The sequence below is a fragment of the Hymenobacter sp. ISL-91 genome, assembly GCF_018613725.1.
Classification (GTDB): Bacteria; Bacteroidota; Bacteroidia; order Cytophagales; family Hymenobacteraceae; genus Hymenobacter.
Genome location: NZ_JAGGPS010000009.1, coordinates 56,694 through 114,364 on the forward strand (window position 1 = coordinate 56,694; position 57,671 = coordinate 114,364).

49 protein-coding genes (2 of these 49 cut by a window edge) are annotated in these 57,671 nt (G+C 60.3%); 28 read left to right on the forward strand and 21 right to left on the reverse strand.

The features are described 5' to 3' along the window. The 10 genes from J7E24_RS04845 to J7E24_RS04890 all read left to right on the forward strand — a co-directional run. Positions 1-476 carry the 3' portion of an enoyl-CoA hydratase/isomerase family protein gene (locus J7E24_RS04845; protein WP_215135708.1) on the forward strand. Its footprint begins 337 nt before the window's first position, so 476 of the gene's 813 nt are visible here — the last part of the coding sequence; its start codon lies off the left edge, out of view; the stop codon is at positions 474-476. A 118-nt stretch (positions 477-594) separates the two neighbouring features. After that, on the forward strand, positions 595-1,086 hold the full coding sequence (locus tag J7E24_RS04850) for a sterol desaturase family protein (protein ID WP_215135710.1): 492 nt from the start codon (positions 595-597) through the stop codon (positions 1,084-1,086). A gap of 116 nt (positions 1,087-1,202) precedes the next feature. Continuing rightward, positions 1,203-2,099, forward strand: a complete 897-nt coding sequence (locus tag J7E24_RS04855) for a MerR family transcriptional regulator (protein WP_215135712.1) — start codon at positions 1,203-1,205, stop codon at positions 2,097-2,099. A 265-nt stretch (positions 2,100-2,364) separates the two neighbouring features. After that, positions 2,365-2,880 (forward strand): sigma-70 family RNA polymerase sigma factor, encoded by a 516-nt coding sequence (locus J7E24_RS04860; protein WP_019947844.1) that lies wholly within the window; start codon positions 2,365-2,367, stop codon positions 2,878-2,880. 180 nt (positions 2,881-3,060) lie between these two features. Continuing rightward, positions 3,061-4,530 carry a phytoene desaturase family protein gene (locus J7E24_RS04865; RefSeq protein WP_215135714.1) on the forward strand — a complete coding sequence of 490 codons (1,470 nt, stop codon included), beginning with the start codon at positions 3,061-3,063 and terminating at the stop codon, positions 4,528-4,530. A gap of 131 nt (positions 4,531-4,661) precedes the next feature. Next, complete coding sequence (locus tag J7E24_RS04870) at positions 4,662-5,504, forward strand: phytoene/squalene synthase family protein (RefSeq protein ID WP_215135716.1); 843 nt, start codon at positions 4,662-4,664, stop codon at positions 5,502-5,504. 115 nt (positions 5,505-5,619) lie between these two features. Then, a complete protein-coding gene (locus J7E24_RS04875) occupies positions 5,620-6,141 on the forward strand; it encodes a hypothetical protein (RefSeq protein WP_215135718.1) in 522 nt (173 codons plus the stop codon). A 126-nt stretch (positions 6,142-6,267) separates the two neighbouring features. Beyond that, positions 6,268-7,476, forward strand: a complete 1,209-nt coding sequence (locus tag J7E24_RS04880; protein WP_215135720.1) for a carboxypeptidase-like regulatory domain-containing protein — start codon at positions 6,268-6,270, stop codon at positions 7,474-7,476. A gap of 100 nt (positions 7,477-7,576) precedes the next feature. After that, the gene (locus tag J7E24_RS04885) at positions 7,577-8,425 is read left to right on the forward strand and encodes a 4-hydroxy-3-methylbut-2-enyl diphosphate reductase (protein WP_215135722.1); all 849 of its coding nucleotides are present in this window, start codon (positions 7,577-7,579) and stop codon (positions 8,423-8,425) included. A 24-nt stretch (positions 8,426-8,449) separates the two neighbouring features. After that, positions 8,450-9,214 carry a fatty acid desaturase gene (locus J7E24_RS04890; RefSeq protein ID WP_251047025.1) on the forward strand — a complete coding sequence of 255 codons (765 nt, stop codon included), beginning with the start codon at positions 8,450-8,452 and terminating at the stop codon, positions 9,212-9,214. Positions 9,215-9,223: 9 nt separating this feature from the next. On the opposite strand, the gene J7E24_RS04895 is transcribed toward J7E24_RS04890, so the two are convergent. The 4 genes from J7E24_RS04895 to J7E24_RS04910 all read right to left on the reverse strand — a co-directional run bounded on the left by J7E24_RS04895 (position 9,224) and on the right by J7E24_RS04910 (position 13,515). Next, positions 9,224-9,958: a LytR/AlgR family response regulator transcription factor gene (locus J7E24_RS04895; RefSeq protein WP_215135724.1), complete on the reverse strand. Its 735-nt coding sequence runs from the start codon at positions 9,956-9,958 to the stop codon at positions 9,224-9,226. A gap of 344 nt (positions 9,959-10,302) precedes the next feature. Beyond that, entirely contained in the window at positions 10,303-10,671 is a 369-nt protein-coding gene (locus tag J7E24_RS04900) for a heavy-metal-associated domain-containing protein (RefSeq protein ID WP_215135726.1), read from the reverse strand. A gap of 57 nt (positions 10,672-10,728) precedes the next feature. After that, a complete protein-coding gene (locus J7E24_RS04905; RefSeq protein ID WP_215135728.1) occupies positions 10,729-12,978 on the reverse strand; it encodes a TonB-dependent receptor domain-containing protein in 2,250 nt (749 codons plus the stop codon). A gap of 93 nt (positions 12,979-13,071) precedes the next feature. Further along, positions 13,072-13,515 carry an HYC_CC_PP family protein gene (locus J7E24_RS04910; RefSeq protein ID WP_215135730.1) on the reverse strand — a complete coding sequence of 148 codons (444 nt, stop codon included), beginning with the start codon at positions 13,513-13,515 and terminating at the stop codon, positions 13,072-13,074. A gap of 195 nt (positions 13,516-13,710) precedes the next feature. Here J7E24_RS04910 and rsmH point away from each other — a divergent pair, with 195 nt between their 5' ends. The 12 genes from rsmH to ftsZ all read left to right on the forward strand — a co-directional run bounded on the left by rsmH (position 13,711) and on the right by ftsZ (position 30,050). Further along, positions 13,711-14,640, forward strand: coding sequence for a 16S rRNA (cytosine(1402)-N(4))-methyltransferase RsmH (gene rsmH / locus J7E24_RS04915; protein ID WP_215135731.1), 930 nt, complete (start codon positions 13,711-13,713; stop codon positions 14,638-14,640). A gap of 4 nt (positions 14,641-14,644) precedes the next feature. Then, a complete protein-coding gene (locus J7E24_RS04920) occupies positions 14,645-15,373 on the forward strand; it encodes an FtsL-like putative cell division protein (protein WP_215135733.1) in 729 nt (242 codons plus the stop codon). Then, positions 15,370-17,544 (forward strand): penicillin-binding protein, encoded by a 2,175-nt coding sequence (locus tag J7E24_RS04925; protein ID WP_215135735.1) that lies wholly within the window; start codon positions 15,370-15,372, stop codon positions 17,542-17,544. Before J7E24_RS04920 ends, J7E24_RS04925 begins: the two co-directional genes overlap by 4 nt. A 148-nt stretch (positions 17,545-17,692) precedes the next feature. Beyond that, a complete protein-coding gene (locus J7E24_RS04930; RefSeq protein WP_215135737.1) occupies positions 17,693-19,159 on the forward strand; it encodes a UDP-N-acetylmuramoyl-L-alanyl-D-glutamate--2,6-diaminopimelate ligase in 1,467 nt (488 codons plus the stop codon). A gap of 273 nt (positions 19,160-19,432) precedes the next feature. Next, positions 19,433-20,653, forward strand: coding sequence for a phospho-N-acetylmuramoyl-pentapeptide-transferase (gene mraY / locus J7E24_RS04935; RefSeq protein ID WP_215135739.1), 1,221 nt, complete (start codon positions 19,433-19,435; stop codon positions 20,651-20,653). A 97-nt stretch (positions 20,654-20,750) separates the two neighbouring features. Then, complete coding sequence (gene murD, locus J7E24_RS04940; protein ID WP_215135741.1) at positions 20,751-22,106, forward strand: UDP-N-acetylmuramoyl-L-alanine--D-glutamate ligase; 1,356 nt, start codon at positions 20,751-20,753, stop codon at positions 22,104-22,106. Between the two features lie 39 nt (positions 22,107-22,145). After that, positions 22,146-23,309 (forward strand): FtsW/RodA/SpoVE family cell cycle protein, encoded by a 1,164-nt coding sequence (locus J7E24_RS04945; RefSeq protein ID WP_215135743.1) that lies wholly within the window; start codon positions 22,146-22,148, stop codon positions 23,307-23,309. Positions 23,310-23,418: 109 nt separating this feature from the next. Then, the gene (gene murG, locus J7E24_RS04950; protein ID WP_215135745.1) at positions 23,419-24,510 is read left to right on the forward strand and encodes an undecaprenyldiphospho-muramoylpentapeptide beta-N-acetylglucosaminyltransferase; all 1,092 of its coding nucleotides are present in this window, start codon (positions 23,419-23,421) and stop codon (positions 24,508-24,510) included. Positions 24,511-24,639: 129 nt separating this feature from the next. Further along, positions 24,640-26,124, forward strand: a complete 1,485-nt coding sequence (murC, locus tag J7E24_RS04955) for a UDP-N-acetylmuramate--L-alanine ligase (protein WP_215135747.1) — start codon at positions 24,640-24,642, stop codon at positions 26,122-26,124. A 98-nt stretch (positions 26,125-26,222) separates the two neighbouring features. Next, positions 26,223-26,981, forward strand: coding sequence for a cell division protein FtsQ/DivIB (locus tag J7E24_RS04960; RefSeq protein WP_215135749.1), 759 nt, complete (start codon positions 26,223-26,225; stop codon positions 26,979-26,981). 84 nt (positions 26,982-27,065) lie between these two features. Further along, positions 27,066-28,445, forward strand: coding sequence for a cell division protein FtsA (gene ftsA / locus J7E24_RS04965; RefSeq protein WP_215135751.1), 1,380 nt, complete (start codon positions 27,066-27,068; stop codon positions 28,443-28,445). A gap of 105 nt (positions 28,446-28,550) precedes the next feature. Next, positions 28,551-30,050 (forward strand): cell division protein FtsZ, encoded by a 1,500-nt coding sequence (gene ftsZ, locus J7E24_RS04970; RefSeq protein WP_215135753.1) that lies wholly within the window; start codon positions 28,551-28,553, stop codon positions 30,048-30,050. 380 nt (positions 30,051-30,430) lie between these two features. Here ftsZ and J7E24_RS04975 read toward each other — a convergent pair whose 3' ends face one another. The 4 genes from J7E24_RS04975 to J7E24_RS04990 form a co-directional block, all read right to left on the reverse strand. Beyond that, positions 30,431-30,958, reverse strand: a complete 528-nt coding sequence (locus J7E24_RS04975) for an NADPH-dependent FMN reductase (RefSeq protein WP_215135755.1) — start codon at positions 30,956-30,958, stop codon at positions 30,431-30,433. A gap of 119 nt (positions 30,959-31,077) precedes the next feature. Beyond that, on the reverse strand, positions 31,078-31,833 hold the full coding sequence (locus tag J7E24_RS04980) for a succinate dehydrogenase/fumarate reductase iron-sulfur subunit (RefSeq protein ID WP_215135757.1): 756 nt from the start codon (positions 31,831-31,833) through the stop codon (positions 31,078-31,080). Between the two features lie 138 nt (positions 31,834-31,971). Further along, positions 31,972-33,906 carry a fumarate reductase/succinate dehydrogenase flavoprotein subunit gene (locus J7E24_RS04985; RefSeq protein WP_215135759.1) on the reverse strand — a complete coding sequence of 645 codons (1,935 nt, stop codon included), beginning with the start codon at positions 33,904-33,906 and terminating at the stop codon, positions 31,972-31,974. A gap of 26 nt (positions 33,907-33,932) precedes the next feature. Next, positions 33,933-34,703, reverse strand: coding sequence for a succinate dehydrogenase cytochrome b subunit (locus J7E24_RS04990; protein WP_215135761.1), 771 nt, complete (start codon positions 34,701-34,703; stop codon positions 33,933-33,935). Positions 34,704-34,939: 236 nt separating this feature from the next. Here J7E24_RS04990 and J7E24_RS04995 point away from each other — a divergent pair, with 236 nt between their 5' ends. Together J7E24_RS04995 and fabD are read left to right on the forward strand one after the other, a co-directional pair. Further along, the gene (locus tag J7E24_RS04995; RefSeq protein WP_215135763.1) at positions 34,940-37,783 is read left to right on the forward strand and encodes a gliding motility-associated C-terminal domain-containing protein; all 2,844 of its coding nucleotides are present in this window, start codon (positions 34,940-34,942) and stop codon (positions 37,781-37,783) included. Positions 37,784-38,031: 248 nt separating this feature from the next. Further along, a complete protein-coding gene (gene fabD, locus J7E24_RS05000) occupies positions 38,032-38,922 on the forward strand; it encodes an ACP S-malonyltransferase (protein ID WP_215135765.1) in 891 nt (296 codons plus the stop codon). Between the two features lie 107 nt (positions 38,923-39,029). Here fabD and folK read toward each other — a convergent pair whose 3' ends face one another. From folK to J7E24_RS05015, 3 genes are read right to left on the reverse strand one after another with little or no spacing between them, the layout of a single operon-like run. Further along, positions 39,030-39,509 (reverse strand): 2-amino-4-hydroxy-6-hydroxymethyldihydropteridine diphosphokinase, encoded by a 480-nt coding sequence (gene folK, locus J7E24_RS05005; RefSeq protein ID WP_215135767.1) that lies wholly within the window; start codon positions 39,507-39,509, stop codon positions 39,030-39,032. 4 nt (positions 39,510-39,513) lie between these two features. Continuing rightward, positions 39,514-40,107: a hypothetical protein gene (locus J7E24_RS05010; protein WP_215135769.1), complete on the reverse strand. Its 594-nt coding sequence runs from the start codon at positions 40,105-40,107 to the stop codon at positions 39,514-39,516. A gap of 5 nt (positions 40,108-40,112) precedes the next feature. Continuing rightward, positions 40,113-40,991, reverse strand: a complete 879-nt coding sequence (locus J7E24_RS05015) for an alpha/beta hydrolase family protein (RefSeq protein WP_215135771.1) — start codon at positions 40,989-40,991, stop codon at positions 40,113-40,115. A gap of 167 nt (positions 40,992-41,158) precedes the next feature. Between J7E24_RS05015 and J7E24_RS05020 the strand changes: the two genes are divergently transcribed. Then, entirely contained in the window at positions 41,159-42,139 is a 981-nt protein-coding gene (locus J7E24_RS05020; protein WP_215135773.1) for a polyprenyl synthetase family protein, read from the forward strand. A 96-nt stretch (positions 42,140-42,235) separates the two neighbouring features. Here J7E24_RS05020 and J7E24_RS05025 read toward each other — a convergent pair whose 3' ends face one another. The 3 genes from J7E24_RS05025 to J7E24_RS05035 form a co-directional block, all read right to left on the reverse strand. After that, entirely contained in the window at positions 42,236-42,532 is a 297-nt protein-coding gene (locus J7E24_RS05025) for a hypothetical protein (RefSeq protein WP_215135775.1), read from the reverse strand. A 163-nt stretch (positions 42,533-42,695) separates the two neighbouring features. After that, entirely contained in the window at positions 42,696-43,562 is an 867-nt protein-coding gene (locus tag J7E24_RS05030) for a universal stress protein (protein WP_215135777.1), read from the reverse strand. Positions 43,563-43,678: 116 nt separating this feature from the next. After that, entirely contained in the window at positions 43,679-44,977 is a 1,299-nt protein-coding gene (locus J7E24_RS05035; protein WP_215135779.1) for a peroxiredoxin family protein, read from the reverse strand. Positions 44,978-45,210: 233 nt separating this feature from the next. Between J7E24_RS05035 and J7E24_RS05040 the strand changes: the two genes are divergently transcribed. Together J7E24_RS05040 and J7E24_RS05045 are read left to right on the forward strand one after the other, a co-directional pair. After that, on the forward strand, positions 45,211-47,508 hold the full coding sequence (locus J7E24_RS05040) for an aconitate hydratase (protein WP_215135781.1): 2,298 nt from the start codon (positions 45,211-45,213) through the stop codon (positions 47,506-47,508). Between the two features lie 289 nt (positions 47,509-47,797). Then, positions 47,798-48,493, forward strand: coding sequence for a TIGR02117 family protein (locus tag J7E24_RS05045; protein ID WP_215135783.1), 696 nt, complete (start codon positions 47,798-47,800; stop codon positions 48,491-48,493). A 107-nt stretch (positions 48,494-48,600) separates the two neighbouring features. Here the strand turns inward: J7E24_RS05045 and J7E24_RS05050 are convergent, their stop codons facing one another. Next, the gene (locus J7E24_RS05050; protein WP_215135785.1) at positions 48,601-48,816 is read right to left on the reverse strand and encodes a hypothetical protein; all 216 of its coding nucleotides are present in this window, start codon (positions 48,814-48,816) and stop codon (positions 48,601-48,603) included. Positions 48,817-49,074: 258 nt separating this feature from the next. Continuing rightward, a complete protein-coding gene (locus tag J7E24_RS05055; protein WP_215135787.1) occupies positions 49,075-51,930 on the reverse strand; it encodes a S8 family peptidase in 2,856 nt (951 codons plus the stop codon). A gap of 293 nt (positions 51,931-52,223) precedes the next feature. Here J7E24_RS05055 and paaN point away from each other — a divergent pair, with 293 nt between their 5' ends. Next, a complete protein-coding gene (paaN, locus tag J7E24_RS05060) occupies positions 52,224-53,897 on the forward strand; it encodes a phenylacetic acid degradation protein PaaN (protein WP_215135789.1) in 1,674 nt (557 codons plus the stop codon). Positions 53,898-53,990: 93 nt separating this feature from the next. On the opposite strand, the gene J7E24_RS05065 is transcribed toward paaN, so the two are convergent. The 5 genes from J7E24_RS05065 to J7E24_RS05085 all read right to left on the reverse strand — a co-directional run. Then, entirely contained in the window at positions 53,991-54,245 is a 255-nt protein-coding gene (locus J7E24_RS05065; RefSeq protein ID WP_215135791.1) for a hypothetical protein, read from the reverse strand. A gap of 148 nt (positions 54,246-54,393) precedes the next feature. Further along, positions 54,394-55,137 carry a LytR/AlgR family response regulator transcription factor gene (locus J7E24_RS05070; RefSeq protein WP_215135793.1) on the reverse strand — a complete coding sequence of 248 codons (744 nt, stop codon included), beginning with the start codon at positions 55,135-55,137 and terminating at the stop codon, positions 54,394-54,396. Positions 55,138-55,160: 23 nt separating this feature from the next. After that, complete coding sequence (locus J7E24_RS05075; RefSeq protein ID WP_215135795.1) at positions 55,161-56,234, reverse strand: sensor histidine kinase; 1,074 nt, start codon at positions 56,232-56,234, stop codon at positions 55,161-55,163. Positions 56,235-56,296: 62 nt separating this feature from the next. Then, positions 56,297-56,878 (reverse strand): DUF7010 family protein, encoded by a 582-nt coding sequence (locus J7E24_RS05080; RefSeq protein WP_215135797.1) that lies wholly within the window; start codon positions 56,876-56,878, stop codon positions 56,297-56,299. 7 nt (positions 56,879-56,885) lie between these two features. After that, positions 56,886-57,671, reverse strand: partial view of an alpha/beta fold hydrolase gene (locus tag J7E24_RS05085; RefSeq protein WP_215135799.1) — the 3' portion only. 153 nt of this gene lie beyond the right edge of the window; only the last 786 of its 939 coding nucleotides appear in the window; the start codon falls outside the window, past its right edge; its stop codon occupies positions 56,886-56,888.

Sequence of the window (57,671 nt, forward strand, 5' to 3'; positions counted from 1 at the left end):
GGCAGGTGCATGGCCACGCGCTAGCCGGCGGCTGCGGGCTGGCTACCATCTGCGACTTCGCCTTCACCGTGCCGGAAGCGAAATTCGGCTACACCGAAGTGAAAATCGGGTTTCTGCCGGCCATCGTCAGCATTTTTCTGCTGCGCAAAATCGGCGAAACCCGCACCAAGCAGCTGCTGCTCACCGGCGACGTAATTCCGGCCGCTAAGGCGCTGGAGTATGGGCTGGTGAACTTTGTGGTGCCCCGCGAAGAGCTGGCCGACAACGTGTACCGCTTCGCCCGCCGCCTGTGCGTCGAAAACTCGGCCCAAAGCATGGAAACCACCAAAGAGATGATGGCCCGCCTGCCCGAAATGCCCCTCGAAGACAGCCTGCGCTACGCCGCCCGCATGAACGCCGACGCCCGCAGCTCCGACGACTGCCGCCGTGGTATTGCTGCCTTCCTCAACAAGGAAAAGCTGACCTGGGATAACTAGGCTGCGCGGGGATACTAAAGGAATCCGTTTTGCTAAACGAAGTCGAAGCAGAACGGATTTTTTTATTCCCCCACAGTCTCCGCTAAACCTTCTCACTTTTTCGCTGGTTAGGGCTACTATGACAACGCTGGGTGCCGTAGCCGTTACGACGGCTACTTTTTTGGGGATGGAGTTCGTGGCCTGGTTCATGCACCGGTTTGTGCTGCATGGGCCACTGTGGTTTCTGCACCGCTCTCACCATGTGCGCCACCCGCACCGCTTCGAGCGCAACGACTTCTTTTTCCTGTTCTACGGCTCGCTTTCGATGCTGCTCATTGTGTCCGGCTCCGAAAGCCACGACTTTCGGTTCTGGATGGGCGTGGGCATTGCCAGCTACGGCACGCTGTATTTTTTCGTGCACGATGTGCTGATTCATGGCCGGCTGCGCTTCTGGCGTAAGTCGCGCAACACGTACCTGCGGGCTCTGAACATGGCCCACAAGATGCACCACAAAACCACTGGCCGCGACGGCAGCGAAGAGTTCGGCCTGCTGTGGATATCACCCAAGTACTTTCGGCTGGCCCTGCGCCGCCCGGCCCCCACGCGCGTGCTGAAATCATCCAAGGTTTAAGGTGCCGGCAGTTTAGTCCTGAAAAAGCTGCTGACAACACGCCGTTGCCAGGTTGTCCATTTCCTCCCCCTAAATAAAAGCTAATAGCTAGCCGCTAACAGCTATCAGCTAAGAAAATGGGTTACTTCTCCATCTCCGATTTAGAGCAGCTGTCGGGCGTTAAGGCGCACACCATTCGGATATGGGAGCAGCGCTATGGCATTCTGCAGCCTGCCCGCACGGCCACCAACATCCGGACGTATTGCGAAGATGACTTGCGCCGGCTGTTGAACGTGGCCACGCTCTGCGACCGGGGCTACCGTATTTCCAAGGTAGCCAGCTTAAGTGAGGAGGAGCTTTCGGCGGCAGTACTGGCTGGCAACGATGCAGCGCATAACTACTGCCAGCGCGTAAACGGGCTGTTGGCCGCCATGCTGGCCATGGACGAATGTCAGCTGGTAGACCTGCTCAATCAGACCATCCAACAACTGGGGCTCGAAGAAGCTATTCTGCGCGTTGCCTATCCGTTCCTGCAGCGCATCGGCATTATGTGGCAGGCCGGAACCGTGAATCCGGCGCAGGAGCATTTGATAACCAATTTGCTACGCCAGAAAATGCTGGCCGGCACCGACGCCCTGCCGCCGGTGTCGCCGGCATCGGCCCGGCGCTGGGTGCTGTTTCTGCCCGAGCGCGAAATGCACGAGCTGGCCCTGTTGTTTATGAACTACGTGCTGCGGGCCCGCCGCCACCATGTGCTGTATCTGGGCCAGAACCTGCCCGCCGCCGAACTGGTAGCCGTGTGCGCGAGCTACCAGCCCCACGCCCTGTTAACAGTAATGACTGCCGTACCCGAGCGCGACGAAGTAGGCCACTTTGTGCAGCAGTTGCGCTCCTACTGCCCCGGCACCGAGCTTTACCTGTATGGTCCGCTGGCTCAGCTGGATTTTCCGCTGCCGCCCGAAACCACCCGCCTTGCCCTGATTACCGACTTTATAGCCTTGGCGGATGCTAATGCGGGCGCAGCTGAAGCGTAGTGCAGCAAACCGGCATAGCGAGTTTCGCCGTACTTCAGCTTAGGAGTAATGGGTCGGTGGTACAGGATTGGGAAATCACAAGCTGAAACCGGACGAAAACGGGCCTTAGCACTCACGCCAATATTTTGTAGACGGCAAAAATGGCCCTGCTGACGCCTGACGCCAGATGCCAATTGGTTGTGCGAAATAAATTGACTTGTTCGCGTACTTTTTGGTGGCACGTGCGTATATTTGTTTAACATTCGGCCACCAAAAGCTAAACAGCATGACCTCTCTTGAATTCACTGACCAAGTACAGAAGATTTCTTATTCGCTGAAGCCGGTGGCAATGAACCTGACCCGCGACGCCGACGACGCCAAAGACCTTGTGCAGGAAACCCTGCTTAAGGCCATGCTCAACAAGGATAAGTTTAAGACGGGTACCAACTTGAAGGCGTGGTTGTACACCATTATGCGCAACACCTTCATCAACAACTACAACAAAATAACCAAGCGCAACAGCAACATCGATAGCACGGAGTACTTCCAGTACTTTAATACCGATGAAAACTACATTACCCACAACGGAGCAAGCTCCGATTTCGTAGTAACGGACATCAACGCGGCTATTGCCGGCCTCTCAGCCGACTACCGGACGCCGTTCATGATGTACTACATTGGTTACAAGTATCTGGAGATTGCCGAAAAGCTGCAGATTCCAATTGGAACCGTGAAAAACCGAATCCACATCGCCCGCAAAGAGCTTAAGCAGGCGCTGAAGACATACGCCCCCGGCGTGTAGGGAATAGGGAGAGAGTACAGACCCGCCCCGGGCGTATCACGGGCCGCGGACTACGCAACCAGGTTTGGCCAGCGTAGTTTGCGGCCCGTTGTCTTGTCAGTAAACCAAACTTCCGGGCTGGCTGGCGGTATCTTAGCACAACTAGGCTGGCCAAACCAGCAAAATCCCATATTTGCGTCTGTGAGCAAACACATCATAGTTATCGGGGCCGGCTTTGCGGGCCTGTCGGCGGCTACCTCGCTGGCCCAGCAGGGCTGCCGCGTTACGCTGCTAGAGAAAAACGAAGGCCCTGGTGGCCGGGCCCGGCAATTCCAAGCCGAAGGGTTCACCTTCGATATGGGCCCGAGCTGGTATTGGATGCCCGATATTTTCGAGCAGTACTTCGCCAAATTTGGCCGTAAGGTGAGCGACTACTACAACTTAGTGCGCCTCGACCCTTCGTACCAGGTGATTTTCAAGGGGCCCGAGGCGGTGGACATTCCGGCGGCTATGAGCGAGCTGCGGGCCTTGTTCGAGCGGTTCGAGCCCGGCAGCGGCGCCCGCCTCGATGAGTTTCTGCGGCAGGCAGCCTACAAGTATCAGGTGGGCATCGGCAAGTTTGTGCATATGCCCGGCCGCTCGTTGCTGGAGTTTGCCGACCCGCGCCTGCTGGTGGATGCCGTGCGCCTCGACCTGTTGCAGAGCATGCACAAGCATGTGCGTAAGTTTTTTAAAGACCCGCGCCTGCTGGAGCTGGTCGAGTTTCCGATTCTGTTTTTGGGCGCTACCTCCGAAAATACGCCGGCCCTGTACTCGCTCATGAACTACGCCGACCTGGCACTGGGCACCTGGTACCCGATGGGCGGCATGCACAAAATTGTGGAGGGCATGGTGGCCCTGGCCCGCGAGCAGGGCGTAGAAATAGAGTACAACGCGCCCGTGGAGCAGATTGTGGTAGAAAACGGCCGTGCCACCGGCGTGCAGACGGCCGCCGGCTTCCGGCCCGCCGATGCCGTGGTGGCCGGCGCCGACTACCACCACGCCGAGCAGCACCTGCTGGCCCCCGAGTGGCGCACCTATTCGGAGGCCTACTGGGACAAGCGCACAATGGCCCCGTCGTCGTTGCTGTTTTATGTGGGCCTGAACAAACGCCTGCCCAACCTGCGCCACCACAACTTGTTTTTCGATCAGGACTTCGGCCTGCACGCCGAAGAAATCTACGAGAACCCGAAGTGGCCCACCCGCCCGCTGTTCTACGTGTCGGCCCCCTCGCAAACCGACCCCTCGGTGGCCCCCGAAGGCTGCGAAAATATCTTTCTGCTGGTGCCGGTGGCCCCCAACCTGCCCGACCCCGAAGCTACGCGCGAGCATTACTACAACTTCATCATGGAGCGGCTGGAGCGGCACTGCGGCACCAGCATCCGCGACGCGGTAGTATATAAGCGCAGCTACGCCCACCAGAACTTCATCGACGACTACCACAGCTACAAGGGCAACGCCTACGGCCTGGCCAACACCCTGCGCCAGACGGCCATCCTCAAGCCCGGCCTCAAAAGCAAAAAGGTGAACAACCTTTACTTCACCGGCCAACTCACCGTACCCGGCCCCGGGGTGCCGCCCTCGCTCATTTCGGGCCAGGTGGTAGCAGGGGAGGTCTTGAAAGAATTATGAATTATGAATTATGAATTGATTCTGTAAAAGTCTGCCTCAACATCGAATTTGAGTTAAGGAGCTTGGATAAGTCGCTCTGTCAGCTGAGCGGAATTCAAAATTCAAAATTCAAAATTCAAAATTCCCAAACCTTGGACCACGTTGCCCTTTTCACTGAAACCAGCCGGGCGTGCAGCAAGCTGATTACCCAGCGCTACAGCACGTCTTTCACGCTGGGCATCCGCACGCTCGACCAGCGGTTTCACTTGCCGGTGTATTCGGTGTATGGCTTTGTGCGCTGGGCCGATGAAATTGTGGACACCTTTCATGAGCACGACAAGGCCGCGCTATTCGCCGACTTCGAGCGCCAGACCTACGAGGCCCTGGACAAACGCATCAGCCTGAACCCGGTATTGCACGCGTTCCAAGATGTGGTGCACCGGTACGGCATCGACCGGGAGTTTATTGCGGCCTTCCTCTATAGTATGGAGATGGACCTCGACGACCGAAGCTACGACCAGTCGTTGTACAGCAAATACATCTATGGCTCGGCCGAGGTAGTAGGGCTGATGTGCCTGCGCATCTTCTGCGAAGGCAACCAGGCGGAGTTCGAGCGGCTGCGCGAGCCGGCCCGGCGGCTGGGCTCGGCCTTCCAGAAAATCAATTTCCTGCGCGACATCCGCTCCGACTACGAAGAGCGAGGGCGGGTATATTTTCCAGGGGTGCAGTACGAGCAGTTTACCGACGCCGTGAAGCGCGACATTGAGGCCGATATCCGGGCCGATTTTGAGGCGGGATATGCGGGCATCGTGCAGTTGCCACGGGCCGCCCGGCTGGGCGTTTACCTGGCGTATGTGTACTACCTGAAGCTGTTCGATAAAATCCGGCAGCTACCGGCGGCCCACATTCAGCAGCAGCGGGTGCGGGTACCGACCAACACCAAGCTACTGCTGCTGATGGGCTCGTGGCTACGCTACCGGATGGCTAAACTATAGGCCTGCGGATGCCGGATTGCGCTGAATTTCGCTATTTGGCGTCATAATTGAAGCAAGGCGGCTGTAAACGCGGCACACCAGGCCGCCGCCCTGCCGCCGTTTCCTGCCCTCTGCCGTGCCTAAGTTTCTGATTTTAACCGTTCTCCTGATTTTTTCCACGCTCGTGTCAACCGAAGCCAACCCCTACGCCCTGCCCAGGCTCCGCCAGCAGTACCAGCAGGCAGCCGCCAGCAAAGAAGCCGGCGAGAAGTTTCATAAGCTGATGAGCGCCTATACCCGGCAGGATGCCGTGGTGCTGGCGTACAAGGCGGCCGCCGAGGCCATCCGGGCCCGCGACGCCTCCATGCTCAGCAAGCTGACTTACGTGCAACAGGCCAGCAAGCAGTTCGAACAGGCCGTACAACTCGATGCGTCCAACCCGGAAGTGCGGTTTCTGCGCCTGAGCGTGGAAAGCAACCTGCCTTCTTTCCTGGGCCTGAGCCAGCACGTCGACGAAGACCGGCAGTTTTTGCTTAAAACGCTGCTCAACCACCCCAACTCGGGTCTCGATGCGGAATCGTTTGGGCTGGTGCGCAATTTTCTGGTAGAGCGGGGCCACGTGTCGGACGCCGATGCCCAGAAGCTGGCCCGGTTATAGAATCAACTATCTAGTACAATACCCCTGGGTGGCAGATGGATGCTCCGCTCCACTGTGCCGCTCGGTCTGTTCGCGGACTATAGCTTGGTTATTCGCCTTTCGGGGCCCTTTCTCCTTATGTTGCCTATGAAATCTTTGCTGTTACTCCTGCTGGTCTTTCTGCTTGGTAGTCGTCTGGTTCAGGCGCAGTCCATTCTGCTGAAAGGCCGCGTTCTTGATGAGAAAAACCAGCCCGTACCGTATGCCGGGGTGGGGGTAGCAGGGGCCGAAGTAGGCACGGCCACCAACGAAGCCGGCGAATTTCTGCTGCGGGTTCCGCGGCTGCCCCAGCAGCTTACAGTGAACAGCCTGGGTTTCGAGCCCGCTACGCTCAACGTTAGCGCGGCAACCGTGGCCACGTCGCTCGAAATTCGTCTTAAAAGCAGCTCGGTTTCCTTGCCCGAAGTGCGGGTGCGTAACCCCGGGCAGGTAGCGGCCGAGCTGGTACAGCGTGCCAGCGCCAAGCTGGCCCGGCACCAGCGCAATGCTATGTATGGGCAGGCCTTCTACCGCCAGAAACAGCGCCACAACGGCCGCTACACCGAGTTTATGGATGCCTTCTACGATGTGCGCTTTACGGCGGAAGGCATTAGCGGCTGGCAGCTGACACAGGCCCGTTACGGGCAGGTGCAGGAGGAAACGGGTGTGGATATGATGAATTTTTCGGCGGCCCTGCGCCTGATTCCCGTGTTCGACCCCAAGCCTAGCCCGCGTAAGGTAGCCGTGCCGCTGGGCCCACGCGCCACCGAGCAGTTTGTATTTCAGCTGCGCGAGATATTGCGTAATGAGGCGGGCGAAGTGGCCGTTATCGACTTTCGGCCCCGGCCTGAGTTGGGCCAGTCGGCCCTGAGTGGTACGCTCCACCTCGATATGGAAACAGCCACGCTGCGCCGCATGGAAAGCCGGGTGCCCATTGCCGACCTTATGTCGTTGCAGTTTGGCGAAGGCACCAGCCTCGACTCGCAGAACATGCGCCTGACGGCCGATTTTGCCCCGTATCAGGATTCGCTCAGCCAACTGCGGGCCGTGCGCGCCGAGCAGCGCATTGTGCTGAGCTATAACGGAAAGCCCGATACGACCACGCTCAGCGGTAACCTGTTCTTTTACCGCTATAGCAAAGGCGCCAATACGAAAGGCTACAAGAGTACCGGCGTGAACTACAACGACCTGCGGCAGGCCCGGAAAGGCCCCTACGAACCTGAGTTCTGGCGCAACCGCGAAGTGCTGCGGGCTTCTCCGGCCGAAGAGCGGGTTATCCGCGACATGGAGGAGCAGAAGGCGTTCGGTACGTTTTAGCCGAACTGCCCGCATAGAGCAGGGGTGGGCCTTTTGCGAAATCCGGCTTATCTTCCGCAAGCCGTAACCTTCCGGGCCGCTTCCAGGTTACTGCTTCGCTATGCCGCACCACCTAAGCGTTCGAATCGACCCTAACTCCGGCTTTTGCTTTGGCGTTATCTATGCTATCCAAATGGCCGAAGACCTGCTCGATGAGCAGGGCTACCTGTATTGCCTGGGCGACATTGTGCACAACGATGAAGAAGTGGAGCGCCTGGAACGCCGGGGCCTGCGCATCATCGATTACGAGCAGCTGGCTGGTCTGCGCCGTGAGGCTGTGCTGATAAGAGCACACGGCGAGCCGCCCAGCACCTACCAGATGGCGATGGAAAACGAGCTGACGCTCGTGGATGCTTCGTGCCCGGTGGTGCTTAAGCTGCAAAACCGCATCAAGACCAGCTACGACAAGCAGGACCGCATCTTCATCTATGGCAAGCACGGGCACGCCGAGGTGCGCGGCCTGCTGGGCCAGACCAGCGGAAATGCGGTGGTGTTCGAAAGCTTGGAGGAGCTGCTGGGCCACGAGCTGCCGTCCAGCCTCACACTCTACAGCCAGACGACCAAGAGCACCGACTCGTTTTACCGCATCAAAAACGAGCTGACTGAGCGTGGCTACGAGGTAAATGCCAACGACACCATCTGCCGGCAGGTAAGCAACCGCGACAAGGATTTGCGCCGCTTTGCTGCTCAGTACGACCAAGTGGTGTTTGTGTCGGGTACCAAAAGCTCCAATGGCAAGGTGCTGTACCAGGTTTGCAAAGACACCAACCCCGCCACCCACTTCATATCCAAGCTCGACGACCTTGATTACGGCTGGTTTACGCCGGGCCAGAGTGTGGGCATCTGCGGGGCTACCAGCACCCCTATGTGGCAGATGGAGCAAATCCGCGATGCGCTGCTGGCGCTATGAGGCGGTGAACGAGTACGTAAGCCAATGAGTGAATTGACCCATCCTGTTGCTGAAAACACGCCTGCCGCCGTGCCGCCGGTCCGGCCAGGCCGGGTACGGCCGGCCCCACTAGAAGGGCGGGGCGTATTGGCGGCAGGTTTGGTGCTGGCTTGTTGGGGCGGGCTGATCACGTTTTTGCTGGCTTTCTATCAGCCCGACTGGCGCACGCCCTGGCCTTATTTGCTGGCGCTGCTACAAACCCATCTGTACACCGGTCTTTTTATTACGGCCCACGATGCCATGCACGGGGTAGTAAGCTCCAACAGGCGCCTCAACAATACCGTTGGTACGTTGGCCGCCGGACTGTTTGCGTTCAATTGGTTTCCGGGGATGCTGGCCAAGCACCACGCCCACCACCGCCACGTAGCCACCGAGCACGACCCCGACTTCCACAACGGCCGCCACCCGGGCTTTTTGCCCTGGTTTGTGCGCTTCGCCTGGAACTACGTAACCGTGTGGCAGGTGCTGCTGATGGCGGCCACCTACAATGTGCTCAAGCTGTTCTTCCCGCAGGCCAATGTTATTGCCTTCTGGATGCTACCGGCCGTATTGGGTACTTTTCAGCTGTTTTATTTCGGTACTTACCTGCCGCACCGGGGCGAGCATGAGGCCGACAATGCGCACAAATCGCGCAGCCAGTTTCGTCACCATGCCTGGGCCTTTATAAGCTGCTACTTTTTCGGCTACCACTACGAGCACCACGACCAACCGTACCTGCCTTGGTGGCGGCTTTGGAAGGCAAAAGGCTAGCCTGGCTTCTTAGCTCCGCCGGATGAGTGTGGTATTCACAATCTGCTCGGTTACCCGCTCGCGGTACGTCTGGCCCAGCGGGAGGGCGTGGCCGGCCACTTTCACCTCCATAGAACTCATCGAATCGATGCGGGCGGCGTTGACGAGGTAAGAGCGGTGGGTGCGCACGAACAGGCCAGCCGGCAGTTGGTGCTCCAGGTTTTTGAGGTTTACCAGCGTCAGATGCGAGCGTCCGTCGTCGGTATTTATTTTCGTGAAGTCTTTTAGCGCTTCAATGAAAAGCACCTCCCGGTAATGTAGACGTACAAACCGGGCGTCGGTGCGGATAAAGAAGGACCCCCAGTCAGGGGCCGCATCGGGTGGTAGCTCCGCCGCGTGGGTTTGCACCCGCAGCAGGCTCGCTACTTTGTTTACGGCCTTCAAAAACCGTTCGAGCGAAATAGGCTTGAGCAGAAAGTCGATAACATCCAGGTTGAAGCCTTCCATCGCATACTGCGGATGCGCTGTCATCAGTACCACCAACGGAGGGTGGTGCAACGACTTAACAAGGTCGATGCCGCTGAGGTGGGGCATAGTTACATCGGAGAACAGCACCTGCACCGGGTTTTCCAGCAAATATTGGTGAGCTTCCAACGGGTCGGTGAAGGCTGCTTTCACCTCCAACAAATTGGTCATGGTGGCGTAGGCCTGAAGCAATTCCAGCACCAGCCGGTCATCGTCGAGAAGCAGGCAGGATATCTTCATACAGAATAAGCAGGACAGTAGCTTGGCATCAATGCAAACCGCCTTCTGTGCGGAGTGGTAGTCGGTAATATAGTCGGATTAAATCAGATTATTTTTATAAACATGCTGAAATTCATTGATTCGTCTGCTATATAGGCTCGTTGGCATACTATTTAATCTGGTTGCTATACTATTTGAGACGCAGCTACAGAGGTAATTGCGCTCATGCAGAAGGGCCGGCGACAGGCAGCAACCCAGTTTGGGTATACTACTTGCCGCCGGCCCTTTAACACTGGTAGCCCTTAGCCATAAGCTGCCACATGGCAGCAATGGTAAGCGAACTACTGCTGGCTTAACCAGGTTGATTAGTGAACGTCGTTGGTTTTCTTGCAGCACTCCGGCAGACGCTCATAGGCTTTATCGTCGGCCAGCTGGCCGTTGGCATCATAGCCGGTTTTCTGCACCGCCGAAGTAAGCGCGGCTGCGCTGGTTTTATCCGGGCGGAAGGTAACGGTCAGCATCTGGGTGGGCACGTCGAGCGTGGCCTGCTGCACGCCTTTTTCGTAGGCCATAGCTTTTTCGAGGCGGGTCTTGCACATGTCGCACACGGCCGACGTTTTCAGCTGCACCGTTTCAGTGGCTGGGCCTTTCGCCTTGGTTTTAGTGGTCTGAGCAAAAGCGCCGCTCGAAATCATCAGCAGGCAGGAGAGCAGGAAGGATGGGAAGAATTTCATAAGACTACAACAGGTTGGAGAGTGAGAAAGTGCGTTTTTGATCGGAAAAAGGCTGATTTAGGGTAGCGTGAAGCGCATGCCCAGGTAGCTCATGCGGCCGTATACCGGGCCCCACACCATGGCCGCATCGAAAGTCGGGCCAAAAGGCGCGGCGGCCCCCTGAATAGGGTTGCGCTGGCGGTAGTTCGTCAGGTTCTCAACCCCAGCATACACCTCCCAACGCTTAAATGCGCGCGTAATCTGGGTGTTGAGCAGGGCGTAGCGGGGGCTGAAAACCGGACCCTGCTCGGCGGTACCGGGCTCGGGGGCCAGTGGGCGCTGGCCGTAGCCCTGCACCGTCAGGTCGGCGCGCCACTTGTCGAAGGCCGTAGCATAGGCCAGGTTGAGGAACAGGCGGTGGCGGGGTACCAGCACCCGCGGCAGCAGCTCGCCGCCGTACGTCGTCTGCACATCGAGGTACTTGTAGGCCGCTTTGGCCTCCAGGCCCTTCACGGGCTCCACCTGCACTTCGGCCAGAAAGCTGCGCGAGTAGCTGCGTCCGTCCGGGGCCAGGTTGCCGATCAGCAGCCGGTCGGGAGCCGTGTAGGAGTCGACCACCACCTGATTCTGGAACTCGGTATGGTAGTAATCGGCCACCAGCGTGCCCTGCCGGCCGAACGCATTGAAGTACTGGGTAGCCGAGCCGCCCACGCTCCAGGCCTTTTCGGGCTGCAGATCGGGGCTGATGACAAAGTCGCGGGAGCTGACGAACATGCCCGAGTTTTCGGCCAGCGGGTTGGCCACCCGCAGGCCCTTGCCGGCCGCAAAGCGGAGCACCGTATTCTTGGCCGGGTCGTACTTCACGTTCAGGCGGGGCGTCAGCAGCCAGCCGTACAGGTTGTGCCGGTCGAGGCGCAGGCCGCCAACCACCGTCAGGTTGCTGGCATTCTGGTAGGTGTACTCGCCAAACGCGCCCGGCACCTGCTCGCGGCGGTTGCGCGCCAGCAGAGCCGTGCTGGTGGTGCTGGGGTTGTAGGCTTCGCGGTAGTCGTCGTACTGGAAGCTCAGGCCGGTGCGGTAGGTGTGGGCCGTGGTACCGATGATGCTCTGAAACAGCAGCGTAGCCAGGCCCGTGCGCTGGTTGCCGTCGTAGTCGCGGCGGCCGTAGCGGGAGGTGAAGTCGTGGTCGGTGCCGCTCAGCAGCAGACCCAGGCTCTGGTAGGGGCGGCCGGCCCAGGCGTAGCTGGCTTTGGCATAGCCAGTAAAGCGGTTGGTTTCCTGCGTGATGCCGTAGTAGGGGCCGGGCTTGTTTTCGCGGAAGCCCAGCTGCCCGCCCTGACGGGTTTCGCGCAGCGCCCCCAGACCGGCCTCCAGCACTATGCCGTCGCCCGAGTTGTATTTCCACTTATTGAACGCGTTGAACTGGGTGGCCCGGGGCAAATCCAGAAATCCGTCGTCGTTGCGGTCGAGGCGGCCGCCCAAGTGGTCGGTGTGCAGCAGCAGGGCCGTGCTCAGCTTGGGCGTGAGCCGGTGGGCCAGGTTCAGGTTGAGGTCGAACTTGCCCATGTCGTTGACGTAGGCGTTGAAGTGCAGGCGGTCGGTTTTCTCGGGGTCTTTGAGGTGGATGTTCACCTGGCCGGCTATGCTTTCGTAGCCATTCACTACCGAGCCCATGCCTTTGATAATGTCGATGCCCTCAATCCAAGGGCCGGCCAGGTAGCCCAGGCGGTAAGGCGTGGCCAAGCCGCGCAGGGCCGGCAGGTTTTCCAGCGTCAGCAGCGTATATGCCCCATCAAGGCCCAGTAGCTGAATCTGCTTGGCCCCCGAGGCCGCGTCGGTGGTTGATACCTCAACCGAGGCGTTGGTCTCGAAACTCTCGGCTAGGTTGCAGCAGGCCGATTTGGTGAGGTCGCGGCTGGTGATAACCTGGGTGTTGGTGGGGGTGAGGCCCGAGTAGGCGAGGGCGCGGGCTTCCACCTTCACCTCGCCCAATTCGGCGGAGCGGCGCAGCGGCACGCGCAGGTAGCGTGTTCCCTCGGCCCGCACGGTGTCGGCCAAGTAGCCCAGAAAGTTGATGATGAGCCGGTTGTCGGTGCCGGCGGGGCGCACCAGCGAGAAAGCGCCCTGGGTGTCGGTGGTGGCGGCCCCGGCGGGGTTGCTCAGCCAGCGCACCACGGCGCCGGGTACGGGCGAGTTGCTGGTAGCGTCGAGCACTTGCCCGCGCACAGGGGCTACCGATGGGTCGGGCGTTTGGGCCTGGGCGGCTGTGGCAGCCAGCACGAGGCTGGCTACCGCCAGCGCCCGGCTGTGCCGGATAGAAGAATGCATAAGAAGCAGATGTTTAGATTTTTCCGAGGTAAGTGCCGGCCCAACTGGGCCCGGCGAAGCGGGCTGCCTAAACGGCAGCCTCCGGAAAAAACGCTAAACGACCAGCAGGCCCACCCACGTGAGCAGCGCCCGCCCGCCCAGCGGCGGGGGCGACGAATCGGCCGCGTACCAGCGCGAAGCGGGCTGGTAGAAGGTGGCGGCTTTAAAGGCCGGGAACGGGGCCGCGGGCCAAACCGCCAGCAACGCCGGCACCGATACTTTCGCCCAGCTTAGCTGAGCCGAAGCGGCATCGAGCTTATGAAAATCAGCACCAAACTCGCAGCACGACTTTAGCAGGTGGCCTGCTTCGGCCTCGTGGGCCTCAGCGGCTACCTGGGCCGGCGGGCAGCCGTGGCTGGCAGGCTGGAAAATAACGTTGGTGCTGCTTTGGCCGCTTTGCAGGCACAGATGCTGCTGCACTGCCAAGCCCACCGAGGAGGTGAGCACCAGCAGGGCCAGCCAGACACTAAAGAGCCGATGGAGCAGTGGACGTTTCATAAGCAGCTGCTGCAAAGGTACGCAATGCCGCGCGGGGGGCGCGTACGTGATTGTGAAGGGGGAGGTGCAGTATTAGGGGTTTTGAAAGCTACAGCGCCAGAAAAACCGGTTTCCCGCTCCAAGCCGTTGGCGTTGCCCGTTGGATGCGTACTTTTGACTTTCTCCGATTTTAACGCGGAACCCGAATTACCTGCCGTGAACGACTACGCCAACGATACCGCCTACCACCGCCCGGTAATGCTGCGCGAGTGCCTCGAAGCCCTCGATTTGCAGCCTGGGGGCCGCTATGTGGACGTTACCTTCGGCGGTGGCGGCCACTCGGCCCGCATCTTGGAGCGCCTGCAAAGCCCCGGCCACCTCTACAGCTTCGACCAAGACGCCGATGCCGAGGCCGAAGCCGCCCAATTGGCCCGCCCCGAGTTCACGTTCATCCGCGCCAACTTCCGCCACCTATTCCAGGAGCTTGACCAGCACGGCGTACTGCCCGTCGATGGCCTGCTAGCCGATCTGGGCGTCTCGTCGCATCAGTTTGATACGCCTGAGCGTGGCTTCAGCACCCGCTTCGACGGGCCGCTGGATATGCGCATGGACCCCGACGGCCCCGACGCCTCGGCCGCCGACCTCATCAACGAATATTCGGAAGCCGAGCTGCACCGCATTTTTGGCATGTACGGCGAGGTAACCAATGCCCGCACGCTGGCCGCCACTGTGGTTTCGGCGCGGCGCGGGCACTCTATTACCACTATTGCAGCCCTCAAGAAAGCCATTGCGCCCTGCACGCCGCGGGGCAAGGAGAACAAGTACTTGGCCCAGGTATTTCAGGCCCTGCGCATCGAGGCCAACGATGAAATGGCCGCTTTGCGCGAAATGCTCGAGCAAACTACTCAGGTGCTGCGCCCCGGCGGCCGGCTGGTGGTTATGAGCTACCACTCGCTCGAAGACCGGCTGGTGAAGAATTTCCTAGCCAAGGGCAAGTTCTTCGGCGAGGCCGATAAAGACCTGTTCGGCCGCACCGATTTACCCTTCGAAGTCGTTACCCGCAAGCCCATGGAGGCCACGGCCGAAGAAGTTGCCCTCAACAGCCGCGCAAGGAGTGCGAAGCTGCGCATCGCCATTAAGAAGTAAAAAAATGTCCTCCAACACTGTTCGGCCTGCTAGCAACCCGCCCCGCGCCAACGTGCCCCGCGCTGTGGAGCCGGCCCCGGTGCGCCCACCGGTAGCGGCCGAGCCAGCGCCGGAAGCGGCCCCCGAGCCGGCACCCCGGCCGGTGCGGGCGGCCCGGCCGGCGGCCCCAAAGCGAAGCACTTGGAGCGTGTTTACGCTGCTGGAGCGGGCCACGCCCATGGATGGTCTGTTTAGGGAGGGCCTGCCGGTGCGCCTGCTGCCACATCTGCTGTTCATCATGTTTCTGGTGCTGCTCTACATCGGCAACACGCACTACGCCACCCGCATGAACCGCAGCATTCAGAAGCTGAAAACGGAAACCGAAGACCTGCGGGCCGACTACACCACGCTTAAGTCTGACTATATGGAGGCCAGCAAGCAGAGCGAAGTGGCCCGGCGCGTGGCCGCTTATGGGCTGGCCGAAAGCTCCTCGCCGCCCTTCCGCATTGCCGTGCCCGCTGGTGGCCTCGATGAGGCCAAGCTGGACATGATGCCCGGGCTTACGGCCGACTCGGTAGCCGCCATGACCGCCCGCGCCCGCGTCGACTCGCTGCGCCGGGTGGTAGGCCCAGCCCTGGGCATCGACTCGGTCGTGGAAGTAGGCGCGCCGCCCGCACCCATCGGCACCGACCTCAACGGCGAGCCGGCTCCGGCCGCCGCTTCATCCAACCGAGCTGCAACCCGCCCGCGATGAAAGGAAACGTTAAAAAAAGCATTGTTACCCGCGTACGGCTGGCCTTTTTGGGGGTATGTCTGTTTTCGGCGGCTATTGTGTGGCGCATCACCCACATTCAGTTTACCGAAGGTGCCAAGTGGAGCGCGCTGGAGCAGGAACGGCGGGTGGTGTACCAGCCGGTGTTTGCTACCCGCGGCAATATTTACTCTGATAATGAGAGTATTATGGCTACCTCGTTGCCCTTCTACCGGGTGGCCTGGGACCCTAGTGTGGTAAACGATGCGCTGTTCAACCAGAAGGTAGACTCGCTGGCCGGGCTGCTGGCAGGCTTTTTCGGCGACCGAAGCAAGCAGGAATATTACCGCAAGCTCAAGAACGCCCACGACCCCAAAAAGGGCGTGCGCTATATCCGCCTCAACTCGCGGCAAATCAATTATCAGGAGAAAAAGGAGCTGGCTTCGTGGCCTATTTTCCGGGAGGGCAAAAACCGGGGCGGGGTGATATTCGAGAAGATTGACAAGCGTTTCCGGCCCTTTGGCGGGCTAGCCCAGCGCACCATTGGCTTCCTGAACGAAGACAAGAATGGGGCGGGCCTGGAGTTTACCTTCAATCGCCACCTGGCCGGCCGCGACGGTGAGGCCCTATTTGAGCGCCTGCCCGGTGGCAACAAGCCTATTTACGATGGTACCGAGGTGAAGCCCCAACCGGGCTACGACGTGAAGACGACGCTTGATATCAACCTCCAGGACATGGCTGAAAGTGCCCTCTACAAGTCGCTGGTGCAGAACAACGCGCAGTACGGCACCGTCATTCTGATGGAGGTAGCTACCGGCCACATCAAAGCCGTAGCCAACCTGGGCCGGGTAGCCGACGGCGTGTACCGCGAAAACTACAACTACGCTATTGCCGACCAGGGCCGCACCGAGCCGGGCTCTACTTTCAAGCTGGCCTCGATGATGGCCGCTTTCGAGGAAAACCCCGATTTGCAACTCACTGATACCATCAACACCGGACGCTCGGGGGCCATGCGCATCGGTGGGGCCGTGAAAACCGACTCGCACCCCTACGGCCGGATTTCCATCCAGCAGGTGTTCGAGAAGTCGTCGAACATCGGCGTGGCGCTACTGACTGAGCGCACGTTCAGCAAGAATCCCGACGAGTACACCAACCACCTGAAAAGCTTCGGCCTCGACAAGCCGCTGGGCTTCCAGATGGCCGGCGAGGCGCGGCCCTACATCAAGGACCCGCAGGACCGAAGCTGGAGCCGTACGTCGCTGAGCACGATGAGCATTGGCTACGAGTTGAAGTTGGCCCCACTCCAGACGCTGGCCTTTTACAACGCCGTGGCCAATGGCGGGGTGAAAGTGCAGCCCATGATTGTAAGCGAAATCAAGCAGGCTGATAAAGTGATTGAGCGATTTGAGACAGTGGTGCTCAACCCCAAAATCTGCTCCGAGGAAACCCTGCAGAAGGTGCGCACCATGATGGAAGGCGTGGTCGAGCACGGCACGGCCCGTGGCATCCGCACCAGCGACTACCTGATTGCGGGCAAAACCGGCACAGCTTGGAAGTTCAAAAACGGCGCGTACACCCGCACCTATTCCACCAGCTTCTGCGGCTACTTCCCGGCCGATAAGCCCAAGTACAGCTGTATTGTGGTAGTCGATTCGCCCAAGAACGGTCGTATTTACGGTGGCGACGTGGCCGCGCCGGTGTTCCGTGAGCTGGCCGACAAAGCCATGGCCCGCGACGCGGCTTCGGAACGGCCGCTGCTGGCCCGCGCCCCGGTGCGCCGCTCGCCGGTGCCGCTGGTGAAAGCCGGCCTGCAGGACGAGCTGACCATGATGTTCAGCCAGCTGGGAGTGCGCCACCAGGCCACGGCCCCCACCGAGGACTGGGTGCGCACTGCCCGCCCCGACTCGCAGACAGCCGATGTGCAGCTACTGCCGCTGCCGCTACGTCCCGGCCGCGTGCCCAACGTGGAGGGCCTGACGTTGCGCGATGCGCTGTTTCTGCTCGAAAACCGCGGCCTGCGGGTGCGTACCAGCGGCTCGGGCCGGGTAACCAGCCAGTCGGTAGCGGCCGGCACGCCCGCCAAGCGCGGCACCACCGTGCAACTGACGCTGGAGCCGATTGGTATGCAGCCCCGGCCACTGGCGGTGCAGGTAGGCGTGGCTGCCACGCCCTAGCAATTATCCGTATTGAACCGTTGACCGGTGTGGAGCCACGACCCTTCACGTCACGTCGTTGCTGCTGCCGCGTCAGGCGTTGCCATGCAACGGTGAGACGCAATGGGACGCGTTTCTACACTGGCCGAAATCCTGCTTAAAACCGCTCTTGAAAAATCTACAGCAACTCCTCGCCGCTACCACCGTGCTGGCCCAGCACGGCCCCACAGACCTTAATATAACCGCCCTTACCCTCGATTCGCGGCAGGCGGGGCCCGGGACCGTGTTTTTGGCGTTGCGCGGCACAGCTACCGATGGCCACCAGTTCATTGCCCGGGCCGTAGAGCAGGGTGCATCCGTAGTGGTGTGCGAGGAGCTGCCAACTGAACTGAACCCGGCCACGGGTTATGTACAGGTGGCCGATTCGGCGGAAGCAATGGCCCTGATGGCGGCCGAATTCTACGGGCATCCATCCCAGCAGCTGCAGCTGGTGGGCATTACGGGCACGAATGGCAAAACCACCTGCGCCACCATGCTGCACAAGCTATTTCGGGAGTTAGGCTACCACTGCGGGCTGCTGAGCACGGTGCAGAACCAGATTGACGAGCAGGTAATCCCCAGCACCCACACCACGCCCGACGCCATCCGCCTCAACGAGCTGCTGGCCCAAATGCGGCAAGCCGGCTGCACCCACGTATTCATCGAGGTCAGCTCGCACGCTGTGGTGCAGCACCGCGTAACTGGCCTGCACTTCGCGGGCGGCGTGTTCACCAACCTCAGCCACGACCACCTCGACTACCACGGCACCTTCGATGCCTATCTGAAGGCCAAGAAGGGCTTTTTTGACATGCTGCCGAAGTCGGGCTTTGCGCTCAGCAACGCCGACGACAAACGTGGGGCCGTGATGCTGCAGAACGTAGCCGGCCGCCGCGAAACCTACTCGCTACGCGGCCACGGCGAATTCCGGGCCCGGCTGCTCGAAAATGCCGTGCATGGCCTGCACCTCGAAATCGAGGGCCGTGAGGTGCAGTTTCGCTTGATTGGCGTGTTCAATGCCTACAACCTGCTGGCTATCTACGGAACGGCCGTGCTGCTGGGCGAAGACGCTACGGAGGTGCTCACGGTACTGTCGGGCCTGACCTCGGCGCCCGGCCGCTTCGAGCCGGTAGTGTCGGAAAAGGCGCGCATTACGGGTATCGTGGACTACGCCCACACGCCCGACGCGCTGGAAAACGTGCTCCAGACGTTGGCCGACATCCGCCAGCCCAGCCAGCAGATTATTACGGTAGTGGGCTGCGGTGGTAACCGCGACGGGGCCAAGCGCCCCGAAATGGCCCGCTTGGCCGCTGTCCTGTCCGAGCGCGCCGTGCTGACTTCGGACAATCCCCGCTTCGAGGACCCCAACGATATTTTAGCCCAGATGCAGACCGGCGTGCCCGCTGCCGCCCTGGGCAAAGTCCTGACCATTGCCGACCGGCGCGAGGCCATAAAAACCGCCGTAGCCCTGGCCCAGCCCGGCGACATTGTATTGGTAGCCGGCAAAGGCCACGAAACCTACCAGGAAATAAAGGGCATCAAAAACGACTTCGACGACAAGCAGGTGCTGACGGAGATGTTCGCGCTGCTGGGGAAGTAGCGTTTAGCAGTTGTGGACTGATAATAAAAGAACGGTGTCATGCTGAGCGAAGGCGCAGCCGCAGCCGAAGCATCTCTACCGCAGTGCTAATTCCTGTCAGTAGGATTACTACTGCAACGAAGCGGTAGAGATGCTTCGACTGCGGCTGCGCCTTCGCTCAGCATGACGGGCCTTTTTTCACTATTCACAACTCAAAAACTCACTACTAACCGCTAATCCCTCCCCGCTAAAATCTACCTTTGCGCTTCAACCCGCCCGCCGAACACCGCGCTCATGCTGTACTACCTGTTTAATTACCTCTATAAAGTACACCACATTCCGGGCACCGGCGTGATGCAGTATAGCTCGTTTCGGGCGGCGCTGGCCATCGTATCGTCGCTGATTATTGCGCAGTATTTCGGCGCGCCGCTGATTCGGCTCTTGCAGCGCCAGCAGATTGGCGAAACCATCCGCGACCTGGGCTTGCAGGGGCAGGCCGAGAAGAAGGGCACTCCCACCATGGGCGGCCTGATTATTCTGCTGGCCATTTTGGTGCCCGTGCTGCTGTTTGCCAAGCTCGACAATATCTACATCATCCTGATGCTGCTCAGCACCGTTTGGCTGGGCCTGATTGGTTTCGTCGACGACTATATCAAGGTAGTAAAGAAGAACAAAGACGGGCTGGCCGGCCGCTTCAAGATTCTGGGCCAGGTAGGTTTGGGCCTCACGGTGGGCTGGGTGCTGTTCTTCAGCAACGACGTAACAGTACGTCAGTATGTGCTGGCCGACGGTTCGTTTTCGGCCGTGAATGCCAGCAGCGTGTATCAGGACGTGAAGCTGATGATTACCACCGTGCCCTTCATCAAAAACAACGAGCTCAACTACGGCGACCTGTTTGCCACGGCCGGCGACTTTTTCAACGAGTACTACGCCTTCTTCTACATCCCCATCGTCATCATCATCATCACGGCCGTCAGCAACGGGGCCAACATCACCGACGGCCTCGATGGGCTGGCGGCGGGCACTTCGGCCATTATCGGTACCACGCTGGCCATTTTCGCCTTCGTGAGCGGCAACGCCCTGCTGGCCGACTACCTTGATGTGATGTTCATTCCGAACTCGGGCGAGCTGGTCATTTTCTGCGCCGCGTTTGTGGGGGCCTGCGTGGGCTTTCTGTGGTACAATAGCTATCCGGCCCAGGTGTTTATGGGCGACACCGGCTCGCTGGCCATTGGCGGTATTATTGCCGTACTGGCCCTCATCGTGCGCAAGGAGCTGCTGATTCCGGTGCTGTGCGGCGTGTTCCTGATTGAAAACCTGTCGGTGATTGTGCAGGTGAGCTACTTCAAATACACCCGGCGCAAGTACGGCGAAGGCCGGCGGCTGCTGCGCATGTCGCCGCTGCACCACCACTACCAGAAGCTGGGCTACCACGAGTCCAAAATCGTGTCGCGCTTCTGGATTGTAGGCATCATGCTGGCCGTGCTGACGCTGGTAACGCTAAAACTGCGCTAGAAAGAGTACTGGGTAGTTGGTATTGAGTAGTGAGACTTTGCCAATTCCAACTAACCGGTTTTCTCACTACTCAATACCAACTACTCAGTACGAAAGAATGCACTACGTAATCTTGGGAGCCGGCGAGAGTGGGGTAGGGGCGGCGCTGCTGGCCCAGGCCAAGGGCTACACCGTGTTTGTGTCCGATAAAAGCCCGATTCAGTCCCGTTACCATCAGAAGCTGCAAGCGGCCGGCATCCGGTTCGAGGAAAACCAGCACACGGAATCCGAAATTCTGAGGGCTGATGAAGTGGTGAAAAGTCCCGGCATTCCGGAGAAAGCGCCTATAATCCAAGAGCTACGGAAAAAAGGCACACCAATTATCTCCGAAATCGAGCTGGCTGGGCGCTATACCCGTGCCAAATGCATCGGCATCACGGGCACCAACGGCAAAACCACTACCACGCTGCTCACCTATCACCTGCTGAAAGAGTGCGGACTGCGCGTGGGGCTGGCCGGGAACGTGGGCTACTCGTTGGCCGAGCAGGTTATCAAGGACGAGCACGACTACTACGTGCTGGAGCTAAGCTCTTTCCAGCTCGACGACACCTACGACTTCCAGCCTTGGGTTTCGGTGCTGCTCAACATCACCCCCGACCACCTCGACCGCTACGACTACTCGCTCGAGAAGTACGCCCAGGCCAAGCTCCGCATCACGCAAAACCAGGATAGCAGCAACTTCTTCATCTACAACGCCGACGACGAAACCATCCAGCGCTACTTCCCCGGTGCGCTGCGGCCCATGCGCCAGCTGCCCTTCAGCCTGCACCAGCGCCCCGACTTCCAGTTGGCGGGCTACTACACCGGGGAAAGCGAAGTGCAGCTAAACCTGCAGCCCGGCCTCGCTGCGGAAGCAGAGGAAATCAGCACGGCTACTTCAGTCCTTATCGGCCAGCATAACCGCCAGAACGCGTTGGCTGCCATTCTGTGCGCCCGACTGGCGGGCCTAGAGGTTGCGCAGATCGAAGCGGCCCTGGCTTCGTTCCGCAACGCCGACCACCGCCTGCAGTTGGTGGGCGAGCACAACGGCGTGCCCTTCATCAACGACAGCAAGGCCACCAACGTGGAGGCCGCTTGGTACGCCCTCGACGGTATTAAGGCCTCGATTGTGTGGATTGCGGGCGGCACCGACAAGGGCAACGACTACAGTAGCCTGCTGCCGCTGGCCAAAAGCCGCGTAAAAGCCCTAATTTGCCTGGGCCTCGACAACGAAAAGCTCCGCGCCAGTTTCGGCAGCGTGGTACCGCACCTCGAAGAAACCCGGCAAATGGAAGCCGCCGTGCAGCGGGCCGCCGCCCTCGCCACCCCCGGCGACGTGGTGCTGCTCTCACCCGCCTGCGCGTCGTTCGATTTGTTTCAGAACTACGAAGACCGCGGCCGCCAGTTCGCCGCAGCCGTGGCTGATTTACGCTAACAGGCGCTCCTCTGCGGGAATCCCAAATGAACAATTGCAATGGTAAATAACTGGCTTCGCAAAAACCTCAAAGGCGACCCTATTCTGTGGGGTATCGTGCTGCTGTTTTCGCTGATTTCCATTGCCGTGGTATACTCGGCAACGGGTACGCTGGCGTACAAGAGCCGCGGCGGCAACACCGAGTACTTCCTTTTCAAACACACCAGCCTGATTTTCGTGGGCCTGCTGTTTATGTGGCTGGCTCACCGCATCGATTACCGCCATTACTCGCGCCTCTCGCTCTATGCGCTGCTGGCCTCGGTACCATTGCTCATCTTCACCTTTGTGATGGGTTCGACGCTTAATGAGGCCTCGCGTTGGCTTACCATCCCGGTTATCAACCAAACTTTCCAGCCCTCCGACCTGGCCAAACTTGCCCTGATTACGCACCTGGCCTCCATGCTCAGCCGTCGCCAGCAAAATGTGGGCGACTTTAAAACTACGCTGCTGCCGGTAATGCTCTGGGTAGGTGTCATTTGTGGGCTTATCATTCTGTCGAATGCCTCCACTGCCTTGCTGCTGTTCGCTACCTGCCTGCTACTGATGTTTATTGGCCGGGTGCCCCTCAAACAGATGGCTGTGATGGTTTTAATTGGCATTGTGATTGGCGGCGTAGGCCTAGTGGCCGGGCAGCGCTGGAAAACGGTGCAGTCGCGTATTGAGAGCTTCACCGACAAGAGCAAGCCGGTCCCGTTCCAGCTGGAGCACGCCTACATTGCCGAGGCTACCGGCGGCTTGTTTGGCAAGGGGCCCGGCAAAAGCACCGAGCGCAACATCATGCCTCACCCATATTCCGACTTTATCTACGCCATCATCATCGAAGAATACGGCCTGTTTGGGGGCGTAATAGTGCTGTTCCTTTATCTGGCTTTCCTCTATCGAGGGCTGAAAACGGTGATGAATAGTTACGGGGCCTTTGGGGGGCTGCTCTCGGCGGGGCTTACCTTTAGCCTGGTGCTGCAGGCTATGGTGAACATGGGCGTGGCCGTGGGTTTGGGCCCGATTACGGGCTTGCCGCTGCCGTTGCTCAGCATGGGTGGCACCTCGCTCATCTTCACCGGCATCAGCATTGGTATCATTCTGGCCGTAAGCCGTGGCGAGCGGGAAATCCGCCCCATGACCGACCAGCCTGCCGACACGGCCCGCATCCCGAAAGTGGCTTAGTTTTGAGCCGTTAGCTTAGTTGTTGGTTGACAGTTGTTAGTTGTCAGCCTGGGTTTGTAGAGCCGACACCAACCTAACAACTGACAACTATCAACTGACAACTATAAACATGAAACTCATCATCAGCGGCGGCGGCACCGGGGGGCACATTTTTCCGGCCGTGGCCATTGCCAACGAAGTACGGCGGCGTTTTCCCAACGCCGAAATCCTGTTTGTGGGGGCCAACGGCCGCATGGAAATGACCCGGGTGCCCGAAGCCGGCTACGACATCATCGGCCTCGACATTGCCGGCCTGCAGCGCAGCCTGACGCCCCAAAACCTGCTGTTCCCAATTAAGGTGATGCGCGCCGTGCGCAAGGCCGGGAAAATCATCGAGAAATTCCGGCCTGATGCGGTGGTAGGCGTGGGCGGTTATGCCTCGGCTCCGGTGTTGCTGGCAGCCACCTCGCGGGGCATTCCGGCCCTTATTCAGGAGCAGAACTCCTACGCCGGCCTCGTAAATAAGCTGCTGGCCAAGCGTGTGCAACGCATCTGCGTGGCCTACGAGGGCATGGACAAGTTCTTCCCCAACGACCGGCTGACGCTAACCGGTAACCCCGTGCGCACCGAAATTGCCAGCGGCCAGCGTGCCGAGGCCCTGGCCTTCTTCGGGCTCGATGCCAGCCGGCCAGTGCTGCTCGTGATTGGCGGTAGCCTGGGCGCACGCACGCTCAACCAGGCCACCGCCGCCGCCTTGCCCCGCCTGCAGGAAGCCGGCGTGCAGCTGCTCTGGCAAACCGGCAAGCTTTATTTTCCGGAAGCCCAAATGCAGGCGGCCCCGTTTGCCGCTGCCGGTTTACAGGCCCTGGAGTTCATCCGCTGCATGGATCTGGCCTACGCCGCCGCCGATGTGGTAGTGAGCCGGGCCGGGGCCCTGTCGGTGTCGGAGTTGTGCCTGACGGGCAAGCCCAGCATCCTGGTGCCTTCTCCCAACGTGGCCGAAGACCACCAGACCAAAAACGCGCTGGCCCTGAGCACCCAAAACGCTGCCCTGCTCGTCCGCGACACTGAGGCCGCTGCCACGCTCTACGACGAAGCCCTGGCGCTGCTCCAAAACTCGGAGCGCCAGCAGCAGCTAAGCGCCAGTATCCGGCAGCTGGCCCGCCCCCAAGCCACGGCCACGATTGTGGACGAACTGCTGAAACTGATTCCGAACGTGTAGGGGTGGGGCTTGTCCCCGCCCGCCGTTGAATGATGGTCGTTGAACAATTCCCATTGCAGCGGCGCGCACGGCGGGCGGGGACAAGCCCCACCCCTACGACCACCATCCAAGCTCTTCACCTCCTGATAAATGAATACCAACGTCTTCTTCCTGGGTATCGGCGGCATCGGCATGTCGGCACTGGCGCGCTGGTTCCGGGCCAACGGGCACGTGGTGAGCGGCTACGACAAAACCCGTACGCCCCTGACCGACGCGCTGACGGCTGAAGGCATCACGATTCACTACGACGACGCGGTAGAGAATATCCCGGCTGCCGTGCGCGAGAACCCCGCCGATACGCTGGTCGTGCTCACGCCCGCCATTCCAAAGGACCACCGCGAATGGGCCTGGCTGCGGGAGCAGGGCTACGACATCCGCAAGCGCAGCCAGGTGCTGGGCGTGCTCACCGAAGGCCGGCCCACTATTGCGGTGGCCGGTACCCACGGCAAAACTACCACCAGCAGCATGGTGGCTCACCTGTTGCACCACGCTGGCGTGCCCTGCGCGGCTTTCCTGGGCGGTATCAGCGTGAACCTGGGCTCGAACCTGCTGCTTCCTGCGGCCGAAGCCAGCAATGAGACAGCCGCCGGCCAAATCCCCGTTGTTGTGGAGGCCGACGAGTACGACCGGAGTTTTCTGACGCTGTTTCCGACGGTGGCCATCGTGACAAGCACCGATGCCGACCACCTCGATATTTACGGGGACGCCGAAACGCTGCTGGAGTCGTTCCGGCAGTTTGTTGGGCAGATTCAGCCCGGTGGTACGCTCATCATCAACCACACGGCCGATGCCAGCGTGGCCGCCGCTGCCCCGGCCGACGTGCGGGTGCTACGCTACAGCTTGAACCCCGAGCAGGGCCCAGAGCTGTACGCCGCCAATATCACCGCCGAGGGCCACCTGTTCCACTTCGACATGCACGGCCCTCCTAGTGACGCTTCGGCGCTGGCATCGGCGGAGCTAACAGCTAACAGCTCTCCGCTAACAGCTAAGAATATGGAGCTGGCTGTACCGGGCTTTCATAATGTGGAAAACATGCTGGCCGCTGCCTGCGTGGCCCGCCTTTATGGCCTCTCCGACGAGCAATTACGGGCCGCTGTAGCCGCTTATCGGGGCGTGAAGCGCCGTTTCGAGTTCGTTGTGACGGCCGGCAGCCCCGAGCAGCCCAAGGTGTACGTAGACGATTACGCCCACCATCCGCGCGAAATCGAGGCCTTTTTGCAGTCGTTGCGGGCTCTGTATCCGGGGCGGCGGCTGCGGGTGGTTTTCCAGCCCCACCTCTACAGCCGCACCCGCGATTTTGCCGCCGGATTCGCTGAGAGTCTGAGCCTTGCCGACGAAGTGGTACTGCTCGACATCTACCCGGCCCGCGAGCAGCCACTGCCGGGCGTCACGTCGGAGTTGATTTTATCCCAAATCACGGCGCCGGTAAAATCTCTCCAAACCAAGGACGAAATTTTGCAAAATGCCGAAACCAATCCGAATTTTGACGTATTAGCCACCGTAGGTGCCGGCGACATCGATCAATTAGTGCCTCAATTAAAGAATATTTTGAATATTCGCTGGCTGAATGATTGAGTTGCCCGACCGGCCGCCTGCCGGCAACCGGGAACAGATTCTGCAGCAATACTCATCATATCATTCATTTTTACGCTGACCTCAGTATCAACCCCCGAATGAACCGCGACGCCAAGAACCTGCTGATTGCCACTGTGTGCCTGCTGCTGCTGCTGGGGATGGGGGCGTTTGCGGCTGTGCGGCAGGCCAACCGCAAGGTGGGGGGCGTTATTGTGTCGGTGAGCAACGAGTTCAACAACTTTTTCATCGGCCAGCGCGAGGTAACCGGCCTGCTGACCCGCCAGGGCCGCGACCGGTTGGAGGGCTCTGCACCCTCCGACATCGACCTGAAGGCCCTCGAAGCGCGCCTCAAGGCCCACAGCTTCGTGAAGGAGGCCCAGGTATACCGCGACTTGGCTGGTAATCTGCACGCCGATGTGCGTCAGAGCCGCCCCATTGCCCGCCTCGTACATGCCGACTCGCGCCAAGACAGCTACCTCGATGCCGACGGGCGTAAGCTGCCGCTTTCTTCGCTGTTCACGGCCCGGGTTGTGCCCATCTCACGAACTGGCGGCGTGCCACTGGCTGCCTCCTTCTTTCAGGACAGCAGCGGCATACGCTACCTCGAATTCCTGCGTTACATCGATGAAAAACCGTTCTGGCGCGCTCAGGTCGCCGAGATATTCGTGGCACCTAATGGAAAGATTTCGTTCACCCAACAGGTAGGTGACCAACGGGTCGAATTTGGCTTTCCTGATAATATTTCGGAAAAATTCGCGAAACTGATGGTATTTTACCGTCAAATTCCGCCGGTGCTTGGCTGGGACACGTACCACCGCGTCAACGTCGAATTCAAGGATCAAATCATCTGCGAATAAAATTATCCGGCTAAAACGCTACCTTAAAGCGGATTAAACGCCCTTCTACTGCCTGCACCTGCCAACCTCTCGCTCATCCTCCCCATGCAACACGATAAAATTGTAGTCGGCCTCGATATCGGTACCACCAAAATATGTGCTTTGGTTGGCCGCAAAAATGAATTCGGTAAGCTCGAAATTCTAGGCCTTGGCAAGGCCGTGTCCGAAGGCGTGGTGCGGGGAATTGTGTCGAATATCGACAAAACGGTAGACGCCATCAAGAAAGCCATCAAGCAGGCTGAGGAGCAGTCGGGCATCAACATTGGCGTGGTGAATGTGGGCATTGCGGGCCAGCACATCAAGAGCCTGCAGCACAACGGCAGCATCACCCGCGCCTCGGCCGAAACCGAAATAACCCAAGCCGATGTGGAGCGCCTCACCAGCGACATGTACCGCCTCGTAACGCCGCCCGGCTCCCAGATCATCCACGTAATGCCCCAGGACTACAAGGTGGACTACGAGGAAGGCATTCTGGACCCCGTAGGCATGTCGGGCGTGCGCTTGGAGGGCAACTTCCATATTATCACGGCGCAGAGCACCGCCATCAACAACGTGTACAAGTGTGTTACGAAGGCCGGTCTGGAAATTGATAACCTGATTCTGGAGCCGCTGGCATCGAGCATGTCGGTGCTAAGCGACGAGGAGAAGGAAGCCGGCGTGGCGCTGGTCGATATTGGCGGTGGCACGACCGATCTGGCCATTTTCAAGGACGGCATCATCCGCCACGCGGCGGTGCTGCCTTTCGGCGGCAATATTATCACCACCGACATCAAGCAGGGCTGCCAGGTAATGCAGAACCAGGCCGAGCAGCTCAAGGTGAAGTTCGGCAAGGCTATTGCCGAGGAGGCCTCGGAGTATGAAATCGTGAGCATTCCGGGTCTGCGCGACCGGGCTCCCAAAGAAATCAGCCTGAAAAACCTAGCCTACATCATCGAGGCCCGGATGGAGGAAATCGTGGAGCTGGTGTACGCCGAAATCCAGCGCCTGGGCTTCCAGGACAAGCTGGCAGCCGGCATTGTAATGACCGGCGGCGGCTCGCAGCTCCAGAATCTGGTGCAGCTGGCCGAGTACGTTACCGGTCTCGACACGCGTATCGGCTACCCCAACGAGCATTTAGGCAAAAGCAAGATTGAAGCGGTAAAGTCGCCCATGTATGCCACCACGGTTGGCCTGGTGCTGGCTGGATACCGCTCGCTCGACGACCGCCTGGCCCAGCGTGGCTATGAGGAGCCCGAGCAGGAGCAAAACTACTACGTGCCTACGCCCGAGGCGCGCCCCGTAGCAACGGCACATACACCAGCTACTCCGGCCGCACCAGCCGCCGAAAAGGCGGCTAAAAAGCCGGGTGCTGGTGATTTTTTCCAACGAATCATTAATCGTACAAAAGACCTGTTGATTAATGATTTCGATGACAAACAATATTAATGTCAATTGAAAATTAAGAGTTAGAAATCAGGAATTGCGGCTCTGTTCAGACTGCCAATTCTTGATTTTTAATTTTTGACTTTTAATTCCTAATTGACCCTACGCATGAATTATACCTTCGACATTCAGCCACAATCGACCTCCATCATCAAAGTGATTGGTGTGGGCGGCGGTGGCTCCAATGCGGTCAAACACATGTATGCCCAGGGCATAAAAGACGTGGAGTTTGTGATCTGCAATACCGATAAGCAAGCCCTGGCATCGTCGCCCGTACCCAACCGCATGCAAATCGGCATCGACCTGACCGAGGGGTTGGGGGCAGGGGCAAACCCCGAGCGGGGCAAGCAGGCCGCTATCGAGAGCCGCGAGCAGATTCGGGAGCTACTGAGCCAAGGCACCCGCATGGTGTTCATTACGGCGGGTATGGGTGGCGGAACCGGCACCGGTGCGGCGCCCGTAATTGCCAAAGTGGCCAAGGAGCTGGGCATTCTCACCGTAGGCATCGTAACGGCGCCGTTTCTGTTTGAAGGCCGCAAAAAGCGTCAGCAGGCCGAGCAGGGTATCAAGGAGCTGAGCGAAGACTGCGACACCGTGCTGGTAATTCTCAACGACAAGATCCGCGAGATGTACGGCAACCTGCCCTTGAGCGCAGCCTTTGCCAAAGCCGATACCGTGCTGACGACGGCCGCCAAGTCGATTGCCGAGATTATTACGGTGACTTCGGACGTGAACGTGGACTTTGAAGACGTGAAAACAGTGATGAAGGACTCGGGTGCAGCCGTAATGGGCAGCAGCGTAACGGAGGGCGAAAACCGCGCCGCCAGGGCCGCCGAGGAGGCCCTGGCTTCGCCACTGCTCAATAACACCGACATCCACGGCGCCCAGCGCATCCTACTGAGCATCATGTCGGGCGACCAGGCTGAGCTGGAGATGGACGAGCTGACCGAAATCACAGAGTATATCCAGGAAAAGGCTGGGCAGAACGCTGAGGTGATTTTCGGCCACGGCATCGATCCTTCGCTGGGCCAGAGCATCCGCGTAACGGTAATTGCCACCGGCTTCGCCCGCGACGCCCACAACATTACGGCCGTAGTACCCCGCGACGATGCGCGCGCCATGCCCTCGTCCTCTGCTGCCGAAACCACTGAAGCCGCTGCCGAAACCCCGGTACCGGCCGCTGCTCCGGTGGTGCCCACTTTCGGGAGTCCAGCGCCCGTCGAGCCGCCGGTAGTGGTGCGTGACCTTGATACTTCGCCCCCGCAACACAGCGCTGCGCCGGTATCGGCCCCTTCTATGCCCGCTCCCGAGCCACAGCTGCAGTATCAGTATCCGCCGCAGCCGCCTGTGGGTACCATGCAGAAAAGCGTAACCCGGCCCTCCCTGGAGGCCCGGGCCGAAGAACGCCGCCAGCGCCTGCAGGCCCTGAGTAACGGTCTGACCAACGACGCGCTGAAAGATCAGCTGGAAACCCCGGCCTACCTGCGTCGTCAGGTGAAGCTGGAAAACGTGGTGCCTTCTTCGGAGCAGAACGTGAGCCGCTTCAACCTCTCCGACGATAACGAGCTGCTGGGCGACAACCGCTTCCTGCACGATAACGTGGATTAATCAGAATTTCTATCAGCCATAACGCAACAGGCCGCCCCGAAAACTCGGGGCGGCCTGTTGCGTTATGGCTGGTCTTTATCGTAGCGAATCAGAGTGCATGAAATAGGTTGAGTCGCCTGGAAATTTACCCGGGTGCATCATTTCGCGTTCGGGGGCAAGCTGGGTGCTTTTGCCCCGTCGGGGTGTAAGCGTACAGGAACTCAGCAGAGCTATAGCTACACCAGCAAGCAATAGGGTATGTTTCATTGGCAGAAAAACTGTTGAACGAAGCAGCCCTTACGCAGGCAACAGATGTTCGGTTATTTACTGCTCAGCCAACGAAACCGTTTCTGCCGTATTGTTTCCCGCCTTTGCCCGCTTACATCTTACGGCAGAAATGCCTAAAATCTGAGTAGGTGCGTTATCTGTTCGCGCAGTAATACCTGATAAAAGGGTTCCGTCAGTTCACCGTCATCGGTCAGATGTTTGTCGATGAAAGGGAGGCGTACGCGCTGGGGAAGAACGGCCGTGCCCAGGTACATAAGTATATCGGTGAGGTGGTTAAGAGCCAGCAAGCCGCCCTGCCCGCCGCTACTTAGCCCCACCAACGCTGCCTTTTTGTTGCTTAGCGCCGAGGGGTAAGGCAGACCATCGATAAAAGCCTTTAATACACCTGGAAACGAGCAATTATACTCAGGAACGATAAATACTAACTTGTCGGCGGCACTGGCCTGCTCAGCCAAACGGTTGAAACCATCGTGGCTGCCGACGTTGGCATAAAGGGCCGAAAACGTGAAATCGGCGGGCAGCTCCAGCAAGTCTAGGATAGAGGCCTCAACTCCTTGATCGGTCAGCAGGCGGGCGTACAGATCGGCTAAGCGGCGGGCGCGGGAATCGGGGCGGTTGGTGCCAACAACAATTGTGAGCATTCGGGTAGATAGAAAGAAGGCGAAAGGCAAATCTACCTGCCGAGGGCAGGTAGAAAAAAAGGCGAAACGGGAGCCCGCTTCGCCTTTTCAGGGAGTCCTGACAAAATAACCGTCGAACCTTATGCCAGGTTATTGGAAGTGGCTTTAGCTGACAGGAATTCCTGGTTAAGCGTGGCAATATTCTCCAGCGAAATACCCACCGGGCATTCGGCGGCGCAGGAGCCGATGTTGGTGCAGGCACCAAAACCTTCCTTATCCATCTGGGCCACCATGTTTTCAACGCGGGTTTTGCGCTCGATGTGTCCTTGGGGGAGCAGAGCCAGCTGGCTTACCTTAGCCGACACAAACAGCATGGCCGAAGCGTTTTTGCAGGCCGCCACGCAGGCACCGCACCCGATGCAGGTAGCTGCCTCGAAAGCACGGTCGGCAATATTCTTCGGAATCGGAATCTCGTTGGCATCGGGGGTACCGCCGGTATTGATGCTCACGTAGCCACCGGCCTGAATGATACGGTCGAAGGCTGAGCGGTCAACGCTCAGGTCTTTATTGATGGGGAATGCGGCAGCGCGCCAAGGCTCGATAGTGATAGTGTCGCCATCGGAGAACTTGCGCATGTGCAGCTGGCAGGTAGTGGTGCCCTGCTCGGGACCGTGTGCCCGGCCATTGATGAACAGGTTGCACGAGCCACAGATGCCCTCACGGCAATCGTGGTCGAAAGCCACCGGCTCCTGGCCCTGGCGGAGCAGGTCTTCGTTGAGCACGTCGAGCATTTCGAGAAACGACATGTCGGGCGAGATGTCCTTTACCTTGTAATCGACGATGCCACCCTCGCTGACACGATTTTTCTGCCGCCACACCTTCAGGGTGAGGTTCATTGGTTTGGCGTTGGGGTTACTTCCGGCCATTGGTTTGTTGGCTATTAGCAGTTAGCTGATAGCTGTTAGCTTATTGGGCTGAAAGGACTGTTGGCACGGAGCTAACAGCTAACAGCCAAAGGCTAACAGCTGAAAAATTTACTTGTAGCTGCGCTGGGTGAGCTTCACGTTTTCGAATGTCAACTCCTCCTTGTTCAGCTTTTCGGGCTGGTTGTCGCCCATATACTCCCAGGCGGCAACATACGCGTAATCATCGTCATTACGCAATGCTTCACCTTCAGGGGTCTGGTATTCCTCGCGGAAGTGACCACCGCAGCTTTCGTTGCGGTCCAAGGCATCATCCACCATCAACTCACCCAACTCCAGGAAGTCGGCCACACGGCCGGCCTTTTCCAGGGCCTGGTTCATTTCATTTTCGGTACCAGCCAGCTTCAGGTCGCTCCAGAATTCCTGGCGCAGCTTGGCAATTTCCTGCTTGGCATACCGCAGGCCTTCGGCGTTGCGCGACATGCCGCAGTACTCCCACATCAGGTGGCCGAGCTTCTTGTGGAAGTCGTCGGGCGTGCGGGTACCGTTGATGCTCATCAGCTGCTGCATCCGCGACTGTACGGCGGCTGTAGCCTCGGCAAAAGCGGGGTCCTCGGTTGTTACCGGCTTAGGCGGCGTCGAAGCCAAGTAGTCGCCAATCGTGTACGGAATCACGAAGTAGCCGTCGGCCAGGCCCTGCATGAGGGCCGAGGCGCCGAGGCGGTTGGCCCCGTGGTCGGAGAAGTTACACTCGCCGGTGGCGTAAAGGCCCTTCACCGTAGTCTGCAGGTTGTAATCAACCCAGAGGCCACCCATGGTGTAGTGAACCGCCGGGTAGATGCGCATGGGCCGCTCGTAAGGGTTTTCGCCAGTGATTTTGGCGTACATGTCGAACAGGTTACCGTACTTCTGGCTCACTGCTTCGGCCGAAGTACGCTTGATAACGTCGGCAAAATCGAGGTATACGGCTAAGCCGGTGCTACCCACGCCACGACCTTCGTCGCACATCATTTTAGCGTTGCGCGAGGCCACGTCGCGGGGCACCAGGTTACCGAAAGCCGGGTACTTGCGCTCCAGGAAGTAGTCACGGTCGGCCTCCGAAATATCATTGACACTAATTTCGCCCTTGCGCAGGCGCTCAGCCGTTTCCTTGGTTGCCGGCACCCACACCCGGCCGTCGTTACGCAACGACTCCGACATGAGCGTCAGCTTCGACTGGTAGTCGCCCGATACGGGGATGCAGGTAGGGTGAATCTGAGTGAAGCAGGGGTTGGCGAAGTATGCACCCTTTTTGTGGGCCCGCCATGCGGCGGTGGCGTTGCAATACATGGCGTTGGTGCTCAGGAAGAACACGTTGCCATAGCCGCCGGTGGCCAGTACCACGGCGTGGGCCGCGTGTTGCTCAATCTCGCCGGTGAGCAGGTTGCGGGTGATAATACCACGAGCTTGTCCGTCTACCGTCACTAGGTCCAGCATTTCGGAGCGGGTGTACAGCTTCACTTTGCCATAGGCCACCTGCCGCGACAAAGCCGAGTAGGCACCTAGCAGCAACTGCTGGCCAGTCTGGCCGCGGGCGTAGAACGTGCGGCTTACCTGCGCCCCACCGAACGAGCGGTTAGCCAAAAGACCTCCGTACTCGCGGGCGAAGGGTACCCCCTGCGCCACGCACTGGTCGATGATGTTGACCGATACCTGGGCCAGGCGGTACACGTTGGCCTCGCGGGAACGGTAGTCGCCACCTTTCACGGTGTCGTAGAACAGCCGGTACACCGAGTCACCGTCGTTCTGGTAGTTTTTGGCGGCATTGATGCCGCCCTGAGCGGCAATCGAGTGCGCCCGCCGAGGCGAATCGTGGAAGGTAAACGCCTTTACGTTGTAGCCGAGTTCGGCCAGCGAGGCAGCGGCCGACGCACCGGCCAGACCAGTACCTACCACAATGATGTCGTACTTCCGTTTGTTGGACGGGTTAACGAGCTTGACGTTGAACTTATGCTTTTCCCACTTCTCGGCTATCGGGCCTTCGGGAAGTTTGGAATCAAGTACCATAAAGGGTAGAGTTAGAGAGTGGGAAATTAGCGCAGGACGTCCGGCTCCTCGGTTAATGACTGCTCAACCTTCTGGTTTGTAGCCTGACGGGGCTGGTACTGATCATCGAAGAACATAACCACCGGTACGAGAGCGAACAGAACCGAAATTACTACCGAGAAAACGTAGCCTGTGTAGTACACGGCGGGCGTATACTTGGGGTGTTTGAGGCCGAGGGTCTGGAAGCCGCTGCGGAAGCCGTGCCAGAGGTGATAACCAAGAGCAATCTGGGCAACGGCGTACAGGGCCACGTACCACGGAATTTTGAAGGAAGCGGCGGCAACTGAGTACAGGTCGCCTACCGGATGGTCGAGGTTGGGCACCTTTACCATTGCCAAGCCGCCAAAGGCGTCGAAGCGGGAGCGTACCCAGAAGTTCATCAGGTGGATGATGAGGAAAATGAGCAACAGCGTACCCAGCAGGGCCATATTGCGCGAAGACCACTGCGAGTTCTGCTCAGAATGGTTGACCACGTAGCCTTGGGCACCGCGGGCTTTCTTGTTTTTCCAGGCCAGGGCCAAACCCTGGTAGATATGAATGGCAAAGCCCAGCATGAGCACAATTTCCATAAACCGGATGATGGGGTTGGTGCCCATGAATTCGGCCCAGAAATTGAAGCTGGCCCCACCATCGTGGCGCAGCAGCTGCAGGTTGATTAGCAGGTGAACCACCAGAAACGAGCACAGGAACAGGCCCGTGGTAGCCATAACAATCTTACGGCCGATGCTGCTGGTGAGGGTGTTTGAAATCCAACTCATAGAGAGCTACTAAGTAGGGTGGGGAAGTCGATTATAACGGTCAAAGTTAGGTGCCCGGCTAGTAGGAAACAATCTGAATAAGGGTGTGCGCCCAGCCGGAATCAAACCAATGATAACTCCGTTAGTATCTTGCTTCGGTCTAACAACCTCCGTCGCCCGACTTTTGTTAGGTTTCCGCCGGGTTTTTCCGGACCTTACTACCTGCGGTTTCTCTACCCGCTTAGTTACCCGATTCTATGCGTATCGCTCTACCTATCCGTCCGTTGCAGCGTTGGCTGGCAGTGCTGTTTCTGCTCTTGGCCTTCCTGACAGCTGCCCCAGCGGCTCAGGCCACTCACCTGGCCGCCGGCGACATTCAGGCGCGCACAGACCCCAATAACCCCCGGCGCATATTTTTCACCCTCTCGCTATATGTGAGTGTGGGGCCCGATAAGGCGGAGGAGCGTTCGGTTATCATCTTTTTCGGCGACGGTACTGCGCAGGAAGATATTCCGATTGTGTCGCAGACCCGCGTGGCACCGGAGTACAACCTAAACGTGTACAAGTTCGAGCATACCTATAACTCTACCGGTGCTTATACGGTAGGCTACGCCAGCGTAAACCGGCCAGTTGGGGTCCTCAATATGGCTAATTCGGTTAATGAAAGCTTTTATATCTCGACTACCGTTCTTATCAACGCATTCATCCAAAATACGTCGCCTCAGTTGTTGGCCCCGGCTATTGATAAGGGTAGCGTAGGCCAGGTATTTCTGCACAACCCCGCCGCTTTTGATGCCGAGGGCGACTCGCTGGCGTACGAGCTGAAGCCCAGCCAGCGTGCTGGCGACCCGCGTGTTGCGCTTGCTACCGGCAACCGGCTCAACCCCGTACCGACCACCAACTTTACTTTCCCCAACAACCTGCCCGGCGTTGATGCCCGCCAGGTGGCCTATAGCGGGCCGCCCGTTGGGGTGCCCGGCGACAGGGCCATCTTTACTATCGACGCCTTTACTGGTCAGGTAGTGTGGAATGCGCCGGCCCAGGTGGGCACGTATAACGTGGCCTTTGTAGTGAAGGAGTACCGGCGCACGCCCGGCCGGCCCACGCAGCCCACGCTGCTGAGCGAAACCATTCGCGACATGCAGATTATCGTGCGGGCGCCTAATAACCTGCGCCCCCAGATTAATGTACCGCCCGATGTATGCGTGGTAGCCAATACCCCGGTGCCCGGCGGCATTATAACCGCCACCGACCCCGACGGCAACCCAGTGCTGCTGGAAGCCTTTACCGGCCTGTTGCCCATGCCGGCCTCTTTCCAACAGAGCACCAAAGGGCCGCCCGTGGCCCGGGCCCTGTTCCAATGGACACCAAATTGCTCCTTCATCCGCCGCCAGCCCTATCAGGTGCTGTTTAAGGCCACCGACGAGCCCGGCGCGAATAAAACTCCTTTGATCGACCAGCGCGTCTGGAACATCACAGTAGTGGGGCCAGCCCCGCAGAACCTGCAGGCCACGCCGCAGGGCAACAATATGCGCCTCGACTGGGACAGCTACAGCTGCCAGAACCCAGGGGCGCAGATTCTGATTTTCCGCCGCGAAAACTGCTTTGCCTTCACGCCCACTACCTGCGAAACCGGGCTGCCCGCCGGCTCGGGCTACGTGCAAATTGGTAGTGTGGGCGTGGGTTCCCGGACCTTCCTCGACGACAATGGTGGCGCCGGCCTGACCCGGGGCAAAACCTATTCGTACCGCATTTATGTGCGGTTTGCCCAGCCCGGTGGGGGCGAAAGCCTGGCTTCCAACGAGGCCTGCGTGAAGGTGGAGGGCCGCTCGCCCCGCCTCACCAATGTAACCGTAGACCGCACCGATGTAGCGACGGGCCAGATTACCGTGCGCTGGAACCAGCCGGCTCCGCTGTCCAAGTTTGCCGAGCCCCGCGGCTACCGCCTCTACCGCGCTACCGGCCTCAACCCCGCCGCGGCCGATTTCCGCAAGGTGTACACCACCACCAACCTGCTCGATACCGCCTTTGTCAACACCGGACTCAACACGGAAGCCAACGCCTACACGTACCGGCTCGATTTCTTCAGCAACTCGGCCTTAGCGGCCGACTCGGTGGAGCGCACCCAGCCGGCGTCGAGCGTGCGGCTGACGGCTACGCCCAACCCGCTGGCCAGTACCATAGGGGTTAGCTGGGTGTACAATGTGCCCTGGGACAACAGCAAGCGGCCCAGCACCGTGTATCGGCGCGAGCCGGGCGGTACGTTCCGGCCCGTGGGCAAAGCTACCAGCACCGCTACCGGGGGCTCTTTCGTGGATGATGGCCGGGTGCTGCCGCTGGTGAAAAACCGCACGTACTGCTACTACGTGAAGACCAACGGCACTTACGACATTGCCCTGCCCGACTCGCTCATCAACTTCAGCCAGGAGCAGTGCGTGCCGTTGCGGGCCGTGCCCTGCACACCCGTCCTCACGCTCAAGCCCACCAACTGCGACAGTCTGGCCAGCCGCCTGTTCGATTTGCCGACCACGCCTACTACGGGCATGCGCTTTACCAACTCGCTGAGTTGGACGCTAAGCAACCTGCCCACCGCAGATTGCAGCCGCGACATCGTGCAGTACATCATCTACTTCGCGCCTACAGCGGGCGACGAGCTAACCGAACTGGCCCGTGTGCCCGGCACCCAGACGACGTATGAGCACACCGATTTGGCTTCGGCCCAGGGCTGCTACGCCATTCAGGCCGTCGACGCAAACGGGGCCGTGAGTGCACTGAGCAACAAGGAATGCAAGGACAACTGCCTGCTGTTCCTGTTGCCTAACATCTTCACACCCAACGGCGACTCGAAAAACGACACGTTCCGGCCCAAGGTGTTCAGCCCAATCGAGCGCACCTCGGTCAAGATCTACAACCGCTGGGGCACCAAAGTGTACGAGGGCAACCAAGACCCCCTTATCAACTGGAACGGGGGCGGCACGGGCGAAGGCAACTCCAACGGCAAGGTGTCGGATGGCATGTACTTCTACCAGGCCGAAGTAACGTTCAAAGATGCCAACCGCACTACCCGCACTTTCAAAGGCTGGGTGCAGATCAACCGCTAGCCGGCTTCTGAGCTGTCGGCGCTTAGCTGCTGGCTGTTCGCTTTTTCCAGTTGATGGCCGTTCGAATTGATAGCCGGGCTTCCTTAGTAGGGAGCCTGGCTTTTTTGTGCCGACGCGGTGCGGCCCGCAACGAGTAGCGCGGTCGATTTTTGCGGGCCGGCATTTTTATGCAGCTTGCGGCCGTAATTTTTCCGCCCGCCCCGGCGACGCTTCCAGCCGGAAACCGTTGCGGGGCTTATTCTGACCACATGAAAGCAGTTATCTTCCCCGGCCAGGGCAGCCAGTTCAGTGGCATGGGCCGCGAGCTGTACGAGCAGCAGGCCGAAGCCAAGCGCCTGATGGACCAGGCCAACGAAATCCTGGGTTTTTCGCTTACCGACGCCATGTTTGCGGGTTCTGATGAGGAACTGCGCCGCACTGATGTGACGCAGCCGGCCATTTTCCTGCACTCGGTGGCGCTGGCTGCCGTACTGCCCGATTTCCGGCCCGATATGGTGGCCGGCCACTCGCTGGGCGAGTTTTCGGCGCTGGTAGCCGCCAAAGTGCTGCGCTTTGAAGATGCCCTGCAGCTGGTAGCCCAGCGGGCCCGCGCCATGCAGGCCGCCTGCCAGGAGCAGCCCGGCACCATGGCCGCCATTCTGGCCCTCGACGACGACACGACGGCCCGCATCTGCCAGGAAATAACGGCAGGCGGCAACATTGTGGTAGCTGCCAACTACAACTGCCCCGGCCAGCTGGTGGTGTCGGGCTCACAGCGCGGCATCGAACTGGCCTGCGAGCAGCTGAAGGCCGCCGGGGCCAAGCGCGCCCTGCCGCTGCCCGTGGGCGGGGCCTTCCACTCGCCGCTGATGCAGTCGGCCGAGGCGGCGCTGGCCGAAGCCATTGCCAAAACGAGCTTCGCAGCCGGTATCTGCCCCGTGTACCAGAACGTGGACGCCGCCCCACACACCGACCCCGACGAAATCCGCGAAAACCTCGTGCGCCAGCTCACGGCCCCCGTCCGCTGGACCCAGAGCGTGCAGCGCATGGTGCAGGACGGTGCCACCGAGTTCGTAGAGTGCGGCCCCGGCAAAGTGCTCCAAGGCTTGGTGAAGAAAATTGCGCCCGAGGTTTCGGCGCAGTCGGCAACCGTGGCGTAGCGGGTTCCCGCAGAGGGGCGCAGAGGTAAACCGCGGAGGTCCGCAGAGTTGTTCTTGAACGACTCTGCGGACCTCCGCGGTTTACCTCTGCGCCCCTCTGCGGGAAATTAAAGCCGCGTCACAGCCAGCGTATCGGAACACTCGGCCAGCAGCTCGGCTACCGTGCAACCGAGGCTCGGATGCACTATAGTAGCTGCAATTTCGGCCAGGGGCAACAGGGCAAAGCGGCGCTCCGGCAGGCGCGGGTGGGGCAGCTGTAGCGCAGGCGTATCGAGCACTAGGTCGTCGTAGAGTAATATATCTACATCAAGCGTGCGGGAGCCCCACCGCACTAGCCGCTGCCGGCCCGCGCGCTGCTCGGCGGCCAGGCAGGCGGCCAGCAGCTGGGCAGGGGAGAGGCTGGTTTGCACTTCCAGGGCCTGGTTCAGGAAGGCCGGCTGTTCGGTCAGGCCCCAGGCGGCTGTTTCGTAGAGGCCCGAGGCCGCCGTTACCGAGCCGGCCATGCGGCCCAGCTCGGCCACGGCGGCCTGCAGCGTGGCGGCGCGGTTGCCAAGGTTGGAGCCCAGCAGCAGGTAAGCAGTCGGCATAAGCTCAGGTAGAAGGCGGGGAAACATAAAAGTGCCGGTACACCAGCCACGCCACCAGCCAGAGGCCTGCCAGAAGCAGGAACAGGATGGAAACTGCACCTTCCGAGGTGCGTGCCACCGTTGCCGAAAGCAACAGCCCGCCTATAAACATAGCCGTGGCCGCAAAGCCCGGCCGCTCAAAAAAGTCGAGCCCGCGGTAGAAGCCCAGGTACAGCAGGGCGATGGTGAAGATTTGCGGGAGGTTGTATATCTGTCCGTCGCCCACGCCGTCCAGGAAGTTGCCGGGCAGCGCCAGTGTCAGGAGCAGCAGCAGAAACAGGGGAATGCGGGAGATGGAAAAGAGTTTGGACTGAACCAGAAGGTCAGTTTTGCTGGTGTTGCCTACGGCCATTTCGCCGGGACTCTGCCAGCTAAAGCGGGCCCGAAAAACCTGATAGATAATACACGCAAGCAACACAGCCGCCACGATACCCACCCCGACTTCGGCCGAAACAGGGCCCTGCCAGAAGGTATAAAGCGTTGCTGCCACGCCCCCGACAGCCGCGCCAAAGTAAAAGTTAACGGCCAACATGAGCAGGCCGGTCAGAAGCTTTCTCATGCCGCTTAAGCCTGCAGTTTGCGCTCGAAAAACTCGGCTGTGGCCTCGGCGGCCTGCCGGGCTTGTTCGGGCAGTTCGGGCGAGGGCCAAGGGTGGGTGCCGCCGAAGTTATGGGTGGTGCCGGGCAGCACCAGTAGCTCGGTGGTGGGTTGCCACGCGTGTAGCTGCTGGGCGCGGGCCAGCGGCACGGTTTCGTCCTGGTCGCCGTGCAGGATAAGTACGGGGCGGTTGTGTAGGCGCTGGCGCAGATTCTGCTCGATGTCGAGGCGCGAGCGGTGCTGGTAGTAGTTCTCCACGAGCTGGTAGCCAAGCGGCAGCTGCTGCTTGGTGCGCGAGTTCTCCACGTACACCACCCCCCGCTGCTGCCAGTCGGCCATCTGCTGCTCCGTCCAGCCCGGATTTACGTTGCTGATGGCCGCCCAACTGGCCACGGCCCGTACGCGCGCGTCCTCCGCCGCTTTCAGCAATAGCAGCCCGCCGCCGCGGCTGTGGCCAATGAGGGCGAGGCGCGAAAGGTCCATTTCGGCGGCCGGAATACTGGTAGCGCCCGGCTGGTGCAGGGCATCGAGTAGGGCTCCCAGGTCATCGAGCTCGATGCTGAAGTTGTTGCGGCCGAACGCCTCCAGGTCCTCCAGGTCGCCGGTGCCGCCCACCACCACGCCGTTGTGCGAGAGGTTGAGCTTCACAAACACAAAGCCCCGGCGGGCAAACCAGTCGGCCAGTACGTTGAAATGGCCCCAGTCTTTGAACCCTTTGAAGCCGTGCACAAATACTACCACCGGCTTGGCCTGGCCGTCGGGCACGAAGTGGGCATCGGCCGCAAACGGGCGGTTGTGGCCGGGGCCGGATAGCAAAAAATCGACGGAAACAGGCTGATCGGGCATAAAACGAAGGTACTAACACAGGAATAAACTGTTATGCCTGCGCACGAAGAACCGGAGCAGAACGCCGGGGTTTAGATGCGCTATTTCAAATCAGGTTTCCCCTTGGCCTGCATAACGGGTGGCCCCTGCGCCTTTTCCCGTATCATTGCATTGCCCAATTACGCCGCATGACCATTTCGCTGGACCAGATACAGGCTCCGATTGCCTTGGAGATGGTGGAATTCGAAAAGAAATTCCGCCAGTCGATGCAGACCAAACAGCTGCTGCTCGACAAAATCATGGGCTACATAGTCAAGCGCAAGGGCAAGCAGATTCGGCCGATGTTCGTGTTTTTCACGGCCAAAATATGCGGGGGCGACCCGCTGCCCGAGGCCACCTTCCGGGGCGCGGCCCTCATTGAGCTGCTGCACACGGCCACGCTCGTGCACGACGACGTGGTGGACGAAAGCAACTACCGCCGCGGCTTCTTCTCTATCAACGCACTCTGGAAGAATAAGATAGCCGTGCTGGTAGGCGACTACCTGCTGAGCAAAGGCCTGTTGCTAAGCTTGGAAAACGACGACTATGCTCTGCTCAAGATTGTGAGCAATGCGGTGAAGGAGTTGAGTGAAGGCGAGCTGCTGCAGATTGAAAAGGCCCGTCGCCTCGACATCACCGAAGACGTGTACTTCGACATCATCCGCCAGAAAACGGCCTCGCTCATTGCCTCCTGCTGCGCCGTGGGCGCCTCTTCGGCCGGGGCCGACCTCGAAACGGTGGAGCGGGCCCGGCTGTTTGGCGAGAAAGTGGGCATGGCCTTCCAGATAAAGGACGACCTGTTCGATTACGGTACGGCCGAAATCGGCAAGCCGCTGGGCATCGATATCAAGGAGAAAAAGATGACCCTGCCGCTGATTTACGCCCTGCAGCAGGCCGACTGGCTCACCAAGCGCCGCGTCATTTTCAACGTGAAAAACAACGACGGCCGCCGCGACCGGGTGCAGCAGGTGATTGAATTCGTGAAGCAGTCGGGGGGGCTTGCTTATGCCATTGGCGTGATGGAGCGCTACCGCGACGAGGCGCTGGCCGTGCTGCGTACCTTCCCCGAGTCGGCCTCGCGTACCTCGCTCGAACAGCTCATCAACTACACCATCGAGCGCGAAAAGTAGCCGCCTCGCGTTTCGAAGCCAGCCAGTTGCACAACGAAACAGCCACTCCTGCAGGCAGGAGTGGCTGTTTCGTTGTGCAACTGGCTGGCTTAAGCACTAGTGCTGCACCTGGTAATACACCTGGTCGGCCTTCACTTCCGATACTTCGAAGCGGACGCCTTTGGGGTTGCTGGTAACGGTGATTTCGTGGGTCATCTCGCAGCTGGGACACTTCAGCTGCTCGGTTTCGTACTGGCCATCATCGGGCATGGTGGCGAAGTGCTCGGCGGCGGGCACCCCGATGGAAGCCGTGAAAACATCCTGATGGCACTTGTTGCACTCGAACTTGAGGCCCACGGTATGGCCCTGGAGCTCATCGACGGGGGCGGGGGTACTTTTTTGCTGAATCCACATAGGTAAGGACAGGTTAGGTGATAGAGGGGTTGGAAAAGAGTTGGTCGGGCCCATGGGCCCTGGCTGGTGTACGCACAAATGCCTACGCGGGGTTGGGCCGGCACCGAGCCAGCCCAACCCCGCGTAGGCATTTGTGCCTATCCGGCAAGCGGTAAATAACTTCCTACAAATGGAATGTCAGCACCGGCTGGGCCGCATCGGTTGCTACCTTCTCGGCAATGCTAGCCTGGAAAAAGCGGCTGAATGCCGAGCGGGCGTGGGTGGGCACTACTATAAGGCCGGCTCCCAGCTTCCGGGCCGCATCTTCGATGCCGCCGTTAATGCTGCCAGCTTCCATGAGCACGGCTTCGGCGTGGGGCAGTTGATGGCGGGCAATAAAGTCGTTTATCTGCTGGCGGGCCTCGCCGGCCGGCTCATCGGTTACGCGCAGCAGGTGCAGGCGGGCATCCGGAAATAGCTGGCGCACCTGCTGCAGGCCGGGCAGGGCCTGGTCGGCTTCGGCCGAAAAGTCGGAGGCAAACACAATGTCGCGCACGGCATCGAGGTTGGTGGCATGCTTAACGGCCAGCACCGGGCACGGAGCCAGCCGCACCATCTGCTCGGTATTCGACGAGGCAAAGAAGCGCTCCAGCGCTTCGTGCTGCTGGGTGCCCAGCAGCACCAGGTCGATGTGGCGCTGCTCGATTACCTTCAGAATAGCCTCATCTACCTCCACCTGATCCAGTACCTCGTGCACGGGAACACCGGGGGCCATCTGGGCGGCTTCGGCCAGCAGCTGCTGCATCCGCTGGCGGGTCACTTCCATCAGCCTGACGACGAAAATCCGGTCGATGCCGTAGGCGTTGGGCAGCTCGGCCCCGTTGGTAGGTCCGCCGAAAGCACTAAAATTGGCCGACCCCTGGGCGTCGGGGATGGGCAGCACGTGCAGCAGCGTTACGTTGCCGCCCACGCGCTGGGCCAGCTGCAAAGCGGCCCGCAGGGCGTGGTGCGCCTCGGCCGAAAAATCGGTGGGAACCAGAATGTTTTTCATGAACCGGAAGGAAAAAAGGTAGAACAAAAAACGTCGTCCGGGCAATACCAAACCGAAGCAGGGCACCACCCGGGCGACGACGCTATGCTATACGTAGCCCAACGGTAAAGGAGCCGCTACTCGGCCAGCAGCTGGTCAATTGTTTTGTTGAATTCGGCGTTCTGCTGCGCGTAGTACTGGCCGGTGCCGGGGCCCGAAAAACCGGTATGAATCTTCCGGACTTCGCCCTTTTTGTCAATGAAAATAGTGGTCGGGAAAGCCAGCACTTTCTGGATCTGGGGCAGCGACTTGCCGGCCATGTCCTTGTCGGCTTCACCGGCTACGGCCAGGTCGTAGCCCACATTCAGGCGTTCCTTCATCTTCAGCAGCTTGCGGGCGGCCACTGCCTGGTCGGGGGTACGCTCGTAGCCCAGCCCGATAATTTCGACGCCGCGCTGCTTATTTTTCTCGTACCAGGGAGCCAGGAAATTGGTTTCGTCCATGCAATTGGGGCACCACGAGCCCAACAGCTGCACTACCAGCACCTTGCCGCGGTACTTGGGGTCGGAGGGCGAGATGCTGCCGCCTTCATAAATGCTGGGAAACCTGAAATCCAGCTTTTTCTGGCCGGGCTTCATGCCGGTCAGGGCGTTGGCGTCGGGCAGCTGAGCGTTGGGGTCCTTCACTGCCGTCCAGGTTTCGTGGCCCGTCAGGCCCGAGTAGAAGTCGCCCTCAATGCGCGTGGCGCTATCGGGGGTGGTGCTGCCGGGCTGCTTACCCGTGAACAGGAAGCCGTGGCTGCCGTCGAACGTGCTTAGCATGAGCGTATTGCCATCGGCCTGCCCCGAAAGGTAGCGGTAGTCGCCGGTGCTGGTCAGGAAGGTACCCGTAACGCCCGTCGGGGTCTGCTCGAACACGCCCACGGCCGGGTACGTTTTGCCGGTATCGTCCTTGAAACTGACTTTCCAGGTGCCGTCGAAGGACGTTACTTTCTGATCGGCCATTACCGGAAACAGCGGCTGCGCGCCCAGCTCGGCCGTAAATGGTACGCGGTAAGGCTTGCTGGCATCATACTTCACCCAGGTCCCCGCCAGCTTGCCTTCGCCGGCCGGCCGTACTACCAGCGCGGCATCAAACACGCCGAGCCGAATGGTGGTCGAGTCGCCGGCCGTGGTTATTTCATCAAGCTTGAGGCGCTCCTCGCCGTTGCGCAGCGTTACGGTGGGCTGGCCGCCGGCAGTGGCTACATCGAACAGAAACGGGATTTGCTGGCCCTGGGCCGAGAGTACGCCCCGCCAAGTGCCGGCCGTGAGCGGCGAAGCAGCCGCATTGGTCGCGGTGGTTTCGGCATTTTTTGGATCAGACTGGCAGGCCGTGGCGGCCAGCGCGAGGGTGGCCCCGGCTATGGCCTTGCGCAAAGAGAAGGCAACGGGCATGGTTGAAAAAGAGTAAAAGTGAAACAGAGGCTAAACTACGGCACTGCCCGCATAGTTTGGGCGGGGCCGTGCCGGCGGATGCCCGCTACCATCGTCCGGGTTCTTTTGAGAGCTTCTAAATAGGCCCTTAGCTGAACCCGGTGGCACTTGTTTGACTTGCCGGACCCCGGCGCTTAACTATATTTGCATGTCTGCCCCGGCAGGCTCGTTCTCTCCACTTTTTCAACCTGATTATGGCATTCGATTTAGAGATGATTAAGGCCGTGTACGCTGGTATGGGCACCCGCATCGAGGCGGCCCGGTCGGCGGTTGGCCGTCCGCTCACCCTGACGGAAAAAATTCTGTACGCCCACCTGTACGGCGGTACCGTTTCGCAGGCGTATGAGCGGGGCGTTTCCTACGTCGATTTCGCGCCCGACCGTGTCGCCATGCAGGATGCCACCGCCCAGATGGCCCTGCTCCAGTTCATGCAGGCCGGTAAGCCCACGGCTGCCGTGCCCAGCACCGTCCACTGCGACCACCTCATCCAGGCCAAAGTAGGTGCCGACGCCGATTTGGCCACCGCCAACTCCGAAAACAAGGAGGTATACGACTTCCTGGCCTCGGTTTCGAACAAGTACGGCCTCGGCTTCTGGAAGCCCGGCGCTGGTATCATTCACCAGGTGGTGCTCGAAAACTACGCCTTCCCCGGCGGCATGATGATCGGCACCGACTCGCACACCCCCAACGCGGGTGGCTTGGGCATGATTGCCATTGGCGTAGGCGGCGCCGATGCCGTGGACGTAATGGCCGGCATGGCCTGGGAGCTGAAGTTCCCCAAGGTAATCGGCGTGAAGCTGACCGGTAAGCTCTCGGGCTGGACGTCGGCCAAAGACGTAATTCTGAAAGTAGCGGGCATCCTGACCGTGAAGGGCGGCACCGGTGCTATTGTGGAGTACTTCGGCGAAGGTGCCGAGAACCTCTCGGCTACCGGCAAAGGCACCATCTGCAACATGGGCGCCGAAATCGGTGCTACCACGTCGGTGTTCAGCTTCGATGAGAAGATGGCCCTGTACCTACAGGGCACCGGCCGCGCCGAAGTGGCCGAGCTGGCCGCCGGCGTGCGCCAGCATCTGCGCGCCGACGACGAGGTGTACGCCAACCCCGAAAACTTCTACGACCAGCTCATCGAAATCGACCTGAACACGCTGGAGCCCTACGTGAACGGCCCGTTCACTCCGGACGCCGCCTGGCCGATTTCGGAGTTTGCCGCTGCCGTGAAGGAGCATGGCTGGCCCGCGAAGCTGGAAGTGGGCCTGATTGGCTCGTGCACCAACTCCAGCTACGAAGACATTACCCGCGCCGCCAGCATTGCCAAGCAGGCCGCCGATAAGGGCCTGACCGTGGAGGCCGAGTACACCGTAACGCCCGGCTCGGAGCTGGTGCGCTACACTGTGGAGCGCGACGGCCTGCTCGACACGTTTGCCCAGATGGGCGGCGTGGTGCTGGCCAACGCCTGCGGTCCGTGCATCGGCCAGTGGGCCCGTCACACCGACGACCCCAAGCGCCGCAACTCGATTATCACGAGCTTCAACCGCAACTTCGCCAAGCGCAACGACGGCAACCCCAACACCCATGCCTTCGTGGCCTCGCCCGAAATCGTGACGGCCTTCGCCATTGCCGGCGACCTGACCTTCAACCCACTCACCGACTCGCTGACCACGAAAACCGGCGAGCAGGTGAAGTTTGATGAGCCGGTAGGCATCGAGATGCCGCCCCGGGGCTTTGCCGTGGAAGATGCCGGCTACCAGCAGCCTGCCGCCGACGGTTCGGGCATAAGCGTTATGGTGTCGCCTGATTCTGACCGCCTGCAGCTGCTGGAACCCTTCAAGCCCTGGAACGGCTCCGACCTGCTGGGTCTGCGCCTGCTCATCAAGGCCAAAGGCAAGTGCACCACCGACCACATTTCGATGGCCGGCCCGTGGCTGAAATACCGCGGCCACCTCGATAACATCTCCAACAACATGCTCATCGGGGCGACCAACGCCTTCAACGAGCAAACCAACTCTGTGAAAGACGCCCTCACGCAGGGCACGCCGTACTCGGCCGTGCCCACGGTGGCCCGCAACTACAAGGCCCAGGGCATTGGCTCGGTGGTGGTTGGCGATGAGAACTACGGCGAAGGCAGCTCGCGCGAACATGCCGCTATGGAGCCCCGCCACCTCGGCGTGCGCGCCGTGCTGGTGAAGTCCTTTGCCCGGATCCACGAAACCAACCTCAAGAAGCAAGGCATGCTGGGCCTCACCTTCGCAAACAAGGCCGATTACGACCTGATTGAGGAGGATGACACCATCGACATCCTCGGCCTGACCGAGTTTGCCCCCGGTAAGCCCCTGCAGGTGCGCCTGCACCACGCCGACGGCGACACGGACCTCATCACGGTGAACCACACCTACAATGAGGGCCAGATTGCCTGGTTTAAGGCCGGCTCGGCCCTGAATCTGATTCGGCAGATGGAAAGCGGCGACGCGCAGCTTTCGGAGCGTATCTAACTAGCTGATTGCAGCTAAGCGAAAACGGCCGCTTTCCCGGGCAGGGGAAGCGGCCGTTTTTACTTGGCAAACTCAAGTTGCAAAGCGGCGGTGTGGGCACGCTGTAGGGGCGGGGCTTGCCCCCGCCCGCCATTGAACAAACTTGTTGCAACGGAGCAAACGACGTAGGGGCGGGGTCTGGCCCCGCCCCTACGTCGTTCTTCCCAACTGGGGTTTGCTGTACGGTTTCCGGCTGCCACCGAGCTTTTTGCCACCGGCTGCGTATAGGCAGACTCCCTTTCTTTATCCTATGAAAAAAACGAACCCACTTTACCCCATTACGGCTGCGGTTGCTTACACTGGGGCCGGCATTATCGGGCTGGTGGCCTTGTATGTAGCTGCCTCGGTAGTGCTGTCGGCCGTTCCGGTGGCCGGCAAGGAGGCCACGCCCGCTCCCGGCGAAGCCGTAGCGGTATACCTGCTCTCCAACGGCGTACATACCGACCTAGTGCTGCCCGTGCGCAATGCCCATAAGGATTGGACTCGGTTCATTTCCTACGCCGATACGCCCGCCAACGATACCAGCCAGGAATTCGTCGGTTTTGGCTGGGGCGACCGGGGTTTCTACCTCGACACGCCTACCTGGGCCGAACTCAAGCTCAGCACTGGCTTGGAAGCCATGTTCTGGATGGGCACCACCGCTATGCACACCACCTTCCACCACCGCCCCGCCGAAGGCCCCAAATGCGTGCGCCTGCAGCTTACACCCGCTGAGTACGCCCGGCTTGTGCGCTTCATCGAAACCAAGTTCGATGTAGATGCCCAGGGCCGGCCGCAGCAGATTAGAGGCCACAGCTACGGCCAGAACGACGCATTCTATACCGCTAAGGGCACGTACAACCTCTTCGATACCTGCAACAGCTGGACTAACCGCGGCCTGAAAGTGGCCGGCCAACGCGCTGCCCTCTGGACACCCTTTGATTTTGGGATATTCTGGCACTATTAGCGCTTTGGGCGTTGCGGTCAACTGCTGCCTTAGCGGTTGCCATTATGCAAAAAAGGGGGCCGCACTCAATCAAGTGCGGCCCCCTTTTACGTTTTTCAGCTAACAGCTCAGTTAAGCCAGACCTGGGCTACAAACTCGAAACGGTGCCGGGCGAAGGTACCATAAGGGCGCTCGGCATAGAAGCCCAGCACCTGCACCTGCCATTCGCCGTTGTAAGCATTGCGCCGTAACTGCACCGGATACACCTGCCCGCACGCAGGCCAGTCGCCAATGTAATCGGTCGGACGATTTCGGGCGTTCACGCACCGTGCGTATTGCTGCACCGGAAGAGGGACGGGAAGCTTCGTTTTTGCCATATACAAATATACGTATATTATTCGGCAAAACTAAATAGTTTAGCTAGGAAAATCGTGTGACTTCAGCTGATTTATACAATATGCTGTTAATCAATCTATGTTAGTTGACATAAAACCTGCAAGCGGAGAAAATGTTTCAAATATTCAGTCAATGAAATGTTTATGAAATTTGCTAAAATTATTGGGCAGAATATATGAATCAGTACGGCTGTAGCTGCACAGCCTCTAAGGGCGCTTCAGTACCCGGTAAGTGCCTGTGCCAGCCGCCGTTTCTATGCGCACCAGATACACTCCGGCCGGGTAGACTGATAGGTCGAGAGTGGCGGTGGATTGCTGAAAGCTGTATGCTGCCAGTTGCTGCCCCAGCACCGACAGTACCTCTACCGTAGCCGGGCTACCAGGGGGCAGTTCCAGGCGCACAGTGCCTGAGGTGGGGTTGGGGTAAAGCCAAACTCCAGCCAGCATACGGGGCTTCGAAGTGGTAGGCACCTGCTGGTAGCCGGCGGCGGCGGCATCGGCGGCAGCCTGCAGCTCGGCCAGCGAAGGAGCTGCCAGCACTGCAAAAGCTACGGTCAGCGAGTCGGCGGGAGCCAGGTAGGGTAGGGCCGCGCCCACCACCTGGGCAGCATCGGCGCCGGTGGTTGGACCAGCGGTGGCGTAGGTAGTGCCGCTGCTCAGAGTCAGCCACTTCTCCTCCCGGCTGAACCCATCGTTCAGGCGCACCGGGCCCACCGGCGTAGCCGTGCTGTTGTCGAGACTGAAGATGCTGGGCTGGCCACCGGAAAGGTGCTGAACACCGGCGTAAATAGTCTGGCCGGGCGCGTCGTACACGTACCCCAGCCGGCGGGCGGCGTCCCAGCCGGTTGCATTGCGGGTGGGGTCGTCGGGCAGGTCCCAATCCATAAACAAACCCAGATGCAGAGGCCGGAGCGTGTCGGCCGTCAGGTTGGTAAGTTGGTATTCAAGCAGTACGTAGTTCTGGTGCGGGGCTGTTGCCCGGGCGGTGGCCCGCTGGCGCAGGGCCACCCCCACAGCCTGCGGGTTGGCGGCCGGCGGCTGCGTCTCGCGTAGCCGTCCCTCGGCCCGCTGGTCTGCGGAGCCGCTGATGGCGGGTAGGCGGTGCACCTGCCCAACCGATTCAAAGTCGACGTCGCGGCCGCCCTTATCGTTGCGCACGTTGCTGGCCAGGCGCGTGGCCGAGGTGGCCAGCAGCAGCCCGCCTTCGGCCAGCAGCGGCGGCCCCTGGCGGTAGCTGATGCCCTCGCCGAGGCTGGGGTTGGCGGCATCGTAACCCACGTTGCCCCGGCCGGTAAGCGTGAGGCGCAGGTTGTTGGCATCCAGCACCACATAATCGGGGTTGAGCAGCAGGGTTTCGTACTGGTATTCGGTGTAGCCGCTGGCTGCGTGGTGCAGGTGGTAGCGCAGCACGGCTTTGGTGTTGAGCGGTACGCCCGTGGCCGCGACAGCCAGCCGGAAAGGCGCGGCAGCGTTGCCGGCAGTGGCCAGCGTAGCCAGAGGGCCGGTGCTGAACTCGCCCTGGCGCACGCTAACGTAAGGCGAAAGCGAGGTGAGCGTTACGGTGAGGCCCGGTAACTCGCGCAACAGGTTCTGAACGCTGACTGTAAGGCGCAGCGTATCGGCGGGCTGGTAGTAGCTGCGGTCGGGGGCGGCCGTGCGGGCCATTACCCGGGCCGAGTAAGGCTGCTCCGAAACGGCCCGCAGCACGTTCAGGCGGCCCGAGCCCAGCCGGCCGGCGTAGGCCACATTGCCCGGTAGGTCATCAATAAAATCGGTGGTGCGCCGCAGCTGGGCCGCTACCTGGGCCGCATTGTAGCCCGGAAACCGGCTGCGGACCAGCGCCGCCGCCCCTGCCACCTGGGGCGCAGCAAACGACGAGCCGCCCGTTTTAACATAGTCGGTATCCGTAAAGCCCAGCGTTGTGATAATGCCTTCGCCGGGAGCCGATAAATCAATCCGGTGGCTGAAAGTGCCGATCAGGCTTCGCTCGTCGGTGCGGGTGGTCAGGGCCACCGATACGACGTGCTGGTAGCTGGCCGGGTAGAAGTCGAGGTCCTGGGGCGTGTTGCCGGCGGCGGCCACCACAACCACATCATGGTTGAGGGCTGCGTAGCTGATAACTTCCTGCTCGAAGCGCGAGGGTGCGCCCGCGCCCCCCCACGACAGATTAACCACCTGGCAGCCATGGTCGGCGGCATACACAATGGCCTCGTAGCCACCAAATGAGCCTGCTGGGGTAGAGGGATAGATTTTCAGGGGCATGAACCGCGACTTGTAGCCCACGCTGGCAATACCGAGGCCGTTGTTGGTAGCCCCAGCGGCTACGCCGGTTACCATCACGCCGTGGGCTATGTCGGTAGGGTTGCGGGCACGCTCGGGGTCGTTGTCGTGGTCGGCGAAATCCCAGCCTGAGTAGTTATCAATGTACCCGTCGCCATCGTTATCAATACCATCAACGGGGTCGCGGCGGTTGAGCTGGTTCTTGCCCGCCAGGTCTTCGTGGGTGAATCGGGTGCCGCCATCCGCAATGCCGATAACAATGCTCGTGTCGCCCTGCGTGAGGTTCCAGGCCTGATAGGCGCGGATGTTTTTAAGGTGATACTGCCCCCCGGGACCCACCGAGTCGGCCTGCGGGTCGTTGGGTTGCTGCAGGGGCTGGTAGTCGTAGAGCGGTTCGGCGTACTCCACCAAGCCGGTTTTGAGCAGCCGTTGCTGCATGTGCGTTGGCGAGGTATTGGCGGGTAGTGTCAGCTCATACAGCAACCCCAGATCCACGGCTCCGGCCTGGGCACGGGCAGCAGTGGGTGCCGTGGCCTGCGGAAACTTGGGCCGCGCCGTTGCGCCGAGGGCCTGGAAGGTCGTAGTAAGGGCGGCTGGCAGCGCGGCCGGACCCGGCCGGCGCGGCTGGGTGGCATCAGCCGGCGTGGCTTTCAGCCGGAAAACCAGCACGCCGGGCCGCACCGTGCGGGTAGCGGGGGGCAGGGCAGCCGATTGCGCCACAGCGGCGGCGGTACTGCCCAACAGCAGCGCGGCGCAGAAAAACCAGCGTAGAGTTACAAGCATAGTACCAGAGCAATAGGGTAGAAGCGCGCGGCAGTCGGGTAGTCAGGCTAACGAAACTGCTGCCCCTCCGGATTGGTTCGGGCGGGTTCGGGGCCGATTCCGTAAATTTAGCCACTCCAAAGCCGCCGGACCCTACTTTTAGCCCAAGCCCCGGCCTGTGCCGGCCAGCAGCGGGGCACGGCGGCCCAGCAAAGCCGGGGGAGCTGGCACAAAGCCATTTGCCGCGGCCCGCGGTTTGGGTTATGGCCACCAGCACGGCGCACCATTTTACTTTCCCACCCTTATTTTTTTACATGACCACCACCGACACCACCCAGAAGCATCAGGCAACTCTCAATGCGGCCGTGGAAGCCCTGCACGGCCGCACGTTCTTTGCTGCCTTTCCCGAAAACCCTTCGCCCGAAATCTACGGTGCCGACGCCGACAAAGAAGGCCGTACCAGCTTCAAAGCCCACCGCGACCAACGCTTTACCGAGCTGCAGCAGGGCGAGCCCGCCGGCTGGGCCGGCCAGGAAGAGTCGCCCTACGAGCAGGCTTCGTTGGGCATCGAGTACCCGTACTACCAGCCCGAAACCCTGGTACAGAATGCTCAGGAGGTGTTTGGGCAGTGGCGCAAGCTGAAGCCGGCCGACCGCGCCGCGCTGCTGACCGAAACGCTGGAAGGCATGAAGGAGCGGTTCTTCGAAATTGCCTACGCCACCATGCACACCACCGGCCAGGCCTACATGATGTCGTTTCAGGCCAGCGGCCCGCACGCCGCCGACCGCGCCCTGGAGGCCATTGCCGCCGGCTACGAGGAGCAGACCCGCTTCCCCGAAGAAACCCGCTGGGAGAAGCCTATGGGCAAGTACAACATCACGCTGCACAAGACCTGGCGCGCCGTGCCTAAGGGCGTGGCCCTGGTTATTGGCTGCTCCACGTTCCCGACCTGGAACACGGTGCCCGGCATGTATGCCTCGCTGGTAACCGGCAACCCGGTCATCATCAAGCCCCACCCCAAGGCCGTGCTGCCCATTGCCATTGTAGTAGCCGAAGTGCAGAAGGTACTGGTGGCCCACGGCCTCGACCCGCGCATCTGCCAGCTGGCCGTGGATGCCAACGACCACCTGATTGCCAAGGATCTGGCCGAAAACCCTGCCGTGAAGCTCATCGACTACACCGGCGGCTCGGCCTTCGGCGAGTACATCGAAGGGCTGAAGGGCAAAACGGTGTTCACCGAGAAAACCGGCGTCAACTCCATCATCCTCGACTCCTGCGACGACCTCGATAAGGTAGCCCAGAACCTGGCTTTCTCGGTAAGCCTGTACTCGGGCCAGATGTGCACCGCGCCCCAGAACTTCTTTATCCCCGAAGGTGGCGTGAAAGTGGCCGGCGAGCAGGTACCTTACGAAGATGTGGTGCAGAAGCTGGCCGCCGCCGTAACCAGCCTGGCCCAGAACCCCAAGGCCGGCCCGCACGTGCTGGGCGCCATCCAGAGCACGGCCACCCAGGAGCGGGTGCGCGATTTGGCCCTGGAAGGCAGCCGCTCGGTGCTGGCCCACGGCACCATCGAAAACCCCGTGTTCCAGAACGCCCGCACCTGCTCGACCAGCATTCACGAAGTCGAAGCCAGCCGCATCGAGCAGTTCAGCCAGGAGCTGTTCGGCCCGATCATGCTCGTTATCAAAACCCGCGACACGCAGGAAAGCATCCGGCTGGCGGCCGACCTGGCCCGGGAGCACGGCGCCATTTCGTGCGGAGCCTACACCACCGATGCGGCCGTGAAGGAGCAGATTATGGACGAGATGAGCCTGGCCGGCACGCCCGTCAGCTTCAACCTGACCGGCGGTATTTATGTGAACCAGAATGCGGGCTTCTCCGACTTCCACGTAACGGGCGGCAACCCCGCCGGCAACGCCTCGTTCACCAACCCCGAGTTCGTTATCAAGCGCTTCACCTGGGTAGGTTTTCGCGAACCAGTTGCTTAGTTATGGGCTGTTAGCTGAAAAACCAACAAGGCCCCGCGCTTAATCGAGTGCGGGGCCTTGTTCGTTTTTCAGCTAACAGCTAACAGCTAACAGCTACTGCCGGGGCTTTTTGTATTTGTACTTTTTCGGCGCGTCCACCATTCGGAATTTCTGGGGGTCGTTGGCTTGCAAATCGATGCCCAGGCCGATAGGACTGCGGTTTTTGTAGGAGCGCGACTTGTCGTTGGAGCGTTTGACAGAGGTCGTGTTGAAGCGGGTAGGGCGCTCCATCAGCTTATCCTCGCTGGAACAGGAGGCGGAGCCTACCAGCAGTAAACCTAGGGCAGAGTTGAGTAACAGAATTTTCATGGTGGGTGGGGCAGCTTGACAATTGATAACCGCGGCACCGGTAGCAATTTACTGCAGGTGCTCAGTTACTTATTTGTTCTTTGTACCCCAACCCGTCCCAAAAGGATACAGTTGCCATCGAATAATACCAAAAGTTCTTTTATAAGGCTTACAGACTGAGTAATTCGCGGAAGCGCGCCGACTGCTGACGCGACACTTCCACCTCGGGGCCGCCGCGCAGCCTGATTTTGAGCGTGTTGCTAAACCAGGGTTCAATACTTTCCACCCATTTCAGGTTGATGATCTGCTGGCGGTTGGCCCGGAAAAACGTGCGCGCATCCAGCCGCTGCTCCAGGTGCTGCAAGGTGCGCGGAATCAGGGGGCGGTGGGTGTCGAAGTAGATTTGGGTGTAGCCGGCACTGATTTCGAACAGCCGTACCTCGCTCAGGCGCACAAACCAGCACTGCTCGCCGTCGCGCACAAACACCTGGTCGTTTTCGGTTAAGGGGGTGGTCGCCGTTGCCTCGGCCGGGGCGGCCCCGGGGGCTGGGTTGAGGGGAGTGGTTACCTGGCCCTGTGCTTTGGCCAGGGCAGTGGCCAGCCGCTCGGTTTGCACGGGCTTCAGCAGGTAGTCGAGCGCGTTTACTTCGAACGCCCGCAGTGCGTACTCGTCGTAGGCCGTCGTGAAAATAACCTGGGGCGCAGCTTCCAGCGAAGCCAGCAGCTCAAAACCGGTTTCGCCGGGCATATGAATGTCGAGCAGCAGCAAATCGGGCTGCAGCGCGGCCAGCAGTTCGCGCGCCTCGGCGGCGTGGCGCGCCTCGCCTACCACTGTTATATCGGGGAAAGCGCCCAGCAGATGCCGTAGCTCGGTGCGGGCCAGCCGCGAATCATCGACGATAAGAGTTGTCATATTCTTCGATTAACGGATAGCATTTAAGCGCCAATTTGCACCGGCAGCTGCAGATGAGCTACTACAGTGTTGGGGCAGTGCGGGTCGTTGCTGAGGTGCAGGTGGGCGGCGGGGCCGAAAAGCAGGGCCAGCCGCTCGCGGGCGTTGCGCAGCCCCACGCCCTCGTGGCCGGAAGTGGGGGCAAAACGGCCGGTATTGCGCACGCGCAGGTGCAGCGTGTTGGAGTCGTTGAGCTGGGCCGTGAGTTGGATGGTGCCGCCTTCGGGCCGGGGCGCGAGGCCGTGCTTGATGGCGTTTTCAACCAGCAGCTGCACCGTCATGGGCGGAATGAGAACGGGCAGGGCGACCGGGTCTACGTCGAGCGAGTAGCTCAGGCGCTCTTCGAGCTGCACCGCTTCAAGCTGCAGGTAGTGCTCCACAATTTCCAGCTCGCGGGCCAGCGGTACCTGCTCGGTGCTGTTGAGTTGGATGGAGTAGCGTAGTAAGTCGGAGAGATGGGTAATCATGGCGCGGGCGCGGGCTGGGTCCTCCATCACCAGGGCCCGGATGTTGTTGAGCCCGTTGAACATGAAATGCGGATTGATTTGGGCCTTGAGCGTGCGCATTTCGGCCTCGCGCACGGCGGCCGTCAGCTTCCATTTATCTACTTCGGCCTGCCGCGAACGGCTGAGGTAGTACCAGCCAAAGTAGAAACCTTCCCAGAGCCAGAGCAATATATTGACGTTGAGCGCGTAGCCGATAAACTGCCCCCAGCCCTGAGGCTGCCCGGTTGGTGCCGGGCGCACCACCCACATAATCAGGGCCCAGATGATGACCTGGCTTAGCACCGACAGCAGCAGGTTGGCCACCAGCAGCCGCCCCAGCAGCGGCAGTGGCGCCAGCTGTGTCCAGCCCCGGGCCCGGATGTGGTAGCGCAATACGTGGGTCAGGCCCAGCAACGTAAGCACGATGACCAGGGTAATGGCCACCATATCCCTGGAAAACCCGATGAAAGAGGAATAAGCCACCAAACTGAAGGCGGCGTAAAGCGTCCAGCCCACGGCCTGGCAGTACCAGTAGGCGCGGCTGGGGGCGGGCACGGCGGCGTAAGCGGGCATGGCGTAATGGATGAAAGAAAGGGCTGACAGCCCATCAGGATCAGGCAGGAACTAGCTCGGAATCAAGACGAAACAGGCAGTATTGCGCGGTGTTGGAGGCGGCGCCAGCGCCACTGCAGTACCCCAATGGTAATGGCGTACAGCGCCACAATCAGCAGTGGCAGAACCACAAAGCGCTGGTTCGGAACCAGATACCAGGCTGCCAGCAGCAGGCCGGTGCGGGCCACGGCATGAAAGATACCTACCCAGTGCTGAATAATCCAGGACAGCGGCAGCCACATCAACCCCGTTAAAATGCCTACCGTAAGCGGCAGGGAAGTGTAATCGGTCTGGAAAAACGGAATGGCCACGGCGTATACCAGCAGGGCCATGGCCACGGTGTAAAAGAACAGGGCATCGAAGGGGTTTTTGGGCTGACCACGCCGGAAAAAATCTTCACCCGTGAATCGGGCCAGCAGCATGGCCAGATACACAATGCTGCCCGTGGCCCCAAAAAGCACCCAGACGGCGGGTGTGGGCGGCAGCAGCCATCCGGCAGCGGCAACAACCAGCCAGGCAATGGCACCCGCCAGCGGCGTGGCCAGCATCCGGCGGCTGGTAAATTCGCGCCGGTGCTCTTCGAGAGAAATGGTGGGGGAGGTCATCGGGCAGCTACTTTTTAACGGCTGCCAGAAACGCATCGGTCTGCTGGAAAAACCAGGCCGTATCGTCCCACATCAAAAAGTGGCGGCCCGCTTCCGACATCTCCACGCGGTGCTGGGGCAGGGCGGCGTACTGGCGCTCGAAAATGGCCTTGGTGCTTTCCTTGGTCGAGCCGTACTGCTTGTAGGCGGCCCAGGCCCCGAGCACCAGCACCGGCTGCTTTATGCGGCCCAGCTCGGCGCGCAAATCGGTGGTATACAGGTCGTACATGGCCTGGCCCACGGTGGCGGGGTCGGAGGCCACGCTCCAGCGGGTGGCCTGGCTGATGCGGGCGGTGTCCGTCATCATGGTAGCCGACATCTGGCGGGCCATGGCAACAGGCATTTGGCCGGTCATCTGCTGGCGCATGCTGGCCGCCATCGGCCGGGCCATGGCCACAGTCATATCGGGGTTCTGCATGGCGGCCAGAAACGGCAGTGAATCCACGATTACCAGCGGCCCCAGGGCCTCGGGGCGGGTGGTGCTTAGCCACAGGGCCATAAAGCCGCCCAAGCTGTGCCCCACCACCGCCGGCTTGTTCAGCTTTTGGGTTTGGATGTAGGTCAGCAGCTGGTCGCGCACGTTGCGCAGCAGCGAATCGGTGCGGGCCGGAGCTGCCGCGCCGCCGAAGCCAGCCAGACTGACGATGTGGCACCGGTACTGCTTCTGGTAGCGGGCCACTGTTTCGTCCCACACCGCGCCGGGGCAGGTCAGGCCCGGAATCAGCAGCATGGGCGCGCCCTTGCCCACCACCCG

Excerpts from the sequence above, each read along its gene's own strand:
- J7E24_RS04945 (WP_215135743.1), top strand. The coding sequence starts at position 22,146 with ATGGTAAATAACTGGCTTCGCAAAAACCTCAAAGGCGACCCTATTCTG.
- J7E24_RS04860 (WP_019947844.1), top strand. The coding sequence starts at position 2,365 with ATGACCTCTCTTGAATTCACTGACCAAGTACAGAAGATTTCTTATTCG.
- murD (WP_215135741.1), top strand. The coding sequence starts at position 20,751 with ATGCACTACGTAATCTTGGGAGCCGGCGAGAGTGGGGTAGGGGCGGCG.
- J7E24_RS04975 (WP_215135755.1), bottom strand. The coding sequence starts at position 30,958 with ATGCTCACAATTGTTGTTGGCACCAACCGCCCCGATTCCCGCGCCCGC.
- J7E24_RS05035 (WP_215135779.1), bottom strand. The coding sequence starts at position 44,977 with ATGCCCGTTGCCTTCTCTTTGCGCAAGGCCATAGCCGGGGCCACCCTC.
- J7E24_RS04910 (WP_215135730.1), bottom strand. The coding sequence starts at position 13,515 with ATGAAACGTCCACTGCTCCATCGGCTCTTTAGTGTCTGGCTGGCCCTG.
- J7E24_RS04850 (WP_215135710.1), top strand. The coding sequence starts at position 595 with ATGACAACGCTGGGTGCCGTAGCCGTTACGACGGCTACTTTTTTGGGG.
- J7E24_RS04895 (WP_215135724.1), bottom strand. The coding sequence starts at position 9,958 with ATGAAGATATCCTGCCTGCTTCTCGACGATGACCGGCTGGTGCTGGAA.
- murC (WP_215135747.1), top strand. The coding sequence starts at position 24,640 with ATGAATACCAACGTCTTCTTCCTGGGTATCGGCGGCATCGGCATGTCG.
- mraY (WP_215135739.1), top strand. The coding sequence starts at position 19,433 with ATGCTGTACTACCTGTTTAATTACCTCTATAAAGTACACCACATTCCG.
- murG (WP_215135745.1), top strand. The coding sequence starts at position 23,419 with ATGAAACTCATCATCAGCGGCGGCGGCACCGGGGGGCACATTTTTCCG.
- J7E24_RS04855 (WP_215135712.1), top strand. The coding sequence starts at position 1,203 with ATGGGTTACTTCTCCATCTCCGATTTAGAGCAGCTGTCGGGCGTTAAG.
- J7E24_RS05070 (WP_215135793.1), bottom strand. The coding sequence starts at position 55,137 with ATGACAACTCTTATCGTCGATGATTCGCGGCTGGCCCGCACCGAGCTA.
- J7E24_RS04990 (WP_215135761.1), bottom strand. The coding sequence starts at position 34,703 with ATGAGTTGGATTTCAAACACCCTCACCAGCAGCATCGGCCGTAAGATT.
- J7E24_RS05015 (WP_215135771.1), bottom strand. The coding sequence starts at position 40,991 with ATGCCCGATCAGCCTGTTTCCGTCGATTTTTTGCTATCCGGCCCCGGC.
- paaN (WP_215135789.1), top strand. The coding sequence starts at position 52,224 with ATGACCACCACCGACACCACCCAGAAGCATCAGGCAACTCTCAATGCG.
- J7E24_RS04905 (WP_215135728.1), bottom strand. The coding sequence starts at position 12,978 with ATGCATTCTTCTATCCGGCACAGCCGGGCGCTGGCGGTAGCCAGCCTC.
- fabD (WP_215135765.1), top strand. The coding sequence starts at position 38,032 with ATGAAAGCAGTTATCTTCCCCGGCCAGGGCAGCCAGTTCAGTGGCATG.
- J7E24_RS05020 (WP_215135773.1), top strand. The coding sequence starts at position 41,159 with ATGACCATTTCGCTGGACCAGATACAGGCTCCGATTGCCTTGGAGATG.
- J7E24_RS04885 (WP_215135722.1), top strand. The coding sequence starts at position 7,577 with ATGCCGCACCACCTAAGCGTTCGAATCGACCCTAACTCCGGCTTTTGC.
- ftsA (WP_215135751.1), top strand. The coding sequence starts at position 27,066 with ATGCAACACGATAAAATTGTAGTCGGCCTCGATATCGGTACCACCAAA.
- J7E24_RS04925 (WP_215135735.1), top strand. The coding sequence starts at position 15,370 with ATGAAAGGAAACGTTAAAAAAAGCATTGTTACCCGCGTACGGCTGGCC.
- J7E24_RS05010 (WP_215135769.1), bottom strand. The coding sequence starts at position 40,107 with ATGAGAAAGCTTCTGACCGGCCTGCTCATGTTGGCCGTTAACTTTTAC.
- ftsZ (WP_215135753.1), top strand. The coding sequence starts at position 28,551 with ATGAATTATACCTTCGACATTCAGCCACAATCGACCTCCATCATCAAA.
- J7E24_RS04900 (WP_215135726.1), bottom strand. The coding sequence starts at position 10,671 with ATGAAATTCTTCCCATCCTTCCTGCTCTCCTGCCTGCTGATGATTTCG.
- J7E24_RS04985 (WP_215135759.1), bottom strand. The coding sequence starts at position 33,906 with ATGGTACTTGATTCCAAACTTCCCGAAGGCCCGATAGCCGAGAAGTGG.
- J7E24_RS05075 (WP_215135795.1), bottom strand. The coding sequence starts at position 56,234 with ATGCCCGCTTACGCCGCCGTGCCCGCCCCCAGCCGCGCCTACTGGTAC.
- J7E24_RS05045 (WP_215135783.1), top strand. The coding sequence starts at position 47,798 with ATGAAAAAAACGAACCCACTTTACCCCATTACGGCTGCGGTTGCTTAC.
- J7E24_RS04995 (WP_215135763.1), top strand. The coding sequence starts at position 34,940 with ATGCGTATCGCTCTACCTATCCGTCCGTTGCAGCGTTGGCTGGCAGTG.
- J7E24_RS04880 (WP_215135720.1), top strand. The coding sequence starts at position 6,268 with ATGAAATCTTTGCTGTTACTCCTGCTGGTCTTTCTGCTTGGTAGTCGT.
- J7E24_RS04980 (WP_215135757.1), bottom strand. The coding sequence starts at position 31,833 with ATGAACCTCACCCTGAAGGTGTGGCGGCAGAAAAATCGTGTCAGCGAG.
- J7E24_RS05080 (WP_215135797.1), bottom strand. The coding sequence starts at position 56,878 with ATGACCTCCCCCACCATTTCTCTCGAAGAGCACCGGCGCGAATTTACC.
- J7E24_RS04920 (WP_215135733.1), top strand. The coding sequence starts at position 14,645 with ATGTCCTCCAACACTGTTCGGCCTGCTAGCAACCCGCCCCGCGCCAAC.
- J7E24_RS04890 (WP_251047025.1), top strand. The coding sequence starts at position 8,450 with ATGAGTGAATTGACCCATCCTGTTGCTGAAAACACGCCTGCCGCCGTG.
- folK (WP_215135767.1), bottom strand. The coding sequence starts at position 39,509 with ATGCCGACTGCTTACCTGCTGCTGGGCTCCAACCTTGGCAACCGCGCC.
- J7E24_RS04960 (WP_215135749.1), top strand. The coding sequence starts at position 26,223 with ATGAACCGCGACGCCAAGAACCTGCTGATTGCCACTGTGTGCCTGCTG.
- J7E24_RS05025 (WP_215135775.1), bottom strand. The coding sequence starts at position 42,532 with ATGTGGATTCAGCAAAAAAGTACCCCCGCCCCCGTCGATGAGCTCCAG.
- J7E24_RS05040 (WP_215135781.1), top strand. The coding sequence starts at position 45,211 with ATGGCATTCGATTTAGAGATGATTAAGGCCGTGTACGCTGGTATGGGC.
- J7E24_RS05065 (WP_215135791.1), bottom strand. The coding sequence starts at position 54,245 with ATGAAAATTCTGTTACTCAACTCTGCCCTAGGTTTACTGCTGGTAGGC.
- J7E24_RS05055 (WP_215135787.1), bottom strand. The coding sequence starts at position 51,930 with ATGCTTGTAACTCTACGCTGGTTTTTCTGCGCCGCGCTGCTGTTGGGC.
- J7E24_RS05030 (WP_215135777.1), bottom strand. The coding sequence starts at position 43,562 with ATGAAAAACATTCTGGTTCCCACCGATTTTTCGGCCGAGGCGCACCAC.